The sequence below is a fragment of the Sporosarcina sp. ACRSL genome (assembly GCF_022346605.1).
GTDB lineage: Bacteria > Bacillota > Bacilli > Bacillales_A > Planococcaceae > Sporosarcina.
Genome location: NZ_JAKRNT010000005.1, coordinates 230,687 through 272,717, shown reverse-complemented (window position 1 = coordinate 272,717; position 42,031 = coordinate 230,687). Strand labels below are relative to the sequence as shown.

The window sequence follows — 42,031 nt, the reverse complement described above, 5'->3', positions numbered from 1 at the left end:
CGGCACAATCGGTGTAAACGCTATATATAGCCTATTTTTTTAATTTATTTTTTGTGAATCGCGTCACTGTGTATCCCGGCTGCGCAAACTTGCCGCCCCCCCCCCCCCCGCAAATATAAAAAAGGCCGCCCCATTACTGGAGCGGCCTTCCTATTCATTCATCCACATTGCTTCCTTGCCTCTTCGCCTTCTTCACCATCCGCGTCGCATACCAGAAGCCGACCGTTAACGAAAGGGCATCCGCGACATATAGAATCCAGTTATGGGTATAGCCCGCATACACGGACGCTGCGATGAGGGCGATCGTCAAGGTAAGTCCAACGATATGATGGAATGTAACACGTGTGAAAAACACGACGAGCAATCCGGGAAGAAATAATGCGAGCATCAACTTCGTTTCCAACGCAGCTATATCCATTATTCACCTAACCTTTCGACCACTTTTGCCAAATCCGATTAACGGACGACAAGCAGTCCTAACCGGTGATGATCATGACGGTAGAGCACTTGCTGCATAAGCCGTACTTCCCCGTCCCGGCCAATAACTTGAAGACGGCAATGCGCGGCGTTCACTTGAATGGCATCGTACAATTCCTTTTCATTCGATACGCGGATGCCATTCACCATCTTGATGCATTCTCCGGGAATCAAACCGAGTTTTTCACCCGGTGACTCCGGCAAGATCCCCGCAATGATGACGCCCGTCGATTGCGGCGCCGCAGCAAACCCGCCCTTTCGCTCTCTGACAGCTACAACAATCGAAAGCACTGCCCTGCAGACAACCCCAATGAGCAAAGCCGCCCAACCGAGGATTGGCATCCACCATGCGAATGCCCCGACGAAAGTGACAACTGCACCGAGGAAGATGACCGCTTGTCCAATTTTCGGAAATAGGACATCCGGAAAACTTGCCCGTGCAATTTGAGAGAAACCGATGACGAGGGGCACCGGAATAAAGCTAAAAGCAGTGGCCCCGAGCGTAAATTGTGGCCAATATGGCGCAAACGATGAAAGTAAATCGCCTGGAACGAGAAATACGATCGGCAATAGCCAGAGCCGTTTCGATTTATACGCTGCAGCCCGTAATCCCCGGTTCGTCTTCGTCAAGAAAGGCGATGCATAAGCTCCACTATATCGGTAAATGAGGAACCCTTCAGCAATTAGGAAAAGTCCAGCGATGACAGGAACCGTCAACGCCATATCCCCAAACAAGTCAACATCGCCTGGCGACCACCCTTGTATCGTAAATGCCGGACCCCATTGCTGGAGTGCATACAATCCGAAAAATGCAATTGCGGCAAAATAGATCGGTGAAGCGGCTTGATAATAGAACGAGACCATCGATACTATAGCGATTGCACATAATAGCGCAATCCAACCGACATCAACAGTCAAGCCAATTCCGGATACTAAGACGGATACGATCAACGCCGGCAACCACGATTCGGCTAGCAGCTTTTTCATCTCCGTCAAGCCGGGGTGAAGTCGCACAAGGAAACTGCGCCGTTCTCGTTTCACCCGGAAATACCCTAGCCCGATTGCCGCAACTATGGCAATCAACCAAACTGGATTCAGGAAAAATAGTGCAATAGCTTGTAACAGATCCATCAGTACTTGTTCACTCATCAACCGTCACCATCCCATCCCCGAAAACATGATTATTCTCTATTGTATCAAAAGAAACGTCTCACGTGTGAGACCACTAAAAAAAATCTATCGCTATCACATTAAAAAACTCCCTGCATGTACAGGGAGGCTGGTTAGTAATTTATTGCGTCAACACATAATGGACGTAGCCGATGGCGACTTGTAGTTGGATGTCGTGTGCTTTGTCTTTGCGATACTCTTCGACCCGTTCGCGGATGGCGGCGAAGAATTTGCGGTCCATAATGCTTTCAGGGGATACTTTTGCATTGACGCGGAATTCATGGACAGCGACTGCCGTCGATTCGTCAAAGTAGCCGTCAACCCGTTCGAGTGAATAGCCGAGGCCTGCCAAAACGCGTTGTCCGTATGCGATGTCTTCATGGTAATCACCGACGGCATAGACGTTCGTCGAAAAGCGGATATGCTCGGTGAAAAGCCGATCTTGCTCCGACGCCAAGTCGACAGCGACGCCTTTACCGTGAATCCACGTCTCTTTCGGAGTTAACCATTTATGGGTGGACAGTTTCATTTCCCCGCCGTTCGAAAGATCAATCGTATCTTGGACGGTCCCTTTGCCGAAGCTCACCTGTCCTATGATGAATCCCCGTTTCAAATCTTTCAATGCTCCGCTCAACACTTCGCTCGCCGATGCGCTCCCTTTATCCTGCAACACGATGATCGGCATCGTTTTCAGCTTTTCGTCGAACTTGAATTTCTCGGAAGGTGCGACGACGAGTGGCGTCATTTGACCTTTCGCGTTTTGCATATAGGCAAAAATTGAATCATTTGGCAATAAACTCCCAGCTACTTCGCCGACGGCTCGCAAATAGCCGCCCGGATTCCCCCGTACATCAATCACTAGAGCTTCGGCACCGCCTTTGATCATTGCATCAGTCGCCTTTTTCCATTCGTCTGCCGTCTCATCCCCGAACATCGTCAACGCTATGTAACCGAATTTCTTGCCCCTTTCCTCCATCAATTCAGCAGTCACCGTTTTCACAGGAATGACTTCACGTATCACTTTCAACTCGAGGTGCTTATTCAAATCAGGCCTGTAAATCGTCATTTCCACTGCAGTTCCTTCCTTGCCCCGGATCTTTCTGACGACGTCCTGCAACGTCAAGCCCCCGAGCCCCTCCCCGTTAATGCGGACGATTTCGTCATACGGCTTCAACCCCGCCTTTTCCGCAGGAGACCCTTTAATTGGCGCAACGATAATATACCTGCCACCGGATCTCGTAATTTCCGCACCGATCCCGACTTTTTCACCTGCAAGCGACTCCCGATGCGACGCTGCTTCTTCCTCCGACAAATACGTTGAATACGGATCCCCAATGACATCCGCCATACCACGCAGCGCCCCTTCGATTAGCCTGTCCCCTTGGACCGGGTACACCGCTTTCTCCTGAATAATGCTGTACGCTTCCTCAATGACGGGAAACGCCCCTTTCAATGTTGAATCAGTCCTTTTCCCTTCCGCGGAGCAACCGTCCAAAATTACGAATATGCCTGCCGCGATTACCGTCAAGATCGCAAAAACTAAAAACCGGCTTCTGCGCATCGATAACATCCCTCCTCCGTCCACTATATGAACGAAATCAGTATGTTACGACAACAGAAAACCGGCATTATTAGTCTAAGTCTTGGATAAGGCTTTCCATCGTCGCCTCATCCATTGGTCCTTTTACGATTTGTCCAATCGTGCCATCCGTGTTCAACATGTAGGTCGTCGGTAATTGGAACACTTGAAACGCTTCGCCGACAACCCCTTTTTCGTCCAACGGAATCGGGAACGTCAATTCATACGAATCGATGAACTCCTGGACGACTTTCACTCCCCTTGCTTCACTGTCGGTCATATTGATTGCAACGATCTCCACATTTTCCTTTTCGGCGGAGTTTTTGTAGTAGTTTTGCATATGCGGCATTTCAGCCCTGCACGGAGGACACCACGTTGCCCAGAAATTCAGTACAACTTTTTTTCCTTTCAATTCGGATAGTGTAAGTGGTTCTCCATCCAATGTTGTCAATTCGAAATCGGGTGGTGTATCACCGAGTCCTAGTCCAATTTCACCTGTTGCCTCATCAGATCCTTTGGATACAATCAAAGCGCTTGCCGTGTCGATCGGATCTGCCTTTTCTATATTTTGCTTCACCATAATCGCAATCATCGACCCGATAAGCAATATTGCGATGACGTAGCCGATTACTTTTTTATTCAACATGATTACCCCCGTTGATTTGTTCAAATGTACGTACCTTCGAAAAAAGCATCGTGAAAAACAAGCCGATCAATATCGTTACAAGCAGCTGTGGGTTCCAAAGACCTTTCGGCTGTATGACCGCAACAAAAACATGGACCGCCATGAATAGCAAGGAAAGCGGAACGATATGGTTTCCACTTACGTGGACGTCTTTCCAAATAAAAACCAGAAGTCCAATAAATAGGATAGCCGTTCCGGCACGCGCAATCATGCTTCCTTCCTTTAAGAATACCATCATCACTTGAAAAACAGCTTGAGAGGAAACGGCACCCATAAATAGGGCAACGAGTCCGTCTTTATCAATTCGGTCCTTCATCCAACTATGCCATGTCCAACATGCTACGAAAATCAATCCGCCAATAAACCCAAAGATGCCTCCGTTGAAATAAATAATCGCAAGCGGCAAATCAATGCCTATTTTGAAGTCCGTAATGATGACAGACAGTTTCCATATAACTATGAGATAAAAAACCGCGTCCCCGAACCGATTAGCATGCTGTTTGCCAAATTTCAACCGGATAGCAATATATGAAAAAATGAATGCAATAATGAGAGCAATCCAAGTGGACGGCACTGTTACATTGCCAATATAAAATAATTTGTTGACAGTCATCCGAGAGGTATCCCCTTTTGATTCGTATACAGTTAAATGCTAAAGGAAAGTAACGAACGTTGCGAGTATATTGCTTCTAGCATCGCTGAAAAATGGTAAGATTTTGTGAAGTTTCTCCAAAAAAATAAACTGCACCGCCATTGTTAGATTTGCAGCTAACAATGACGATGCAGTTTTCAATTAAAATGGTACATATCGTAATGGGTTCACAGCACTTGGACCGGACGCTGTCCAGTTCCCGACGTGTAGTTCGAAATGCAAGTGAGGGCCTGTGGATGCGCCAGTATTTCCGACAGCTCCAATATACCCGCCTTTATCGACGACTTGTCCCGAGCTGACGCTAATTTTCGATAAATGGGCATACACGGTTGTGAAAATCTGGCCGTCTACTGAATGGGTAATCATTATGACGTTACCAAATCCGCCCATTCTGCCTGCATACGAAACGACTCCATCACCTGCAGCTACGACCGGTGTTCCAGTCGGCGCAGCAATATCTGCTCCTCGGTGTTGACGTTTCGTATTATAGATCGGATGGATCCGCCAACCGAATGAAGATGAGTATCGTCCTTGGGCAGGTGTTGTCCAGAAGCCATTTGAAACATGTGGTAAGGAGTTTGGTTTAGCTTTTCTAGCTGCCTCTCTCGCTTTCCGTTTACGTTCAGCTTCTTTTCGTGCAATTTCTGCAATACGTTTCTGTTCAGCGATAATTTGTTTCTCTAGCTTTGCGTCAACTTCGATTGCTTCATGGAAGTCTTCTTCCAATTGCTTTTTCTCTTTTGATAGCCTTTCTTGTTCTGCTTCCAATTGGTCGATTACTTTACGTTTCTCTTTTTTCTTCGACTGAAGATTTTCTCTCAATTTTTCGAGATATGCTTTACTTTCCTCTAATTCTTTTAATTTCTTTTCGACGAGCGCTTTCTCTGTTTCCAGCTGCTCGATGTCTTCCTGCTGTTTCCTCATAATATCACGGTCCGCATCCATAAGCGTTGTGACTGCGGAAAAACGGTCGATGAAATCTGCGAAGCTGTTCGCTCCAAGCAATACGTCTACGTAGCTTACATTGCTGCCTTTCACTTGCATCGCCCGTACGCGTTCTCGAAGGATGACATCACGCTCAGCGATTTTCGTTTCAAGATCCGCGATCGATTCCTTTAACGCTTCGATCTCTTCATTCGTTTTGTTGATTCGATCGATGACGCGGTTCATGTTTGCGTTCGTCTCTTCAATTTCTTTGTTCAACTTACTAATTTGGTTTAAAAACTTCTGAATTTCATTTTCAGTTTCCTTGATTGCCTTATCTTTATTGTTAATGCTTGATTTCAGATTTGCTTTTTTATCTTGGTTTTGCTTTTGTTCTTTCTTCAAATCATTCAATGTGCTCGCCAAAGCCTCCGAATCGCCAACAACGGACGACATCAGGAACACCATGACGAGACTTGCCATGATCCATCTTTTCTTGTTCAACTTCTTATTTCCCCCTTTAAGCTTTTGCTGTAGGTTGATTCGAATATAGGACTACAGCAACCCCACTTTTCCGTGAGAGCCTATCAGACTCTAAGAAATTTACGGACAGACATGAAACTGCCCCATACTCCAATAAATACGCCCATGAATATAAGAAGCCCATTTACTTGGAGGATGAATGGCGTTGTATTCAATAATTGGAATAGTTCGTTCTGCAATCTTGGTTGCCATTGTGAATAAAGCTCGTTGTACGAAACGGAAATGACAATCATCGGAATGATTGCACCGAGGACGCCAAGCCAAACCCCTTCCAACACGAAAGGTATCCGTACGAAGCTATTCGTAGCACCTACAAGTTTCATAATCTCAATCTCTCGTCTTCTCGCAACAATTGTGAGACGGATCGTATTTGAAATTAAGAACATCGCGGTGAATAAAAGGGCCAGAATGAGCACCATTCCAATGTTCCTGCTCATATTGAGCACATTGAATAATTTTTCGACTTTCCCTTCGCCATAGACGACTTGATATGTATTGTCATACGTATCAATTTTTTTAGCGATCGTAGCTGTCTGGTGAGGGTCGGCCGCTTTTACGTAGAGAGCGTCTCCTAGCGGATTGCTCTGTTTATAGAGATTCAATTCATCCCCGAAGGACTTGATCATTTTATCGAGTTCTTCATCCTTCGTCGCATGAACGACTTCCCTTACCCCGGGGGTTTCCCGGACTTGCATCACTAATGTTTTCACTGCATCTTCATCTGCCGCCGGTTCCATGATGACTTTGATTTCTACGTCATTTTCAAGATTGTCCGCCAATTGGTTCAAGTTCATCATAATGACGATAAACACCCCGACGAGCAAAAGAGTGACGGTTACTGCACTGACAGAGGCGAACGTCATCCAGCTGTTCCGACCGAGGCTTTTTAGGCTTTCTCTTAGATGCCGCCCGAACGTCCTAGCTTTCATAATCGTATTCCCCTTCGTATTCATCTCTCGTGATCATCCCGCCCTCGACGACGATAACCCGATGTTTGATCGTATTCACAATTTCCTTATTATGCGTCGCCATGACGATTGTCGTGCCACGCGCATTGATCTGTTCGAAGATCTTCATAATTTCCCAAGATGTGTCCGGATCCAAGTTCCCTGTAGGCTCGTCCGCGATGACGACTTTCGGGACATTGACGATGGAACGGGCAATGGACACCCGTTGCTGTTCACCGCCCGATAACTCGTTCGGAAACATTCTCGCCTTCTGTGTCAATCCGACAAGTGCCAGTACATCATTCACTTTTTTACGGATTTGCTTCGGCGACTCTTCAATGACTTCTAACGCAAACGCGACATTCTCGTAAACATTCAATTTAGGAAGTAGTTTAAAGTCTTGGAAGACGACACCGATCTGCCTTCTCAAATGAGGGACTCTACTATTCCGTAATGTTCCAAGATTTATGCCGTTAATTAATATGTCGCCTTTTGTCGGAGTTTCCTCCCGGTACATCATTTTAATGAACGTCGACTTTCCCGCTCCGCTAGGCCCAACGACATAAACAAACTCGCCCCGACTAATTTCGACGTTAATGCCATTCGCGGCAACAACCCCGTTCGGATATTTCTTATATACATCTTTCATTACAATCATGTAAAAACCACCTGAATCGTATTGTGTTACTTATTTTTTCTCAAGACATTCATATTATAGCATGCTATGGCTTGCTAAGTATTACAGATATGTTTCATTTGAGACGACACAATTCAACAACCCTATATCTGTACGTTGTCAAAACGTCACGAAAACCGCAAGCTTCCCTTTTTCACTATGAAAATATAATATTTTTATATGATTTAAATCAATGTTTTGGTCTTTCACAAACAGTTCTATGTAATATCCCTGCAATAGTATGGTTAAGATTTTCCATTTTTTTATTCGATAAAAAACGCAATAGGCGATGATCACCTATTGCGTTATCCATGATTTATTATTTCTTTTCAGCTAGCCATTTTGTGACGGCTTCCAATTCTTCGCCTTTGATTAATCCAGGTGGCATACCATTTTGTCCGTTTTGAATAATATCGTGGATTTCGTCTTCAGATAGTCGTGAGCCGACGTCTGCCAATCCAGGAGCGTTGCCGCGACCTTCGAGATTACCGCCATGACAGCTTGCACAGCTATTTTGGAAAACCTTGTCTGGATCGACTGCGGCCGACTCTCCGGACTCATTGCCATCGTTTCCTCCGCATGCGCCAAGTACAAGCGCTGCACCAAACAGTACTGTTACCAGCTTGTTTTTCATGTTGTTTCCTCCTGTCGTAAATAGTTGCTACAACGTTAGTATACCAAAGGTTTGGGAGCGTACACTGCGAGGGTAGGTGCCCATTTTTATCAAATTCGTGACAAATTGGAAAGATTTTCACCTGCCTTGAAGTGACTTCATTATTATACCTTTACGTTTTACTATACACGTTAACGGGGATTTCAAACCCTTGCTGCGAGTAGCGGAGTGGATAGTTCATTAGTCCCAAAATGACGATATCTTTGTGAAAATGATCGATATGTATCCGGAACTGATCGATAAGTCGATTAGAATGACCGATAAACCTGTGAATTTGAACGATATCCGCCTGGAATTAATCGATAAAATGAAGCTAATGAAAAAAGCGCACCGAAGTGCACTTTTTTAGGATAAGTCTTATGAAATTTTCGAACGTAGATAAGCATTGATGAACATATCGATTTCGCCGTCCATGACTGCGCCGACGTTTCCAGTTTCCTCGTTCGTCCGGTGATCTTTCACCATGGAGTATGGGTGGAATACGTAAGAACGGATTTGGCTGCCCCAGCCGATCTCTTTTTGCTCGCCTCGGATTTCAGCCAAACGTGCTTCTTCTTCTTCAACTTTAATTTGGTAAAGTTTCGCTTTCAAAAGGTTCATCGCGCGCTCACGGTTTTTAATCTGTGAACGCTCTGTTTGACATGTCACGATAGCACCTGTCGGAATATGCGTAATCCGTACGGCGGAATCCGTCGTGTTGACGTGCTGCCCGCCCGCACCACTTGAACGGTACGTATCGATTTTCAAGTCTTCTGTCCGGATTTCAATATCGATATCGCCGTCAAATTCAGGCATCACTTCAACAGAAGAGAATGACGTATGGCGACGGCCGGATGAGTCGAATGGCGAAATGCGGACGAGACGGTGAACGCCTTTTTCCGCTTTTAAATACCCATATGCATTATGGCCTTTGATGGAAAGTGTCACGGACTTCACGCCGGCTTCATCGCCTGCTTGGTAGTCGAGAGTTTCCACTTTATATCCTTGATCTTCAGCCCATCTTTGATACATACGGAGCAACATGGAAGCCCAGTCTTGGGACTCTGTTCCGCCTGCGCCCGAATGGATTTCTAGGACGGCATTGCTGCTATCAAACTCGTCGCTTAAGAGCATTTGCAAGTCGAAGTCTTCCATCTTCTTCTTGAACTCTTTCAACTCGGAGACCAATTCTTCTTGGAGTTCTTCATCAGCTTCTTCACGAAGTAATTCAAGCGTCATTTCTAGGTTTTCCTGTGTGTCGTTCAATTCATGGAATGAGCCGACTGTCGCTTTCAATGCATTTGATTCCGAGATGACTTTTTGCGCGCTGTCCTGGTTATCCCAGAAGCCTGGCTCCAGCATCACTTCGTCTAATTCTTGCATACGTGCCTCTTTGTTTTCTAAGTCAAAGAGACCCCCTGAAGTCCGCTAATTTCTTAGCTGTTTTGTCAAGCTCGTTCCGTACATCGGATAATTCCATCATAGTTGTTCCTCCTGAAAATAAATAAAATGGGTAATTAATAATATACCGGATTTCCACTACAGGCGGCCGCTTTCCGCGGGCGTCGCTTCAGCCTCCTCACTCCGCTTCGCTTCGTTGCGGGGTCTTCTGCTGACGCTTTTCCCGCTGGAGTCGCCGCCTTTCGCTTCAATCCTTAGTAGCATATTTATTAATTGAAAAGAACTTAAAATGAAACTTCCATCAGAAGATGTGGATAACCACACCTACTGATGGGAAGTTAGTTGTAATGCTTTATGCCAGGCAGTTACGCTTTGCCGTGGCAGTTTTTGTACTTTTTGCCGCTTCCGCAAGGGCATGGGTCGTTACGACCGATGTTGACTGCGCGACGAACTGGCTTCTTCGTCACTTTCTCGCCGTCTTCTTTCGGGTTGACGGCTTGCCCTTTGGCTACTTCCTCACGCTCTAGGTTGTTACGGATTTCAGCCTTCATTACATACTTCGCTGCATCGTTTTCGATAGCCGCAACCATTTCTTCGAACATCGAAAAGCCTTCCGCTTGGTACTCGCGGAGCGGGTCTGTCTGGCCGTATGCACGTAAATGGATACCATGACGCAGCTGATCCATCGCGTCAATATGATCCGTCCATTTTGAATCGATCGCACGTAAAAGAACAACCTTTTCAAATTCGCGCATCCGGTCTTCGGACATTTCGGCTTCCTTCTCATTATATCGTTCAATGACCGCATCGTGAATCAAAGTTTTTATTTCCTCTTCGGATTTTCCTTCCATGTCCTTCACCGTGATCCGGCCTTCCGGAAGAAGGTTCGCACCAATGAAATCTTCAAGGGCTTTCAGTTTCCACTCGGCCCCTTTTTCTTCAGGCGCATGCATTGCTACAGCGCGTTCGATGACAGATTCCAGCATGCCTTCGAGGACACCACGAATATTTTCGGACGCAAGCACTTCATTACGTTCCTTATAGATGATTTCACGTTGTTGACGGAGCACATCGTCATATTGCAATAGACGTTTCCGTGCATCGAAGTTATTCCCCTCGACACGTTTTTGTGCAGATTCAACGGAGCGCGACACCATTTTCGATTGAATCGGTGTCGTATCGTCCATACCGAGCTTCGTCATCATGCCTTTCATTTGCTCGGAACCGAACCGGCGCATCAATTCATCCTCTAGCGACAAGTAGAATTGTGTCACACCTGGGTCTCCTTGACGGCCTGAACGTCCGCGGAGCTGATTGTCAATACGGCGTGATTCATGACGCTCCGTACCGATAACTGCAAGTCCGCCAAGCTCTTTGACGCCTTCTCCAAGCTTGATGTCCGTACCACGGCCTGCCATGTTCGTCGCAATCGTGACGGCGCCTTTTTGGCCTGCTTCTAAAATGATTTCAGCTTCACGGCCATGGTTTTTCGCATTCAAGACATTATGTGGAATTCCATATTTGCGTAAGTAATTCGAAATAATTTCAGACGTTTCGATTGCCACCGTACCGACGAGCACCGGCTGCCCTTTCAGATGGCGTTCTTTAATATCCTCGGCAACCGCCTTATATTTCCCATCCATCGTAGCGTAAATGAGATCCGGTCGGTCATCCCGTGCAATCGGACGATTCGTCGGAATAGCGATGACATTCATATTGTAAATATTACGGAACTCTTCCTCTTCCGTTTTCGCAGTACCTGTCATACCGGACAATTTGTCATACATCCGGAAGAAGTTCTGGAACGTGATTGTCGCAAGCGTCATCGTTTCATTTTGGACTTCCAAGCCTTCCTTCGCCTCGATCGCTTGGTGCAATCCATCGCTGTAACGACGGCCTTTCATCAAACGGCCCGTGAATGAATCGACGATGACAACTTCGCCCTCTTGGACGACGTAATCGACGTCGATATGCATGCTCGCATGTGCCTTCAACGATTGGTTGATGGCATGGTTCAATGTGACATGTTTCAAGTCGAAAAGGTTTTCAATGCCGAACGCCTTCTCCGCCTTCTCAATACCCGTTTCCGTTAGAACGACACCTTTTGTCGACTCGTCGTACGAGTAATCCTCTTCCTTTTTCAACGTAATGACGAAACGGTTCGCCAATCGGTACAGCTCCGCTGATTTCGAAGCTTGCCCGGAAATGATCAACGGTGTCCGCGCCTCATCGATCAAAATGGAGTCGACTTCGTCAATGACCGCATAATGGAGCGGACGCTGCACCTTATGCTCGTCATACAACACCATATTGTCGCGCAAGTAATCGAACCCTAGTTCATTATTCGTAGTATACGTTATATCCGCTGCATACGCTTCACGCTTTTCTTCTTTTGACAGGCTGTTCAAGTTCAAGCCGACTGTCATGCCAAGGAATTCGAATAGCTCACCCATCTCGGTGGCGTCACGGCTCGCAAGGTATTCGTTCACCGTCACAACGTGAACGCCTTTGCCGTCAAGCGCATTCAAATAAACCGAGAGCGTTGACGTCAACGTCTTCCCTTCCCCGGTCTTCATTTCCGCGATATTCCCTTCATGCAACGCAGCGGCACCCATAATTTGCACCCGGAACGGATACATACCGAGTACACGACGCGAAGCTTCACGGACGACGGCAAAAGCTTCCGGTTGAATAGCATCGAGCGATTCACCGTTTGCTACTCGCTCTTGGAATTCCGCCGTTTTCGCTTTTAGCTGTTCATCGGAAAGCTGTTCCATCTCTGCTGCTTTCTCTTCGACTCTATCTGCAATCTTTTCGAGACGTTTAATGTCTCGTTTATTCGGATCAAACATTTTATTCAATACGCCAAGCATATACGTCACATCCTCATTAAGTTCACCCTTCATTTTAACATTGTAAAAAGCACCGTGCAAATAGTCCGGGCAATATTAGAAGGGATTTATAGAAAAATCGTTTTCTTGCGGAAATAAATCGAAGTAAGAAGTTAATCAAAAACGGATAAATTAAAAGAAGCACGCATATAAATATGACGGATATGTGCCATAAAAGTTACATAAATGTATTTCTAGTCCTACTCGCAACGCTATCGCTTGTGCTCGCAAAAGCCGTTCTTCGTGACGGCTAAAGCAAAGAGGTGCTCGCAAAAGCCGTTCTTCGTGACGGCTTTCATTATAAAACCCCCGGATTTCTCCGGGGGTCTCTAACTGAAAACGTTTTCAATTGGTTTCAATTAATCCGTATTTTCCATCTTTTCTCTTGTACACAATATTTGTGCCGTCTGATTCAGCGTCCGTGAAGATGAAGAAGCTATGGCCGAGCATGTTCATTTGCAGGATTGCTTCCTCTTGGTCCATCGGCTTCAAATCGAATTGTTTTGTACGGACGACTTGGAACTCGTTTTCATCGCTTAACGCTTCTTCATTGCCATTCCGTTCCTTCTCCACAGATTGTAAGAAGGCTGCGACGCCTTCGCGTTCACGGAATTTGCGATTTACTCTTGTTTTATATTTCCGGATTTGGCGCTCGAGTTTGTCAACAATCAAGTCGATCGCAGCGTACATATCATCATGCCGCTCCTCAGCTCGGAGAGTCAAGTTCTTCATAGGAATAGTGATTTCCACTTTAGTCTGTTTGTCGTTATACACTTTCAGGTTGACGTGGGCTGTTGCGTTCGCGCCCTCTGTGAAGTACCTTTCGAGTTTTTGTACTTTCTTCTCGACGTACTCACGAATTGCCGGAGTTACCTCAAGGTTTTCCCCTCGGATGTTAAAGTCTAGCATAAGAACTCCTCCTTTAATTAACCGTTAATGTATACTTCTACATATCTATTTTAATCTCCTTCTTTCATTGAGAAGGAAAATTAAAAACTTGTCGAAATGTGACGAAATCGTCACGGTGCGGATTTTCAGCTTTTCTTCCCGTCGGTCTGCACGACTTCTGACCGCCTGCGGAGCTTCAGTTCATCGATGATCAAATTTGAAATGGAAGGGTTTTCAACAAAATCGATACCGTATTGGAAACCACCGGTCGATTGCTTCTTCCAAACAATTTTTCCTTCTATATCGATAGGAGTTTCAAAAAGGGTGAAATGAAGCCGCATAAAAACAGGTCCCTTTTCGATCGGTAAATTGAAATCTGTTGCAATTTTCGTACCGCCAGGACTGATATCGAGCAAAAGGCAGTCTCCCGGATTCGATTCGTTCATGTCCTCTCCGACGACAATCCGAAAGGTCGCTTTTGGCGGAATCCCGAATGAATGCCTGAAATACTCATGACGTTTATACAGCATTTCACCCACCCCGTTCCTAATCTATTCTCTATATTCATTATACCAAATGTCAGAAGATTTATCTAACTTCAGACAATTCTTTTGTCCGTTTGATTGTCCCGTCCAGCGTTCTGACGATTTGCTCGTTATCGGCGACGGTCGTATGCACCGTTGCATTCACTTCTTCGAGAGAGGCGCTTGATTGCGCGAGCAGATCTGCGAAAGTACCCGTCATTTCACTAATATCAGCGGTCTCTTCCGAAATGACCTTCATTTTGGAATCAAACATGTCAAACTTCCGATGAAGACTATCCAAAGTTAAATGCATTTGCTCAATTTTTTGTTCCGCCTCAATCGTCTTCGTTCCTTGCGCCTTCAATTTACCGGTGCTCGCCGTCAAGTTTTCACGGGAGCGTCCGTTCATTGTATTCACGTCATTCAAATTGCCGTTAATCTCCGCGAGCGTCTCCGCGGTCATGTTCGCAAGTTTCCGGATTTCTTCCGCCACGACTGCGAATCCTTTTCCATGGTCACCTGCGCGAGCTGCTTCAATCGACGCATTGAGTGCCAACAGATTCGTCTGCTCGGTGATCGTCGCAATCGATTTCGCAAGCGCATTGGTCCGTTCGATATTTTGCGTCAACGCGCCGAACGATCCATTCAGCTCATTCAATAGCTGCTCGACCTCTTCCATGCCGGTGCGAACATTGCGCATCAGGACGACGACGTCATCGGATTCCTCACGTAATTTCGCTGCCTCGAGAGCAACCGTTTTTGTCTCTTTCAACATTTCCGCTACATCGGTTTGTGCTCGTCCCGCATTTTGAGCGATCCTACTAATCTGCTCAGCCTCCTGCTCCACACCCGCAGCAAGCGAATTCATTATACCTAGCAGCTCCTGCTGAGCTAACAAATGTTGTTCCGCCGTAGTGCCCACTGACGTGAGATCTTTCGCCACCTGCTCGACGTTTTCATTTAACGTACGGTGTTTCCGTTCCTCTTCCATCGCTCGCTTTGACTGCTCCGCCGTGAATTCGTAAACACGTGCCTCCAGTTTTTTCGTCTGCCGAATTTGGATTAGCAACCCAACCGCCATGAGGATGAGTGTAAGTGTGGCACTCCCTTTGCTTGAGGCGATCTGCTCCTGATGTGGATAATTTGTCATAAAGACAATCATGACAATAATCGATAGAGCGAACCCGTACGACATAATGCGCATCGATGCATGGACGCTCGCGATGCCCGCAATGAAAAATGCAATACCGACCGTTGCAATGGACGGATCCCCAACAAGTCCATTGAAAATGGCAGCGAACGCGGTAATGCCGATGATTGCCCACGGAAACAGCTTTTCAAAAAACGTGAATTTCCTTGATAAAAGATAAAGGATGACCGACGTCGTCATCGGAATCGTCATGCTAATTGTCTTTAACGCATCCTGCCCCGTTAAAAAATAAAAGATGGCACCAATAAAGCTCGATGCGCCGAGTGTGATAAATAATATGAAATTCTTCTTCGAAAATTGCTCTTGCATTAAGTGATCCACATTCCCTGCTACCATTTCCCATTCCCCCTTGCCCGTGCAGTTAATCTCTTTTCCTTGTATTCAATGTACCATGAATAGGCAATTAGTTCCAGAGGAGAATAATAGGTCTGAAGATTGCTGGACCGCCTGTTAATCTTTCAAACCACAAAAAAAGATGAAGGAAAATGGTAAACTTTCCTTCATCCGATAAAACCACTTATTTCATTGCTTCGTATCATAAAATGTTCCGTCACGCGCCACTTTATTATAAGGATTGACATAGCTTTTAACATGTTCTTTCTTAGACTGGGCAGCCGTGATATCGGAGCGGATCAATTTCATATAGGAAGCGAGTGCTGCGGAAACTTGTTGTTCGAGTAAGACAAGCTCCTTGCCAAGTTCCTCTTCTTCCGGTGTGAAGGGCGCGACAATTTCCGACTGCAAGGCATCCCTTTCATCGAGCAGCTCATTGATTTCCGCTATGACAGCATCCCGTTGCTCTTCCTCGGTACGGCTTGTCACCTTAAGGAGCTGCTGCGCAATTTCCTTCCATCGGATCAGTGCAGGCCGTATCATATTTCGTCCGTGTTCGCGTACTGCTTCGTACGATTGATTTGGATCACTTGTTTCCACGTATCGCGAAACTCAGTAATAATTTCGGCAGCCTCATCGTAAAGCGCAATGTCATTTTTAATGTTTCCTTCGATCAGACGGTTATTGACAAAGTCATAGAGCACCATCATGTTTTGGGAAACCTCAACCGACATGTCCAACGTAACCATCAGTTCAGATACGATCGCTTGCGCTTTTTGAGTTGCCGTGTTTTTCTCCTCGATATTACCTTGCTCCATTGCCTTCTTCGCCTGTTGAATGAATTTCAAGCACCCGTTATACAGCATGAGCGTCAATTCACCAGGCGTCGATGTATTTACAGAAGTATTTTGATAAGTTGCATATGGATTATTAATTGCCATAGATTGCTTGTCTCCTTTTTATGGATTACATTCCACCGCCGAATGCATTCATGAGGCTTGCAGATTGCATGTTAGCGCGTTGGATTGCCCGCTCCATTGCGGTGAACTGTTTCCAAAGACGATCTTCTGTCATCCGCAGACGGTCTTCGAAACGTTCGATTTGCTTGTTCATGTCGTTCAAGTTTTTACCTAATGTGAATGTATCATTGACGTCGCCAACTTTACCCGCACGTTTGGCGATGGATTTTTGACTTTCATCGACAATCATGCGCAGCTGGCGAGCAAATCCATGCTCTTCCAATTTTGCATCTTTGCCAGCGTCCTTCGAAAACAACTCGTGAATTTTACCTGGGTCTGCCGCAATCGCCTTTTTCAAGTCATCTTCATTAATGATCAGCTTTCCGTGATCCAAATAGTTCGGGGATGTTGAAATTCCAATGTCCTTTAACGTTTGATCACCAACCTTACCCATTAAGGCGGTCCGCATTTTTGAAAGCAGGCTCGTTATATCCGAATCGTTGCGTAATGTACCGCTTTTCGCCTTTTCTTCCCAAAGCTCAATCTCTTTTTCTTTCATTTCGTTTTTCTGTTCAGGAGAAAGTGGTTGGAAAGAACGGTATTTCGGCTCGCGGATCTGCTTGTTCAGATCTTCGATTAATTTGTTATATTCATCGACATATTTGACGATGGAATCGAAGATTTTATCAGTGTCCGGAGATGAGTTGAATGAAACTGCATTTCCACCTGGAATGACATTTCCTGCTCCATCTAATGGGGCCGTGACTTGTTTAAGGTTCACTTCAAAACCATTAATTTGGAAAGTGTTTGAGGAACGTTGAGTTCTTAAACCGTTAAATGTGAAGTCAGCATTAGCACCTCTAGTACCTTTAGTTGTGGAGTCACCATCTATTCCCAAAGCTGTTGCCAAGTTCCCTGCTACGACAATTTCATTACCTGAATCGGACTTTCCGCTATTCTTAGCAGTCAAACCAATCCTTCCGCTAAAAGGATCATAGAAAGCATTCACGCCGGTCTTCTTGTTAATTTCCTCTACTACCGATTTAATAGTATCTTTTGTTGGATCAAATGTAATGGTCACTGGTTCAGTGGGCATTTTTCCCTCTTTATCAATTGCGTATATCTTAATTTCAGTACCAGATAGTCCTAACTTGTCTAGCGTCGTGTTCTCTGATTGATCTGCTGTGAATTTAATTTGTTTGTTGCCTTGCATCGTAGCATTCTTCGCCAATTGATGAACCTCAATCGTCCCCGAAAAATCACTTGTTGAACTCATGTTTTTAATTGAAACAGCGTCAGGCGTAGAAACACTCACATTCTTAGCCGTAAAATTCTTCGACAAGATCATATTATTAAACGTGTTCTGACTAAAATCAAACAATTGTCGGTTCACAGCCCGATAATCATCTAACTGCCACTCTAAGTACTGTTTCTTCTGGTTGATTTTTTCCAGTGGGATGCGGTTCGCTTTCATCATATCCTTGATGATCGATTCCGTGTCCATGCCTGTCGCTAGTCCGCTAATTCGCATAGGTTGTTACCCTCCTCAGATTTTTCGGTCGATGAGTAGTCCGACAAACTCCTTCATGGCAGCGTAAATGTCCATTAATTTTTTTGAAGGAATTTCTCGGACGACTTCGTCGGTGTTCGAGTCGACGATTGTCACGTAGTATTCCTTTAACTCATTGTGTAATTTGAAGCGTAGCTGCGTGTTTACGCTTTCTAGGAACTTATTCATACTATCGGTCATCTGCTGTGCTTTTTTAAGCGACAGTTGCCGTTCTTCCCCTGTTCGCTGTTCGTTTTGTACGGATACCGCTTGCACTTCCGCTACCGCGACTCCCCTGTCCGGTGCTGCGCTTTCCGCTTTTGCGCTAATTTGCTGTGTGCTGTTTGCTCCTCCAATGCGTCCAACCATCCTCCCAGCCTCCCTGTCTATGAAAATCCCATTACTGTTTGTATCGGCTTCAACCGAAAGAAGTTGAGTCACTCCGACTAAAAATAGCGTTATGACTAGAATAAAAAAAGAAGCCCCAAAAGGCCTCCCTCTTCTATAATTGATTCGCTGTCTCGTTCAGCTCTTCCACCGAAATAGCAATATCGTCTGTCGTCAAGCTAAGATTTACGATGCCTTTGATTAATGATTCAATTTCCTGGATGGCCTGATCTACAATTTGAATATTTTCATCCATCGATTCCATAATGCCGGCGAAGGAAGTCCTCGTCTGTTCAAAATCACGACTGCCTTCGTCAATTTTAACATCCACCGTTGTCAATGTGTGTACGGTTTCATCTATGAACTTTTGATTCATTTGAATGAGCTCGGTAATCCGGTAAATGGAATCCTTCGTTTCGTCGGCCAACTTCTTGATTTCTTTTGCTACGACCGCGAACCCTTTTCCATGTACTCCGGCTCTGGCTGCTTCAATGCTCGAATTAAGGGCCAATAAATTCGTTTGGTCTGCAATGTTTTTCACGATGGTGACGACCTCTACGATTTCGGTCGACGACGTGCTTACATGCTCAACCATCCGCTTCATTTCCATTGCACCTTTTTGGATTTCTGTGAATTTTTCATTTAACAATTCCATTTGTTCATAACCGTCTTGCGCTAGTTTCTGCGTGGATACGGACTGTTCAGCCGTTTTTTGTATAGTAGCCGTCACTTCATTTCCTTTATCCTTCAATTCTTCCATCGCCGTTTGGGCCGTTTCGCTGATGACGACAAGATTTTCACTCGTCGCACCGATGCTTTTCTTAATCTCCGTACGTACTTTCCTGTTTTCGTGAGCAATTCCATCGATATAGCTTTTATGATACTCTTCCAAAACGAGTTGCTGTTCAAAGTTAAAGATCTTTGTGATCGCTCGAATAAAGTTGTTCGCGAGATTCTTATCGTTCACTTCTTTCGTCACAAATTGAATGATCCCATCTTGCAACAATTGAAATGCGCCCATATACCATTGAGGCTCTAGTCCAATTTCATAGTGAACCCGGGCGATTTGCAATCTTTTTTGCCCATAATCATCGTCAAATTGACCTTCCAGCATTTCTCCAATATGTAGCAGCATCGTCTCACGTAATCGTTCCGGTGAACTGTTTTCATAGATGATTTTATTAAGAATGGGGATATCCAACAATTTGGAATAAAATCCGTCAACAATCGCTTCCAAATGCGGAGTGAGGACTTTACTCAATTGCTTGATGACCGCCAAATCCTCCGTTGTCAGTCCGATAAAATCAACTTGCCTTCCGATTTCGTCACTTGCAAAATCAAGCGTAACTGAAGATGTTCCCACAGCAATCGGCTCTGCATCTTTCTTACGAAACAGGCGTAATAGTCCGTTATCCATATAACTCCCCCATTTTATGTATATCTTTTCTCCCACTTATGTTTATTATCGGTCTTGGAAACAATTCATTCAAGACCACATTCAGTTATTTCCGATTTCTGTCACAAATGGAGGAATTAATAATTTATTCACAAATCGTCGTTCCAAATAAAAATGGCGGCAACCTTTTAGGTCGCTCGCCATTATTTTATGCCATTCGCAGTAATTCATTTTTGTCGATTTTCCCGACATGCGTCTTCGGAAGTTCAGGCAGGATGATAAATTGTTTCGGGATTTTATAAGAAGCTAAAAAGCCTTTGCAATGCTCAATCAAGACTTTATGATCCAACGTACAATCTTCCTCTACCGTCAGAAATGCAACGACTTTCTCTCCCCATTTACCATCTTCTGTGCCGACGACCGCAGCTTCCTTTATACCGGCACAAGTAATGAGGCATTGTTCCACTTCTTGCGGATACACATTTTCCCCACCGGTAATGATCATATCCTTCCTTCTTCCGACGATGTAGGCATCTCCGTCTTCGTCAATCTTCGCCAAATCGCCTGTCCGCAGCCACCCGTCCTGAAACGCTTCTTCTGTCTCGGTCGGTTTATTCCAATAGCCCGTGAATACATGCGGCCCCTTGACATACAACTCGCCGATTTCCCCTGTAGCACAATGATTGCCATGAGCATCGAGCACTTGGATTTCATTGAACATCATCGGTTTTCCGACGGAGCCGACCTTGTGCGCCGCCATCTCCGGAGGGATGAAGAAATTATTCGGTCCCGCTTCCGTCAAACCGTACCCTTCCTTGAATCGCAGCCCTTTTTTGTGGAAGGCATGGTACACCGTCTGCGGACAAGGCGCTCCTCCGGATAGGAAGACGTCCATTGATGGAAATGCAGACTGTCGGAAATAGTCTGTCCCGGTCATCAATTGATACATAGTCGGAACGAACAATGAAATCGTCGCTTCGTACTTGTCGGTAGCTTTAAGCGCTTCCGTCGGTTCGAATTGATGGCCGACAACGACAGTTCCGCCTGCCATGAGCAAAGGAATGCATAAGGCGTTCAAACCGCCCGTATGGAAAAGGGGCATATAATTGATCGTCGTATCACGTCCTGACAATCCCCAGCTCATCACTGTGTTGAGTGCATTCCAATTGACCGCATTATAGGAAAGCATGACGCCTTTCGGAACCCCTGTCGTGCCGCCCGTGTAAATGATCATCCACGTGTCCGAACGTTTATGCGCTACGGACGATTGCCAATTGATAGGTTCAAGCACTGTTTCGATGACGGAAAGGGAAATTGCGTTCTTCACCGTTAACCCTTCCATTCCATTTTCGAAATCATCATGGAATAAGACTAACGTAGGCGTACAGTCTTCAAGCAGCCCTTGCAATTCGAATCGGCTCAACCGCCAATTGAGCGGGACGTAGATGATCCCTTGCAGTTCGCATGCAAACAGTACGGCAAAAAGCTCCGGACTGTTCGGGGAATAGACGGCGATGCGCTCCCCTTTTTCAAAACCTTGCGCCCGGAAGAACGATGCCCAGCGCAGTATTCGGTTTTTCAAATCTGTATACGTCCAGGACGTTTCCGAATGGACGTCGATCAATGCGGGCCGTTCCGCGGAGAGTGCGGCCCTCTTCAATATCCAGCCATGCTCATGGAACACGCGGAACCCCTCCTTCTTTTACATTGTGATGCCGCCGTCAACATGCAAAACATGTCCGTGGACGTAGTCCGATTCCGAGCTCGCCAGGAAAAGATACGCGTTCGCGATGTCCTCCGGCTTTCCGAGCCGTTGCAAAGCAACAGCTGATTCCATTTGGCTAATGACTTTCTCCGGCATCTTCGCAACCATTGCAGTAGCTGTGAAGCCAGGCGCCACCGCGTTGACATTAATCCCTTTCCGACCAAGTTCCTTCGCCCACGTCTTCGTCATCCCGACGACCGCAGCCTTCGTTGCGGCGTAATTCGTTTGACCGAAATTCCCATACACGCCGCTTACAGAAGACGTATTGATGATTTTTCCGCTTCCTGCCGACACCATATGAGGTGCGACATCTTGTGTACAATTAAAAACGCCACTCAAGTTCACATCGAGCACACGCTGGAAGTCCGCGGGATCCATTTTCAGGAGTGTCGCATCTTTCGTAATGCCCGCATTATTAATTAACACATCAATTTTCCCATATTGTTCAAGTGTTTGTTCCACTAAACTTGCAACACTTTCACGGTTGACGACATCAACTTGCACGAATGTGACGTCATGCCCTTTCTCTTTCAAAGCCGCTTCCTGCTCTTTTCCGGTCTTCTCGTCAAAATCAGCCATGACGACAGAAGCCCCTTCTTCCGCGAAGCGCTCACACGCAGCGAGGCCGATTCCGTTCGCCCCGCCGGTAATGATCGCCACTTTTCCCGATAGTCTCATGCTGTCTCTCCTTACTCCAAAAACGATTGGATTGTATTCGTCAGTTCTTCCAAATTGTCGATTAACGGGGAATGCCCCATATCCTTAAGGGAAACGAATGTCGCATTGTCGCCGAGATCCTTGATGATTTCGTCCGTCATCGGTCCCGTCACGACATAATCTCGATCGCCACGCAGGATGAGAACAGGGATATCAATGTCTTTCACCTGATTCGTCCCTTCATTGACGCCGTTATGATGAGGGCTAATGTTAAACGTGTTCAATGAATGGTACACGTCCGCCAAATTCCGCTGTGTGAGCATATCATCGACATACTCATCGTATTTCGCCGGCTCCGGCTGATTATGCGTATAGATCACCGCATTCCAAACCGCCTTCAGCCCTTCCCGGTTTTTCGTATCATAAAGGCCTTGCATTGGGATCGTCTTCCCTGTGTCTTGCTCGATGTCTTCAATCGTTTGGAGACGATTCTCAAGATCCGGCGTTCCGTCCTCCTTAGATCCGAAAAACGGATACCCGCGTGTCGAAGCCGATGCAAGCAGCACAAGCTTCTCGCATTTGCCCGGATGATCCGCGACGTATTGCATACAGACTGCACCACCCGTTGACCAGCCGACCAAATGGAAATCTTTCAACCCTAATGCATCGATGAACGCTGCAAGGTCATCCGAGAAGTCACGGATGCCGGTCACTCTTTCGTTGTACGTCGATTCACCGAATCCGCGAAGATCCGGCGCATAAATTTTATACTTCGAATCCATCTTGTCGATCAGGACGTCCCAATGCTTCGATGACGTCATATTGCCGTGGACGAGAATGACGGTCTGCTCGCCGCCTTCCCGTTTCCGATAGGCAATCTGTTCACCGTTAGGCAGTTTCACTTTCGGCAATTCCACTTTTTGAAGTGACATTCTTCTTCTCCTCCTCACTTTTTCCCCATTTCACCGTAATCGCGCCCCACGCATAGCCGATTCCGGCGCTGACGAGTACAGCGATATCCCCGTCATTCAATTTGTTTTGTTCTAATGCAAGCTCCAAAGACAAAATCTGATCCATTTGCCCGATATGGCCGTATTCATGTAAATAAATCGATTGCTCTTGCTCAAGTCCGAGCTCCCGTAGGACGAAATCATGCGCAGACCTCTTCATATGCAAGATGGCGAGGTAATCGACGTCTTTCTCGTTTAACCCGCTTTTTTGCAATGAAGTGCGGATGACCTTTAGGAAGTTTTCCATCGACTTTTGTTCAAGCCGCGCTTTCATACCGATTGGATCTAACACATCAAGACGGTATAACCCGTTATCTAGATCACTTGCCGTCAACGGCTTCTTCGTCCCGCCGACAGGAACGACGACATCTTCCGAAAACGAGCCGTCCGTAATAAGCTCTGATTCTAGTACAATATTTTCCGTATGATCGCGACGTAAGATCATCGCAGCCCCTCCCGCTCCAAGATTGAACATGAAGCGGGTTCTTTCATTTTCATAATCAATGAAGTCTACATTCCGGTAGCCACCTGCTAGAAGGACCGTCCGAATTTCTGGATCAGCCGTCATAAGGCTTTTTGCCACTTTCATCGCCATGATCGATGTTCCGCAACGGAGCGCAACATCGAACGCCCAAGCGTGATAAGCACCAAGCTCTTCCTGCATTTTGATGGCAGCAGTCCATAGCGGATATTCCTTATACTCTTCCCCGATATAGATGATGACATCGATTTCTTTCGGGTCGACTTGCCCTTTTCGAAGTGCCTCACGAGCCGCCCATACACCCATTGCGACGGTATGATCATGCTCTCCCGGAATCGGCTTTTCCGTAATCCCCATCTTCGTCTTCACGACGTCCACCGGCAACCCGGACCGTTTTGCAATTTCCTCTGCAGTCATTTTCGAAGAAGGGATATACGTACCTGTACTCACAATCCCGACAGTCGTCATGAAACTTCCTCCTTCCCGACAGGCCGCTTCTTCACTTTCTGCTTGAAGATCTTTTCACGGACCGTCCCAACAACCCCTCTTGGGAAGAAGATAACGGCGAGAATATAGACGATACCGAAGAAAATAATCCACCGCTCAAAAATCGGATACTCTTTCGCTAGACCGGATAAGTAATGCTGGGCCAACTCGATAATGCCCGCACCGACAATTGGGCCGATCAACGTACCGACGCCGCCGATGATTGTCATGAGCAATGCGTCAAGTGTAATGTCCATCGTCATCACACTAGTATTGACGAACCGGAGCGACACTGCGTAAAGCGAACCCGCTAGACTGGCAATGACCCCTGCCACGACAGATGCGATCACTTTATAATGCAGTGTATTGAATCCAAGCGACTTCGTCCGCTGTTCATTTTCCCTCGTGGCGACTAGAACACGGCCGAACGGGGAATTGACGAATCTCCGTAGCAGAAAATAAACGAGTACGAGACAGGCGAGCGTGACGAAATAGAAGATGACCCGGTCCTTGAAAATTTCAGGTGCCTTGAACGTAAACCCATCATTCCCTTGCGTCATCGTACGCCATTTTTCTGCAAGCACTAAAAACAACCCTGACACGGCTAATGTGAGCATTGCGAAGAAATGGCTTTTCAGTCGCAACGTCAAAAGTCCGATACAGAAACTGACCACAGCAGCGAGCAGCATCCCGAAACCGATCGACATAATGAAAACACTGATCGATGGCTCCATCCTCTTTAGCATGACAGCGGTCGTATACGCCCCCATCCCGAAGAACATCGCATGCCCGAAAGAGACGATTCCCGTATAGCCAAGCAAAATATCATAACTCATCGCCAAGATCGAAAAGATGAAGATCTGCGTCAATAAAATGGTCCATGTCCTTGAATCCGATACGAACGGGAAAAGGGCGAGTGCGATGACAATGATTCCGAGAAACACGTTATTCCATTGAAATTTTGTTTTCATGCCGTCACCCCTTTGCCGAGAAAAGCCCTTGCGGACGGAAAATTAATACGATAGCCATTAGTATCATATTGACCGCAAGTGATAAAGCAGGAACGTAATACGCCATATAGCTTCCCGCAAGGCCGACTAGTATAGCCGCGAACAACGATCCTGGGAAGCTGCCCATCCCGCCGATAACAACGACGATGAACGCCAAAATCGCAAACTCAAAGCCCATTTCTGCATAAATAACGCCGGAATACGGAGCAAATAGAGCACCGCTTAACGCCGCAAGTGCAGCACCGACCATGAAGACGTACAAGAAAACGCGCTTAATGTTAATGCCAAGTGCTTGCACCATGTCTTTATCCATAACGCCCGCTCTGACGATCAAGCCAATTTTCGTCTTTTGCAGCATGTATTGGAAAATCCCGAATACAATGAAGCCGACGATAATGATGAACAACCGGTATTTAATGATGAGAACATCCCCGAATTCCCAGCTCCCCGACAAATATTTCGGCACTTTTGCCGCGATTTGATTCGGCCCCCAAACGACTTTCAGCATTTCAGCTAGTACGAGCATGAAGCCAAGCGTGATGAGGATCTGTTGCACGTGATTGCCGTACACCGGCGTAATGATCAGCTTTTCGGTAACAAATCCAAGAATAATTCCTGTTACAATTGCCCCAAGTATGCCGACGATAAAGCTTCCCGACATCGTGTAAAACCAAACACCTGAATACGCACCCCATGCGAACAATCCGCCATGCGCGAAATTCAGTACGCTCATCAAACCGAAGATCAGCGTTAAACCGGAAGCGAGAAGGAAAATGAGCATGCCCGTCGCTAATCCGTTCACCGTTAAATTGATGAGTAATTCCATCGTGCAGCCCCCCTCATCCGATTCCTAAGTATTTTCGTTTAATTTCTTCGTTGTGGATCAAGTCCTGCATGTCTCCCGCATGGACTGTCGCACCGTCATCGATGAGCGTATACCGATCGCCGATCCGGCTCGCCATAATGAAATTCTGTTCCACGAGCACGATCGTCGTACTCTTTTTCATTTCCGTAATCGCTTCCATCACCGTCTCGACGACAATCGGTGCAAGCCCCTTCGACGGCTCGTCGATGAGGAGCAATTTGCTGTCATTGACGAACGCCCGCGCCATCGAAAGCATTTGCTTCTGTCCGCCCGAAAGATGTCCTCCGTCCTTCTTCCAAAACTTTTTCAAGTCTGGAAAAAGCTCGAGCACATAATCTTGTCGTTTATACGCAGCATCGTCTTCCTTCCGCATCGCGACTTTCATATTCTCTTCGACAGTGAGGTCACCGAAGATGCCTTGATCCTCAGGCACATAGCCGATTCCGGCGTTTGCGATCGTGTATGTAGCCTTTTTCGTAATGTCCTCTCCATTGAAAACGACCGCCCCTTTGGAAGCCGGTGTCAAGCCCATAATCGTCTTTAACGTTGTCGTCTTCCCTGCTCCGTTACGGCCGAGCAGTACACTCACTTCACCTTCACGCGCTTCGAATGAAATGCCTTGAAGGATATGGTACTGGCCGATATGCGTATGGATGTCCTCAACTTTCAACAAGGTTTTCATCGTAAAGCCCTCCCAAATACGCATTTTGGACCGTTTCGTTGTCCATGATCTCCCGCGGGCTTCCATCCGCCAGCAGCTTGCCGTTAAAAAGCACCATAATGGAATCCGACAAATCCAAAATCATATCCATTTTGTGTTCGATTAATAAAATCGTCTTTTCTCCGGTCTGTTTAATTTTCCGGATGACATCCAAGATTGCCGGAACTTCCTCGAGCGACATGCCCGCAGTCGGTTCATCGAGCAGCAACAATTCCGTATCGAGCGCAAGTAGCATCGCGATTTCAAGCTTCCGCTTTTCCCCGTGAGATAACTGGCTCGCGATCGCGTCTTCCTTGCCATCGAGCAATACGAGTGCGATCAATTTCTCCGCCTCTTCGATGAGATTCTTATGATGAAGGAAGTGGCGGAACATTTGATACCGGATTTTCTCCTTTGATTGAACGGCCAGTCGGACATTTTCCAGCACAGTCAAATTCGGAAACACATTCGTAATTTGGAAAGAACGACCAATCCCTCTCCTCGTCCTTTCAACAGACGATAACGACGCCATCGACTCCCCTTTGAAGAAGACATCCCCTTCGGTCGGTTTCAGCTCGCCGCTCAATAAATTAAAAAACGTCGTCTTGCCAGCCCCATTCGGCCCGATAATCGATTTCAAGTGCTTCGGCGGCATTTCAAAATTCACATGGGACACGGCTGTATGCCCACCGAAACGAATTGTCAGGTTTTCTGTTCTAATGATCGGTTCCAATCATTTTCCTCCTCCCAGCGTCCGTCCTTCTCAATCGGATGAAATGGAGCTTTTTATCCGATTGAGAAGGACAGCACAATGACTGTCCTTCTACTTAATAGATTTTCCTTTAGGTAATCAGTTGTTGATCGGTGGCTCAGTTTCTTCAGGCGAAAGCTCTCGAATGAGCACTGGAACTGGGTACGGCACACCATCTTGTTTTTCAAGCTTGATGGAATAAAGCGTTTGCAATGCTTGGTGATCCTCTTCACGGAATGTCATCTTTCCTTTCGGTGTATCGAAAGACATTCCTTCCATAATGTCGATCAATTTATTGGCATCCGCGTCGCCTTCAGATTTCTTCAATGCTTCGACGATTGCGATTGCAGCCGTCATTCCGCCTGGCGTGAATAAATCTGGAACTTCACCGTTGTAGCGAGCTTTGTGCTCTTTAACTAGCCAATCATTGATCGGATTGTTCGGAAGCGTATGGTAGTAAACCGAGAACCCTTCCATGCCGACGAGCGGCTCCATGATGGAAAGTGCCGGAATATCCGGTGCACCTGTCGAAATTTTGATGCCTTTTTCTTGCATTTTCAAATCAGCAATTTGGTTCCAAGGCGAGTTCGCACCTGCCCAAACGACAAACAAATAATCTGGTTTTGCTTCAATGATCTTTTGCAAGTTGGATGTGAAATCCGTTGCTGCAGGATCCGCGTATTCCTCAACGATAATTTCAGCGCCTAGATCTTCTGCCGCTTTCTTAAATGCTTTGATACCATCCCAACCGAATGAATAATCCGGTGCGAATGTTGCGATTTTAACGCCAGGACCTGCGATTGCTGCAGCCCCCGCAACAGCATCCTGTGATGAGTTACGTCCTGTACGGAAGATGTACGGGTTGAATTCTGAACCTGTAATACTATCCGCAACTGCTGGTTCAACGATCATGATTTTCTCGTATTCCTCTGCTAGAGGCAGAACCGCTAGCGTGTCTCCTGAACTGGAAGATCCGACGAGGAAATCGACTTTATCTTCTTCTAATAACTTCGTCGCTTTTTGAACAGCGACTTCCGGTTTTGTTTCTGTGTCTTCAAAAACGAATTCGATTTTTTTGCCTGCAACTTCCATCGTGCCGTCTGTTGCATATTCAAGACCTAGTTCAAAGCCTTGTTTCGTTTGTTTTCCGTAAGATTCAAGAGCACCTGTTAATGAGGCGAGGACACCGATTTTGATTACTTCTTGCTCTTCCTTTTTCTCTTCCTTTTTGTTTTCACCGGATACGGCAGTTGTCGTTCCGGATGTTGTTTCTTTTTCTGTTGACGACTTTGTCTCCCCTTCGTCTTTGCCACAAGCTGCGCTGATGACGAGCACCATTGCAAATAATAGGACCAACCACAATTTCTTCTTCATACTGCAACTCCCCTCACTTGTTTTGTAAACGCTTTCTTTCTGTCTCTTACTCTATTGGATGGTAGTTGCAAATGAGTTACAAAACAAAAGCGGAGGGCGCTCGTCCAGCTTCGACAGGCATAAGACAAAGATACGAAGTGGCGGTCTTTGCCACGTAGTAGCTTTGACTTATGACCCGAGAAGCTAGCGCCCGGAGTCTAGACGTAGATTGTAACAGTTGATTTCCGTTGCGGGCGGACGTGCCACTTTGAGCGTAAAGACGGCCCCGGAAACCGGGACCGTCTTATAGTTCATTCATGATCATCTTGTACATTTGCTCGGTTGTTTCCATTGGTTCGATGCCTAGTTCTTCTTCGAGGACGGTTTGGCATTTTCGGTACCATTTGATGGATTGCGGGCGGTTTTGGAGCTGGTAGTGGGCGAACATGAGGAGCCGGTATGCTTCTTCCCATGTTTGGTCGATCCGCAATAGTTTTTCCGCCCATTCGATTGTTTTGTTGTAGTCTTGTAGTCTTGTATATGATTGGGCGAGTCGCTCGAGTGTTTGGATGTATAGCTGTTCGAACCGCTCGCGTTCTTGTGTGATCCAGTCGATGGACAGCTTTTCCTCGAACAGTTTCCCTTTGTAGAACGCAGCGGCTTTTAATAGTTGGTCGACCGCTATATCAGCAACTTTCTCTGATAGCCCTGCTTCCACGTACTGCTTGAACCGTTCGAGATCGGTTCGGATATCCGCTTTTGGGTTTAGTCGGTACATCGTTTGCTTACGGAGAATGAAGAACGGGTTTTCCCTTGCATTCCGATTTGGCTCAATCACTTTCAGTAAAGCGTTTAATGCTACTTTGAAATCCCGATCGGCGCTTTTATCGTCGGCATCCGCCCAGAGTGCCTGCATGATTTCCTCTTTCGGAACGTATCGGTTTTTATTTAACAACAAATAAATGAAAAGCTCCTTCGACTTATCCCGTTGCCATTTACGGTCATCTACTTCGTCAAGTCCGAGTTGAATCATGAACGGCCCTAACAGTTGGACGTCGATTTTGTATCCCGGATGTGAAGTGGCATCCTCCACCCCCAGAATTTGGATGGCTTGTTGAATGCCGGCATGCTCCGTGTGAAAACGGCTTGCTTTGAGCACTAACGGATGGATCGACTGCATGTCGAACGGGGCAAAAATCGTGTCAGCCGTTAAGAAAAACAAATAATTTTGTTCCGCGCAAAGCGTGAAAAAGCGTTCGGCATGCAATGAAAATTGCTCGTCATCATTCGTTAGGTCATACAACTTCATCGACCAAAACGCCGTAATCATCTCGCCGTACAGATCTCCGCATTCCCCGAAAAGCCGTTCCGCTTCCTTCAGATGATACTCCATTTCGGTTTCATTGCTCGCATAGAAATGAACGATTGCTAGTCCAATATGAATCAATGCGGATAGCCAGCCGTCATTGACCCGCTCCGTCTCCCGTAAGCCCGCCTCTCCGTACTGGATCGCTTCCGCGAATTCGCCAAGACGTGCAGCGACGATTGACAGCCCCATATAAGGCTCCGCACTGCCGCGCGATACGTTCAGCTCATCCATCCGCTTGATTGCCTGTACATAATGCTCTTTCGCAATGAGTACATTTCCGGGATCGGATAGGATTTTCGCATGTCCCATCCGAATCATCCCGACAGCTTCAATAAACCCCGACTTCTCTTCCCTGCCAAGCTCAATCCCTCTAGCGGCACTATCAAGCGCAAGTTCCACCTCACCAATCAGCGAGTAGATCAGCGACAGTAAAATATCCGTTTCCCTATGCGAATCTGGCAATGTCGAATCGTTCTCTCGTTCATTCAAAATCGCTTGCGCTTCCCGTAATCTGCCTGTCCTTAGCGCAATACGAGCATCCAAATTCCCTTCCCGGAGAATGCTGTGATCGTTAATTTCCTTCTGCACCCATTTCGCCGCGTCTGAAGCTTTCCCAAGATTGACGAGGTTTTCCGCGAATTGCCGCTTTAGCAACTCCATTTCCAACTCGCTCGTCTTTTCGCTCTTTTCGGCAAGTACAATCGCGTTCATTAAATACGGATCGGCTAGACCGGGTTGAATCGTATCGAGATAAATATGCGCAATCCCAGCGTGGGCTCGTCCCGCATAATAATCGTCCCCATGAAATTCCGCGGCCTTAAGGCATGCCGAATACGCCACTCTCGCCTTCTCGTAAAATGCTCGGTACCGATGCGCCTCACCTTCGAAATAATAGAGGGGATAGTACCGTTCAAGCACATCAGGAGACAATCCTTTCAAAATATCGAGCAGCCATTCGAACTGTCCGGCTTTGATTAAACTCGCGCCATTAGACACAATAATTTGTCCAATGAAATTCGAATCCCCACTTTTCAATGCATGGGAAATGGCTTGGATCGGGTTTGATTGACGAAGATAAAATTCCGTCGCCCGCTTTTGTGTTTTGTAAAATTGTTCCGGATCAATCGATTGCCATTTCCGTTCGAGAAATTGTTGAAAAAGGGCATGGTATCGGTACGTTCCTTCGCCGAGCGATTGGATGAAGACATGGCGTTCCGCGAACTGTTGGAGAGCTTTCGCCATTTCATTTCCATAAAACTCACGGACATGCTCGACGGAAAAGGTCGGAAAGATGGAGAAGGCTAAGAGCCGTTCCTGTTCGCCATAGCTCATCCGGTTAAACACTTCCTCGGATAGATAGGCGAACAGTTCGTGCAACGCGGGCTTCATGGCGGTCGGCAAATGAGTTTCGCCCCCGGCAAGGTGAAGCGCAAGCAGATTGACCGCAATCGCCCACCCTTCCGTTAACCGAATGACAGAAGCCGCCTCCTCCTCGGTAAGCGTCTGATCGAAATAGTCCTCGTAGAAAACGGCCACTTCCTCATCAGAAAAAAGAAAGTCCTCCTCCGTTAGCTCGCATAGCTGCCCCGTCACTTTGAGCTTCACGAGACTCGCCCATCTCGGACGGTTCCGCGTAGCAACGATGAGATGGATTTGGGGTGGCAATGAACCGATCATTTTCTCAACGAGATAATTCACCAAGAAGACATGGTCGACGTGATGAAAATCATCGATGACAATGAAGAGCGGGCCTTCGACTTGCCATAATTCATTCAAGAAAAGGGCAAGCCAACGCTCAAGGTCCATTTCCTTCGGATGCAAAGTAGGCTCATCCCACTCCGATAGTGTAGATCCGAATCCCGGTAGCACACGGCGAATGCTTTGCGTTAAATATGTAATGAACGGAAGGACATCATCGTCTTCATCCGTCACGGAATACCAGCTGTACGTCGATTGCGTGTCATGGAAATAAGCAGCAAGTCCCGAGCTTTTCCCGTACCCCGCCCCGCTATGCAACAACGTGAGCTTCACTCGATCCGCCTGTTTCATTTTTTTGACGAACGAAGCCCTTCGCATATACGTGGCGGATGGCGTCGGCGGCATCAGTTTCGATAGTAAAATGGGCTTTGTTTGCACCAATTCTCACCTACCCCTATGTATCTCTTTCTAACTATTCTATCATATGAAGGTTCTGAATTGGATGACTTTGTCAGTTGTTTCATAAAAAATACCTCCTACGCTGGGATAGGAGGTGTGTAAATTAATAAACTATTATTTTATTGTCACCAAACCGCAATCGATCCATCCGTCCTTGCTTCTGTTCCACCTGACAGGACGCCTGTTTCTGGATCGCGCCAAATGATTTGGCCTCGTCCGAACGAACCACCATCCAATGTCGGGACAATTTGATGTCCTAAACGTGTGAGCGCTTGTGCAATATGGTTCGGGAAGTTCGGTTCGACAGTCACTTTATTCCCTTCGACCCATTGCCAGCGCGGAGCGTCGAGCGCGGCTTGCGGATTCAGGTGATAATCGACGGTATTGACGACGACTTGAAAATGGCCTTGCGGCTGCATGAAACCACCCATGACACCAAACGGACCGACCGCTTGTCCGTTCTTCGTCAGGAATCCTGGGATAATCGTATGGAATGTTCGTTTCCCTGGCTTCAACACATTTGGATGCTCTGGATTGAGCGAGAAATCGACGCCACGGTTTTGAAGCGCGATACCTGTCCCTGGCACGACAACTCCGGAACCGAAGCCCATATAATTCGATTGGATGAAGGAAACCATATTCCCATCTCCATCCGCAGTCGCCAAATAGATCGTTCCACTTCTCGGCAGCTCATATGGATTCGGAACTGTTGCCCGTTCTTTAATTTCCGCAGCCCGTTCCTTTGCATATTCCTTCGACAGCAGATGTTCGACATCAATCGGCATATCCTTCTCTTCCGTAATGAATGCTTTTCCGTCGGTAAACGCAAGCTTCATCGCCTCGATCTGTTCGTGAAGCGATTTCACGTCGTTCGGGACTACAGGATTCATTTCAGAGAAAATGTTGAGAGCCATAAGCGCTACAAGCCCTTGCCCATTCGGAGGAATCTCCCAAACATCGTAGCCTTTATAGTTCGTCGAAATCGGGTCAACCCATTCAGCTTTGTAGTTTTCAAGGTCGGATTTACGTAAATAGCCATTGTTCTCAGTGACATGCGCATCGATTTTATCGGCAAGCTCGCCTCTGTAAAAAGACTCCGCATTCGTTTCGCCTATTTCCCGCAACGTTTGCGCATGCCCTGGCGACTTCCACATTTCACCGATTTCCGGCGCTCTACCATCCGGCGCGAACGTCTTGAACCATTCATCGAAATCAGCCGAATCTAGCGATTTAAATTTATTGTACGCAAACTTCCAATACTTCCCTAAAATCGGCGTGAGCGGATATCCTTCTTCCGCATAACGGATCGCAGGGGCAAGCGACTCAATTAACGGCAAATTGCCAAACCGTTTAGCAAGCTCCGCCCACGCAGACGGAACCCCCGGCACCGTAATCGGTGTGAAACCAAAAGTAGGAATCTTTTCATGCCCCGCCTCTTTCATCGCTTCTAAAGTGAGTGCTTCCGGGGCCGGTCCCGACCCGTTTAAGCCGTACAGTTTATCTTTCATCCACACAAGCGCAAAAGCATCGCCGCCGATGCCGTTCGTCGTAGGCTCAACGACAGTGAGTGCAGCGGCCGTTGCAATCGCAGCATCTACCGCATTCCCGCCCTTCTGCATCACTTCAATACCCGCCTGTGCCGCCAGCGGTTGCGACGTTGCCACCATCCCTTTTCGTGCGAAGACGGTATGGCGAGTTGTTGGGTATGGGTTGTATAAGTAGTCCAATGGAATTCCCCCGTTTGTATGTATTGTTAAATAATTCTGTCTCCCACTCTTTATTATAGATTAGTTTTTTGGATTTGGAAGAGGTTTTGAAGAATGAAAAAATGCCATGGAATGGGCTGCCATGACATTTGGTATTCCTACTCTCTCCTATTAAAATTCATTCCGATAGTCATCATCATACATATGACAACTTACCGACCGATTAGCATTGACCAAAATCTCCTTCGGTACCGCCGATTTACATACATCCTTTGCGAATTGGCATCGCGGATGGAACGGGCAACCTGAAGGAGGAGCTGCCGGATTTGGCACGTCACCTTTTAAAATGATGCGTTCTTTCTTCACATCAGGATCTAACGAAGGGACCGCTGACATCAACGCCTGTGTATATGGATGCAATGGATTTTTGAATAGCTCCTTCTTCTCTGCAAGCTCGACGATCCTTCCTAAATACATGACGCCAATTCGGTCGCTGACGTGTTTGACGACACTTAAGTCGTGGGCGATGAAAATATACGTCAGTCCTAAGGTGTCCTTCAACTCTTCGAATAGGTTCAGAATCTGGGCTTGGACAGAAACGTCTAATGCCGACACGGGTTCGTCCGCGATGATGATTGAAGGATTGACTGCTATCGCACGCGCAATGCCGATCCTCTGTCGCTGCCCGCCACTGAACTCATGTGGGTACCTGCCAATATGTGAAGTGCTCAAACCGACTTTCATTAATAAATCCGCAATCATCTCTTTACGTTGTTTCGAATTGACTCCAATTTGATGTGTCGACAATGCCTCGTCCAATATTGCACCAACAGTCATTTTCGGATTTAAGGAAGCATACGGATCTTGAAAGACAATTTGCATTTCTCCTCTTAATTTTCGTAATTGAGAACGATTCAATGTCGTCACTTCTTGTCCTTCGAATTGGACAGAGCCCGAGCTTGGTTCAATTAAACGCAATATACTTCGGCCCATCGTCGATTTCCCGCAGCCGCTTTCCCCGACAATGCCAAGCGTTTCGCCTCGATGCACTTGAAAACTGATTCCATCGACCGCTTTGACAAACCCATTATTTCTTTTCAATAAACCTTTCCTAATTGGAAAATAAGTTTTTAAATCATCCACTGTCAACAATGGTTCGCTCATACGGACACCTCCTCGTACAACCAACATCTGACGGAATGGTTGTCCATTTGGAATAAAGGAGGATTTTCGGCTTCGCATTTATCAAAAGCCCTTTCACATCTCGCCCTAAACGGACAGCCTACCTGAATATCACCTAAATTTGGTACTGTTCCTTCAATCGGATTCAACCGAACTTCATCCTCCGCCTCCAATGTCGGGACAGAATGCAATAATCCGATTGTGTACGGATGTTTCGGCTCCTTAAACAGTGAACGGACATCTGCCTCTTCAACGATTTGTCCGTAATACATAACCATCACTCGATCCGCCATTTCAGCAATGACACCTAAATCATGAGTGATCAGCAAAATTGCCGTTTTGTATTCTTCCTGCAATGTATTCATCAAATCCAATATTTGAGCCTGTATCGTTACATCCAATGCCGTCGTCGGTTCATCCGCAATCAATAATTTCGGATTGCAAGCCATCGCCATTGCAATCATCACTCTTTGACGCATACCGCCCGACAACTGATGGGGATATTCATCGACAATTTTCTCCGCCCGAGGAATTCCGACCTTCTTCAAAATTTCAATCGTCCGGGCTTCGATCGTTTTCGGATCACCCACGTCATGCAATAAAAGCACTTCACCGATTTGCTTACCAATTTTATGAACCGGATTCAAGGAAGTCATCGGCTCTTGAAAAATCATCGACATTTTATTCCCGCGGATCGCCCGCATTTCTTTTTCACTGCATGTATTCACGTCTATATCATCTAGTAAAATTCGTCCTTCTGTAAAACCGGCATTTTTAGGTATCAACTGCATAATCGATAGAGACGTCAAGCTTTTCCCGCATCCCGATTCTCCGACAAGTCCAAGCGTCTCCCCTTCACGGATATGGAAATTGACACCTTTAACGGCTGGAATGACATCCCCTTTATCTCCATGAAAGAAAATATGCATATCTTCTACCCTCAAGAGCTCTTCCATTCATGTAGCCGCCCCTTCTAGGAAATGGTCGAAGGCAATCTTCGAAATCCGGGCGATTGGTCCATTCCCTTCGTAGTCAAGCGTCTTCCCAACCGAAAATACAGTTATGACAAATTCCCCTCTTTGATCAGGCAAGTATACGATGCCTGTGTCGTTATACATCGTCCCTAGACTTCCCGTTTTATTGGCGACTTTCGTTCCTCTAGGCAATAAACCTGGAATTCGCTGCGTATATTGTTGGCGTAGAAGGATATCTCGGATATCGGCAGAGCATGCCTCGGAGAAAATTTCACCTTTCGCTATTTTCTCCATTAACCGGTTCATATCTCGGGTTGTGCTCACATTGTTTTCCGTACTGCCTTGGAAAACAATGCTGTCCCGATTATAATGACCAGCTATCAAAGTGTTAATGATTTGATCGAACATTTCATCACTATACGCAGTAGGCTCAATGCCAGCGCATAAGCTTAGCAGCTCCCAAATCGAATGCTTTACAAAAATATGCTCTAATCCGATTGCTCGCATATAATCCTGAACCGATTGCGCATCCACCATCGACAACAGCTTGTCCGTCGCCATATTGTCACTGACGATAATCATCATCGTCGCCAAGTCTTTAATTGTCGGTGAAATACCAGTGTCCATTTCCTGAATGACACCAGAACCCGGTACTCGGTCTTCCCTTCGCAGAACAATTCGTTCCGATACATCGATCTTCCCCTTATAGACAGCATCATACAAAGCCGCTAGTATCGGCACTTTCACGACACTTGCTGTTTGAAAGTAGCGGTCGCCTTGTATATGCACTTCTTCATTCGTCTGTAAATGTTTGATTGATATCCCAAAAGTCGCGTCAATTCCACTTATATATGATTCGATCTTTTCCTTTAGCAATTCGATTTCCCCCTACTATTTAAGCCTAGGATCCAAAGCATCCCGTAGTCCATCGCCAAGTAAATTAAAACCTAATACAACGAGCATAATCGCAAGGCCTGGGAATAACATCATCCACCATGCTTGGCTCAAAAATGATTTCCCGACGTAAACGAGCGCGCCCCATTCCGGATTCGGCGGCTGAGCCCCTAACCCGAGGAAACTAAGTGCCGCCGCGGATAGAATGCTGCTACCGAATTGAATCGTTGCAAGAACGATAATCGGCGAAGCGACATTTGGCAAAATATGTTTTATGATGATTTTCCCATCTTTTACACCTAGTGCTCTTGACGCTTCCACGTATTCTGTCTCACGAACAGACAAGACTGATCCTCGAACAACCCTTACGAATGAAGGAATGACGGATATCGCAACTGCAATCATCGCGTTCGTTAACCCGACACCAAGAATCGAAACGATTGCGATTGCCATCAGCAATGAAGGAAAAGCCATCAATATATCCATGAATTGCATAATGTACATATCAAGCCGGCGATAATAGCCCGCGATGACACCTAAAATAACGCCGATTGTCCCTGAAATGGAAACGGCGACAAGCCCCATCAGCAAGGAAACGCGTCCCCCGTACAACATTCTTGTGTATAAATCCCGCCCAAATTCATCCGTCCCTAGCCAATGCTTTGCGCTCGGCCCTTGTAAACTGTCTTCAAACATCATTTCATTGACAGGATAAGGTCCGATGACTGGCGCAAGGGTGGACATCGTAATGAAAAACAAGAGAATTCCCGCTCCTACTAGAGCACCTTTGTTCTTCTTTAGCTTCTTCCAAAAACTCCGATACTTTGAATATGTTTTTGTTTCTACTTCTACATACACAACCGGTCCATTCACACCGTCCAATTGTTTCAAATCCACTTCCTCCTTTCAGCTCCATTTCAGTCAAATCGAATGCGCGGGTCCAGCTTCGTGTAAAGAAGGTCCACTACGAAATTCGCAAGTATGATCATCGACGCCATGAACAAAAGCAATCCTTGGACAGTTGGAATGTCACGCGTCGATATCGCCGAAACGACTAAGCTGCCAAGGCCTGGAAGTGCAAACACTGTTTCTGTTACGACTGCCCCTGCCATCAAATAGCCGAATTGCATTCCGATAACTGTCACAACCGGAATCAGTGCATTTTGCAAGCTATGATGGAAAATGAGCCGGTATAGGCTTGCCCCTTTCGCTTGAGCAGTCCGGATATAATCCTGCTTAATGACATCGAGCATGCTGGATCTCGTCATCCGCGCAATCGTTCCTGCCGTCCCTAACCCCAATGTTATTGAAGGCAAAATGAGCGAGTAGAATCCGCTATAGCCCGAAATGGGGAAAATGCCTAACTGATAGGAGAATAGAAGAATTAAAAACAATGCAATCCAAAATCCCGGCGCCGAAATGCCAACAAGTGCTACAAGCATCGCCATTTGATCGAAAATCGTATTTTGTTTTACAGCCGCAATGATTCCCATCATAATCCCGATAATCGAACCAAAAGCGACGCTGTACAATGCCAATTGGGCTGTAATCGGTATCCGGTTTAAAATCTCTTCGACTACTGTGTAGCCGGTAATATAGGAAGTTCCTAGATCTCCTTGAACAGCATTCAACATATATGCGGCATATTGTGTGAAAATCGGGCGGTCCAGACCGAGGCGGCTTTCCAGCTCCTTAATCGATTCTTCCGTCGCAAAATCACCTAAAATATACGTCACCGGATTTCCTGGCACAAGGTGAATCATGAAGAAAACGAGCAAGGAAACGCCAATCAAAGTGACTCCCATTGTCAACAGACGTTTCAATAAATAAGACGACATGCCATACACCCCTATATATACGGGAACACCGTCTTTCGTTGAGACAAGACTGCGTTCCCGTGAAATCAACTATTTTGCAACTTTAACGTTTTGCCAAATAATGAGATTCCTTCTCGGATGAATCTCAAATTCCTCGAAATTCCGGATTGCAGTAATGTTCTCTTTCACATAAAGCGGAACCCAAGGTGATTGCTCAACTAACAGCTTTTGTGCATCCTCATAAAGTTTCAAACGTTTCTCCTGATCCATCTCAACCGCACCTTTTTCTAACAAGCTATAAATTTCTTCGACTTCATAATGAAGGCGAGTCGATTTTCCATCTCCAAATAGGAGGAAATTCAATACATCTGCATCAAGCCAACCAAAACTCCATAACAGCATTTCATGCGCCCCCTGCGGCGTCTGTTCGATGATTGTTGCCGACTCCTTCACCGAAATTGAAAGGTCAATACCGATTTCCCTTAACTGACTTTGAATGATTTGCGCTGCACGTTGGTTTGCCGGATCATTATCTACCCACATATCCACTTTAAACGGATTGCCGTCTTTCATGACGATGCCGTCTTTATTCGTATCTTTCCAACCCGCCTCGGAAAGTAATTGTTTTGCTTTATCTAGATCCCTTGCATATTTGTTGCGTGCCATCTCTTCAATTTTCTCGTTATAGCCAAACGTCGCAGGCGGCAATGGACCAAAAACTGGCTTCGCCTCGCCTCTGAATGTGTTCGTAATGATTGAATCCCGATCAATCGCCATCGCAATCGCTTGCCTTACGCGCACATCTTGGAAGATCGGCTTCTTGTTGTTCCAGCCGAGATAGCTCAAAACATAGTTCGGAACACGGACAATCGTCACGCCTTCTTCCTTCTCAAGCTCTTCGATATATTGATACGGAACGCTTCCTAACACATCGACATTCCCTTTTTTAAACTCCAAGATGCGCGTCTCTTCGTCAGGAATAAAACGAAACGTCACCTTGTCAAAGCCAGGTCCATCCGGTCCCCAGTCATATTTGTCGCTCGGCTCGTAAACTAATGAATCTCCCCGCTTGATTTCCACAAGCTTTAATGCACCCGTAGCACTCGGATTTTTCTCAAACCCTTCCCCATTGCTATCGAGCACAGACACATCAATAGGAGATAAATAATTGGAAGTCGAGTTTGTAAAGAACGGCGCAAACGGTTCATTCCAAGTAAGTTTGAATACATATTCGCTCACTACTTCTATTTTGCTAATGTCACCTGCATTCGTTTTGAAAGGCGACGACTCCATCAACCGCTCAAACGACGCCTTCACCGCTTCCGCATTCACAGGCTTTCCAGAATGAAATTCGACACCCTCCTTCAGCTCGAACGTCACTTCCTTACCATCCGGCGAAACCGTATACTCTTTCACTAAATTCCCGACAATATTCCCGTCATCGTCATACTTCATCAACGCATCATACAAAGCCGAGTTCGCATCCCCCATCGACGACGTTCGATGCACATCGACAGAATCAGGCTCCGAAATAGCTGCAACAATGATTTCCCGATCGCCCTTTTTCGCCTTTTTCCCGCAGCCGGAAAGGATCAGTGCGAAGACAATCATAGTGAGAAATAAAAGAGTTAGAGTCTTTTTCACTTACAAATTCCCCCTTTATTGGATTTTGTTTCGCCTTTTTTGGCTCTTATTTGTACTGGTAGATTCCTCCTTTGGTCTCGTAGTGATACTTGTCCAAGGATTAGTAATCGCAGATTGTTACTTCTATGTATATTCGGGTTAGGGGGAAAGATGTCTATTGGAAGATAAAATAAAAAAGCACTGATGGATTTGCATGTCCATCAGCGCTTTGGATAGCTAATTTAGTCGGGTGGTTTGGATGTTCTGAGGTTGGTACTCTTCCTAACAATGATTTCCTTATATTTTTTTATACATTTGATTATAATTAATACTCGTCACACGTCATTGCAATCGAATCCCTAATAAGCCCCCTGATTCCTCAGCATCTGTTAAATCAAGTTCTAATTTATATTGATCTAACTCATCTGAAAGCAAAGAGTAAATATCACTGTTGACAGTAGTAATATATTGAAAATTAAGTTCTTTCGTCTTTCTCGCCGCTAACGTCAAAGCAATTTTTGTTTGAGTCGAATCGACACCATCAAACAAATGACTATCATGAAATAAAAAATCCAAGGATCTACCCAACTTTTTATTCATCTCAATTAACATCATATCGAAACTAAAAATCAACATATTGTTAATACCACGACTCTTTTTATCTGGTTTGCTAAGCATTACGACCAATCCACTCTGCTCACTCACATCTACCGTAAAACGAGTCCCATGATTTGTTCCATAAAGCTCCTCTAAAGTATGATTAATCGTTAAAACTGCATGTTTAATCAGTTCTTCTTGGTCAGCTTGATTTTCACGCATTTTCTTTATTAGCTTAGCTTTACCTGTCGTTAACTCTGTTTTAATATTTACAATATCATCCAATGTTTTTAACTGATTCATAATTTCAGTGTATCTTGTTTTAATTTTATTTAATTCATCTTGGAGTTTCGAAAACTGATCAATAGCTCCTTTATTTTGAAGGATGACCATAATCTCTTGTCTTCTCTTAGCTAACCTTTCGATTTCCAGACTGTTATTTTTTAATCTTTCGCTGATTTCTTCTCTTTCTTCCAGCAGATACGCTCTTCTATTTCTCACAACTGATTCATGGAAAATTTCCACATCTTCAAAACGTTTATATATGGAGTCTGGCATTAGGATATTCATTTCCTCATACATATCTTTTATACTGAATTTTGTGTTCATCTGCTTTTCTGATTCTAGAGATTGATCTAAAACAGAAAGTTCTTTATTTAAGAAAAAGTTACGATCGGTGATTTCATTGATTTTTTGTGTAAGATCATTTGCCTCTTGCTCAAGATTTCTGTACTCGGGAAGCACTTCAAACTTAGCGATTTCATCTTCTAACTTTTGTACCCGTTCTTCAT

The 42,031-nt window shown here is 46.0% G+C and carries 39 protein-coding genes (1 of these 39 only partly in view); 1 reads left to right on the top strand and 38 read right to left on the bottom strand.

Features of this window, described 5'->3' with window-relative positions; all coding sequences use genetic code 11:
* Window positions 1-154 precede the first annotated feature (154 nt).
* The 9 genes from MHZ92_RS09710 to cccB all read right to left on the bottom strand — a co-directional run bounded on the left by MHZ92_RS09710 (window position 155) and on the right by cccB (window position 8,287).
* The gene (locus tag MHZ92_RS09710) at window positions 155-418 is read right to left on the bottom strand and encodes a CsbA family protein (protein ID WP_255723459.1); all 264 of its coding nucleotides are present in this window, start codon (window positions 416-418) and stop codon (window positions 155-157) included.
* 38 nt (window positions 419-456) lie between these two features.
* Entirely contained in the window at window positions 457-1,626 is a 1,170-nt protein-coding gene (locus tag MHZ92_RS09705) for a PDZ domain-containing protein (RefSeq protein ID WP_239431483.1), read from the bottom strand.
* Between the two features lie 142 nt (window positions 1,627-1,768).
* Window positions 1,769-3,208, bottom strand: a complete 1,440-nt coding sequence (locus tag MHZ92_RS09700; protein ID WP_239431482.1) for a S41 family peptidase — start codon at window positions 3,206-3,208, stop codon at window positions 1,769-1,771.
* Window positions 3,209-3,278: 70 nt separating this feature from the next.
* Window positions 3,279-3,872, bottom strand: a complete 594-nt coding sequence (locus MHZ92_RS09695) for a peroxiredoxin family protein (protein ID WP_239431481.1) — start codon at window positions 3,870-3,872, stop codon at window positions 3,279-3,281.
* A complete protein-coding gene (locus MHZ92_RS09690) occupies window positions 3,862-4,524 on the bottom strand; it encodes a hypothetical protein (protein WP_239431480.1) in 663 nt (220 codons plus the stop codon). Before MHZ92_RS09690 ends, MHZ92_RS09695 begins: the two co-directional genes overlap by 11 nt.
* A 180-nt stretch (window positions 4,525-4,704) precedes the next feature.
* Window positions 4,705-5,991, bottom strand: a complete 1,287-nt coding sequence (locus MHZ92_RS09685; protein ID WP_239431479.1) for a murein hydrolase activator EnvC family protein — start codon at window positions 5,989-5,991, stop codon at window positions 4,705-4,707.
* An 83-nt stretch (window positions 5,992-6,074) separates the two neighbouring features.
* The gene (gene ftsX / locus MHZ92_RS09680; protein ID WP_239431478.1) at window positions 6,075-6,959 is read right to left on the bottom strand and encodes a permease-like cell division protein FtsX; all 885 of its coding nucleotides are present in this window, start codon (window positions 6,957-6,959) and stop codon (window positions 6,075-6,077) included.
* Entirely contained in the window at window positions 6,949-7,635 is a 687-nt protein-coding gene (gene ftsE / locus MHZ92_RS09675) for a cell division ATP-binding protein FtsE (RefSeq protein ID WP_239431477.1), read from the bottom strand. The genes ftsX and ftsE overlap by 11 nt, the downstream gene beginning before the upstream one ends.
* A 337-nt stretch (window positions 7,636-7,972) precedes the next feature.
* Complete coding sequence (gene cccB / locus MHZ92_RS09670; protein WP_239431476.1) at window positions 7,973-8,287, bottom strand: cytochrome c551; 315 nt, start codon at window positions 8,285-8,287, stop codon at window positions 7,973-7,975.
* Between the two features lie 244 nt (window positions 8,288-8,531).
* Here cccB and MHZ92_RS09665 point away from each other — a divergent pair, with 244 nt between their 5' ends.
* On the top strand, window positions 8,532-8,675 hold the full coding sequence (locus tag MHZ92_RS09665; RefSeq protein ID WP_239431475.1) for a hypothetical protein: 144 nt from the start codon (window positions 8,532-8,534) through the stop codon (window positions 8,673-8,675).
* An 8-nt stretch (window positions 8,676-8,683) separates the two neighbouring features.
* On the opposite strand, the gene prfB is transcribed toward MHZ92_RS09665, so the two are convergent.
* The 29 genes from prfB to MHZ92_RS09525 all read right to left on the bottom strand — a co-directional run.
* A protein-coding gene (gene prfB / locus MHZ92_RS09660; RefSeq protein WP_239431494.1) for a peptide chain release factor 2 occupies window positions 8,684-9,785 on the bottom strand; the annotation gives its coding sequence in 2 pieces (ribosomal slippage) (window positions 8,684-9,712 and window positions 9,714-9,785; 1,101 coding nt in all).
* Between the two features lie 59 nt (window positions 9,786-9,844).
* Window positions 9,845-9,970: a hypothetical protein gene (locus tag MHZ92_RS21385; protein ID WP_255723458.1), complete on the bottom strand. Its 126-nt coding sequence runs from the start codon at window positions 9,968-9,970 to the stop codon at window positions 9,845-9,847.
* A 101-nt stretch (window positions 9,971-10,071) separates the two neighbouring features.
* Complete coding sequence (gene secA / locus MHZ92_RS09655; RefSeq protein WP_239431493.1) at window positions 10,072-12,579, bottom strand: preprotein translocase subunit SecA; 2,508 nt, start codon at window positions 12,577-12,579, stop codon at window positions 10,072-10,074.
* A 363-nt stretch (window positions 12,580-12,942) separates the two neighbouring features.
* The gene (gene hpf, locus MHZ92_RS09650; protein WP_239431474.1) at window positions 12,943-13,506 is read right to left on the bottom strand and encodes a ribosome hibernation-promoting factor, HPF/YfiA family; all 564 of its coding nucleotides are present in this window, start codon (window positions 13,504-13,506) and stop codon (window positions 12,943-12,945) included.
* Between the two features lie 125 nt (window positions 13,507-13,631).
* Entirely contained in the window at window positions 13,632-14,015 is a 384-nt protein-coding gene (locus MHZ92_RS09645; protein WP_239431473.1) for a PilZ domain-containing protein, read from the bottom strand.
* Window positions 14,016-14,073: 58 nt separating this feature from the next.
* Entirely contained in the window at window positions 14,074-15,555 is a 1,482-nt protein-coding gene (locus MHZ92_RS09640; RefSeq protein WP_239431472.1) for a methyl-accepting chemotaxis protein, read from the bottom strand.
* Between the two features lie 186 nt (window positions 15,556-15,741).
* Entirely contained in the window at window positions 15,742-16,152 is a 411-nt protein-coding gene (locus tag MHZ92_RS09635) for a hypothetical protein (RefSeq protein WP_239431471.1), read from the bottom strand.
* Window positions 16,092-16,493, bottom strand: a complete 402-nt coding sequence (gene fliS / locus MHZ92_RS09630) for a flagellar export chaperone FliS (RefSeq protein ID WP_239431470.1) — start codon at window positions 16,491-16,493, stop codon at window positions 16,092-16,094. Before fliS ends, MHZ92_RS09635 begins: the two co-directional genes overlap by 61 nt.
* Before the next feature lie 25 nt (window positions 16,494-16,518).
* Window positions 16,519-18,042: a flagellar filament capping protein FliD gene (gene fliD / locus MHZ92_RS09625; protein ID WP_239431469.1), complete on the bottom strand. Its 1,524-nt coding sequence runs from the start codon at window positions 18,040-18,042 to the stop codon at window positions 16,519-16,521.
* A gap of 15 nt (window positions 18,043-18,057) precedes the next feature.
* Entirely contained in the window at window positions 18,058-18,429 is a 372-nt protein-coding gene (gene flaG, locus MHZ92_RS09620; protein ID WP_239431468.1) for a flagellar protein FlaG, read from the bottom strand.
* A gap of 133 nt (window positions 18,430-18,562) precedes the next feature.
* Window positions 18,563-19,864, bottom strand: a complete 1,302-nt coding sequence (locus tag MHZ92_RS09615) for a globin-coupled sensor protein (protein WP_239431467.1) — start codon at window positions 19,862-19,864, stop codon at window positions 18,563-18,565.
* Between the two features lie 187 nt (window positions 19,865-20,051).
* Window positions 20,052-21,527, bottom strand: coding sequence for a class I adenylate-forming enzyme family protein (locus tag MHZ92_RS09610; protein ID WP_239431466.1), 1,476 nt, complete (start codon window positions 21,525-21,527; stop codon window positions 20,052-20,054).
* A gap of 18 nt (window positions 21,528-21,545) precedes the next feature.
* Window positions 21,546-22,286 carry a 3-oxoacyl-ACP reductase FabG gene (fabG, locus tag MHZ92_RS09605; protein WP_239431465.1) on the bottom strand — a complete coding sequence of 247 codons (741 nt, stop codon included), beginning with the start codon at window positions 22,284-22,286 and terminating at the stop codon, window positions 21,546-21,548.
* An 11-nt stretch (window positions 22,287-22,297) separates the two neighbouring features.
* Window positions 22,298-23,197, bottom strand: a complete 900-nt coding sequence (gene phaZ, locus MHZ92_RS09600) for an intracellular short-chain-length polyhydroxyalkanoate depolymerase (protein ID WP_239431464.1) — start codon at window positions 23,195-23,197, stop codon at window positions 22,298-22,300.
* Window positions 23,154-24,224 carry a 3-oxoacyl-ACP synthase gene (locus tag MHZ92_RS09595; RefSeq protein WP_239431463.1) on the bottom strand — a complete coding sequence of 357 codons (1,071 nt, stop codon included), beginning with the start codon at window positions 24,222-24,224 and terminating at the stop codon, window positions 23,154-23,156. The genes phaZ and MHZ92_RS09595 overlap by 44 nt, the downstream gene beginning before the upstream one ends.
* Complete coding sequence (locus tag MHZ92_RS09590) at window positions 24,221-25,213, bottom strand: branched-chain amino acid ABC transporter permease (protein WP_239431462.1); 993 nt, start codon at window positions 25,211-25,213, stop codon at window positions 24,221-24,223. The genes MHZ92_RS09595 and MHZ92_RS09590 overlap by 4 nt, the downstream gene beginning before the upstream one ends.
* 4 nt (window positions 25,214-25,217) lie before the next feature.
* The gene (locus MHZ92_RS09585; protein WP_239431461.1) at window positions 25,218-26,078 is read right to left on the bottom strand and encodes a branched-chain amino acid ABC transporter permease; all 861 of its coding nucleotides are present in this window, start codon (window positions 26,076-26,078) and stop codon (window positions 25,218-25,220) included.
* A gap of 13 nt (window positions 26,079-26,091) precedes the next feature.
* Window positions 26,092-26,799 (bottom strand): ABC transporter ATP-binding protein, encoded by a 708-nt coding sequence (locus MHZ92_RS09580; RefSeq protein ID WP_239431460.1) that lies wholly within the window; start codon window positions 26,797-26,799, stop codon window positions 26,092-26,094.
* Window positions 26,777-27,550, bottom strand: coding sequence for an ABC transporter ATP-binding protein (locus MHZ92_RS09575; protein WP_239431459.1), 774 nt, complete (start codon window positions 27,548-27,550; stop codon window positions 26,777-26,779). Before MHZ92_RS09575 ends, MHZ92_RS09580 begins: the two co-directional genes overlap by 23 nt.
* A 117-nt stretch (window positions 27,551-27,667) precedes the next feature.
* On the bottom strand, window positions 27,668-28,942 hold the full coding sequence (locus tag MHZ92_RS09570; RefSeq protein WP_239431458.1) for a substrate-binding domain-containing protein: 1,275 nt from the start codon (window positions 28,940-28,942) through the stop codon (window positions 27,668-27,670).
* A 283-nt stretch (window positions 28,943-29,225) separates the two neighbouring features.
* Window positions 29,226-32,426 carry a BTAD domain-containing putative transcriptional regulator gene (locus MHZ92_RS09565; RefSeq protein ID WP_239431492.1) on the bottom strand — a complete coding sequence of 1,067 codons (3,201 nt, stop codon included), beginning with the start codon at window positions 32,424-32,426 and terminating at the stop codon, window positions 29,226-29,228.
* Window positions 32,427-32,572: 146 nt separating this feature from the next.
* Complete coding sequence (locus MHZ92_RS09560) at window positions 32,573-34,174, bottom strand: gamma-glutamyltransferase family protein (RefSeq protein ID WP_239431457.1); 1,602 nt, start codon at window positions 34,172-34,174, stop codon at window positions 32,573-32,575.
* A gap of 150 nt (window positions 34,175-34,324) precedes the next feature.
* Complete coding sequence (locus tag MHZ92_RS09555) at window positions 34,325-35,317, bottom strand: ABC transporter ATP-binding protein (protein WP_239431456.1); 993 nt, start codon at window positions 35,315-35,317, stop codon at window positions 34,325-34,327.
* On the bottom strand, window positions 35,314-36,291 hold the full coding sequence (locus MHZ92_RS09550) for an ABC transporter ATP-binding protein (protein WP_239431455.1): 978 nt from the start codon (window positions 36,289-36,291) through the stop codon (window positions 35,314-35,316). Before MHZ92_RS09550 ends, MHZ92_RS09555 begins: the two co-directional genes overlap by 4 nt.
* Window positions 36,292-37,185 (bottom strand): serine hydrolase, encoded by an 894-nt coding sequence (locus tag MHZ92_RS09545; RefSeq protein ID WP_239431454.1) that lies wholly within the window; start codon window positions 37,183-37,185, stop codon window positions 36,292-36,294.
* 15 nt (window positions 37,186-37,200) lie between these two features.
* Window positions 37,201-38,061: an ABC transporter permease gene (locus MHZ92_RS09540; protein WP_239431491.1), complete on the bottom strand. Its 861-nt coding sequence runs from the start codon at window positions 38,059-38,061 to the stop codon at window positions 37,201-37,203.
* A 59-nt stretch (window positions 38,062-38,120) separates the two neighbouring features.
* Window positions 38,121-39,041 (bottom strand): ABC transporter permease, encoded by a 921-nt coding sequence (locus MHZ92_RS09535; protein ID WP_239431453.1) that lies wholly within the window; start codon window positions 39,039-39,041, stop codon window positions 38,121-38,123.
* A 69-nt stretch (window positions 39,042-39,110) separates the two neighbouring features.
* Window positions 39,111-40,664, bottom strand: a complete 1,554-nt coding sequence (locus MHZ92_RS09530) for an ABC transporter substrate-binding protein (RefSeq protein ID WP_239431452.1) — start codon at window positions 40,662-40,664, stop codon at window positions 39,111-39,113.
* A 321-nt stretch (window positions 40,665-40,985) separates the two neighbouring features.
* On the bottom strand, window positions 40,986-42,031 hold the 3' portion of the coding sequence (locus MHZ92_RS09525; RefSeq protein ID WP_239431451.1) for a DUF2326 domain-containing protein. Its footprint extends 661 nt past the window's final position; 1,046 of the gene's 1,707 nt are visible here — the last part of the coding sequence; the start codon falls outside the window, past its right edge — the gene reads right to left on this strand; it ends in the stop codon at window positions 40,986-40,988.

What these genes read in the sequence shown, in the direction of transcription:
- MHZ92_RS09580 (WP_239431460.1), bottom strand. Translation starts at nt 26,799, where the DNA reads ATGAAAACCTTGTTGAAAGTTGAGGACATCCATACGCATATCGGCCAG.
- MHZ92_RS09705 (WP_239431483.1), bottom strand. Translation starts at nt 1,626, where the DNA reads ATGAGTGAACAAGTACTGATGGATCTGTTACAAGCTATTGCACTATTT.
- MHZ92_RS09700 (WP_239431482.1), bottom strand. Translation starts at nt 3,208, where the DNA reads ATGCGCAGAAGCCGGTTTTTAGTTTTTGCGATCTTGACGGTAATCGCG.
- MHZ92_RS09555 (WP_239431456.1), bottom strand. Translation starts at nt 35,317, where the DNA reads ATGAGCGAACCATTGTTGACAGTGGATGATTTAAAAACTTATTTTCCA.
- secA (WP_239431493.1), bottom strand. Translation starts at nt 12,579, where the DNA reads ATGCTTGGCGTATTGAATAAAATGTTTGATCCGAATAAACGAGACATT.
- MHZ92_RS09615 (WP_239431467.1), bottom strand. Translation starts at nt 19,864, where the DNA reads ATGGATAACGGACTATTACGCCTGTTTCGTAAGAAAGATGCAGAGCCG.
- fliD (WP_239431469.1), bottom strand. Translation starts at nt 18,042, where the DNA reads ATGCGAATTAGCGGACTAGCGACAGGCATGGACACGGAATCGATCATC.
- flaG (WP_239431468.1), bottom strand. Translation starts at nt 18,429, where the DNA reads ATGGTTGGACGCATTGGAGGAGCAAACAGCACACAGCAAATTAGCGCA.
- MHZ92_RS09640 (WP_239431472.1), bottom strand. Translation starts at nt 15,555, where the DNA reads ATGGTAGCAGGGAATGTGGATCACTTAATGCAAGAGCAATTTTCGAAG.
- hpf (WP_239431474.1), bottom strand. Translation starts at nt 13,506, where the DNA reads ATGCTAGACTTTAACATCCGAGGGGAAAACCTTGAGGTAACTCCGGCA.
- MHZ92_RS09645 (WP_239431473.1), bottom strand. Translation starts at nt 14,015, where the DNA reads ATGCTGTATAAACGTCATGAGTATTTCAGGCATTCATTCGGGATTCCG.
- MHZ92_RS09595 (WP_239431463.1), bottom strand. Translation starts at nt 24,224, where the DNA reads ATGACGACTGTCGGGATTGTGAGTACAGGTACGTATATCCCTTCTTCG.
- MHZ92_RS09710 (WP_255723459.1), bottom strand. Translation starts at nt 418, where the DNA reads ATGGATATAGCTGCGTTGGAAACGAAGTTGATGCTCGCATTATTTCTT.
- MHZ92_RS09550 (WP_239431455.1), bottom strand. Translation starts at nt 36,291, where the DNA reads ATGGAAGAGCTCTTGAGGGTAGAAGATATGCATATTTTCTTTCATGGA.
- MHZ92_RS21385 (WP_255723458.1), bottom strand. Translation starts at nt 9,970, where the DNA reads ATGCTACTAAGGATTGAAGCGAAAGGCGGCGACTCCAGCGGGAAAAGC.
- ftsX (WP_239431478.1), bottom strand. Translation starts at nt 6,959, where the DNA reads ATGAAAGCTAGGACGTTCGGGCGGCATCTAAGAGAAAGCCTAAAAAGC.
- phaZ (WP_239431464.1), bottom strand. Translation starts at nt 23,197, where the DNA reads ATGTCACTTCAAAAAGTGGAATTGCCGAAAGTGAAACTGCCTAACGGT.
- fliS (WP_239431470.1), bottom strand. Translation starts at nt 16,493, where the DNA reads ATGGCAATTAATAATCCATATGCAACTTATCAAAATACTTCTGTAAAT.
- fabG (WP_239431465.1), bottom strand. Translation starts at nt 22,286, where the DNA reads ATGAGACTATCGGGAAAAGTGGCGATCATTACCGGCGGGGCGAACGGA.
- MHZ92_RS09570 (WP_239431458.1), bottom strand. Translation starts at nt 28,942, where the DNA reads ATGAAGAAGAAATTGTGGTTGGTCCTATTATTTGCAATGGTGCTCGTC.
- MHZ92_RS09590 (WP_239431462.1), bottom strand. Translation starts at nt 25,213, where the DNA reads ATGAAAACAAAATTTCAATGGAATAACGTGTTTCTCGGAATCATTGTC.
- MHZ92_RS09695 (WP_239431481.1), bottom strand. Translation starts at nt 3,872, where the DNA reads ATGTTGAATAAAAAAGTAATCGGCTACGTCATCGCAATATTGCTTATC.
- MHZ92_RS09585 (WP_239431461.1), bottom strand. Translation starts at nt 26,078, where the DNA reads ATGGAATTACTCATCAATTTAACGGTGAACGGATTAGCGACGGGCATG.
- MHZ92_RS09690 (WP_239431480.1), bottom strand. Translation starts at nt 4,524, where the DNA reads ATGACTGTCAACAAATTATTTTATATTGGCAATGTAACAGTGCCGTCC.
- MHZ92_RS09535 (WP_239431453.1), bottom strand. Translation starts at nt 39,041, where the DNA reads ATGTCGTCTTATTTATTGAAACGTCTGTTGACAATGGGAGTCACTTTG.
- ftsE (WP_239431477.1), bottom strand. Translation starts at nt 7,635, where the DNA reads ATGATTGTAATGAAAGATGTATATAAGAAATATCCGAACGGGGTTGTT.
- cccB (WP_239431476.1), bottom strand. Translation starts at nt 8,287, where the DNA reads ATGAAAAACAAGCTGGTAACAGTACTGTTTGGTGCAGCGCTTGTACTT.